The organism is Bradyrhizobium sp. IC4060 (genome assembly GCF_020193715.1).
GTDB lineage: Bacteria > Pseudomonadota > Alphaproteobacteria > Rhizobiales > Xanthobacteraceae > Bradyrhizobium > Bradyrhizobium yuanmingense.
In genome coordinates, this window is the sequence record NZ_JADYVJ010000006.1 from 56,237 (window position 1) to 113,279 (window position 57,043).

The 57,043-nt window shown below is 64.8% G+C and carries 51 protein-coding genes and 1 pseudogene (2 of these 52 cut by a window edge); 24 read left to right on the forward strand and 28 right to left on the reverse strand.

From position 1 onward, the window contains the following. The 14 genes from I6F16_RS20810 to eno form a co-directional block, all read right to left on the reverse strand. Positions 1-480, reverse strand: the start of a protein-coding gene (locus tag I6F16_RS20810; RefSeq protein WP_225112500.1) for a threonine synthase. Its footprint begins 762 nt before the window's first position; only the first 480 of its 1,242 coding nucleotides appear in the window; its start codon is at positions 478-480; the stop codon falls past the left edge of the window. 152 nt (positions 481-632) lie between these two features. Next, positions 633-2,054, reverse strand: a complete 1,422-nt coding sequence (lpdA, locus tag I6F16_RS20815) for a dihydrolipoyl dehydrogenase (RefSeq protein ID WP_036009842.1) — start codon at positions 2,052-2,054, stop codon at positions 633-635. A 17-nt stretch (positions 2,055-2,071) separates the two neighbouring features. Continuing rightward, a complete protein-coding gene (locus I6F16_RS20820; RefSeq protein ID WP_036009845.1) occupies positions 2,072-2,305 on the reverse strand; it encodes a hypothetical protein in 234 nt (77 codons plus the stop codon). Between the two features lie 22 nt (positions 2,306-2,327). Continuing rightward, complete coding sequence (locus I6F16_RS20825; protein WP_036044339.1) at positions 2,328-3,677, reverse strand: pyruvate dehydrogenase complex dihydrolipoamide acetyltransferase; 1,350 nt, start codon at positions 3,675-3,677, stop codon at positions 2,328-2,330. 62 nt (positions 3,678-3,739) lie between these two features. Further along, positions 3,740-4,192, reverse strand: a complete 453-nt coding sequence (locus tag I6F16_RS20830; RefSeq protein WP_225112501.1) for a nucleoside deaminase — start codon at positions 4,190-4,192, stop codon at positions 3,740-3,742. A gap of 2 nt (positions 4,193-4,194) precedes the next feature. Beyond that, on the reverse strand, positions 4,195-4,497 hold the full coding sequence (locus I6F16_RS20835; RefSeq protein WP_008547332.1) for a DUF5076 domain-containing protein: 303 nt from the start codon (positions 4,495-4,497) through the stop codon (positions 4,195-4,197). 3 nt (positions 4,498-4,500) lie between these two features. Continuing rightward, entirely contained in the window at positions 4,501-5,883 is a 1,383-nt protein-coding gene (locus I6F16_RS20840; RefSeq protein ID WP_036009859.1) for a pyruvate dehydrogenase complex E1 component subunit beta, read from the reverse strand. 28 nt (positions 5,884-5,911) lie between these two features. Continuing rightward, positions 5,912-6,934, reverse strand: a complete 1,023-nt coding sequence (gene pdhA, locus I6F16_RS20845) for a pyruvate dehydrogenase (acetyl-transferring) E1 component subunit alpha (RefSeq protein WP_036025165.1) — start codon at positions 6,932-6,934, stop codon at positions 5,912-5,914. Between the two features lie 265 nt (positions 6,935-7,199). Continuing rightward, positions 7,200-8,717: an aldehyde dehydrogenase gene (gene adh / locus I6F16_RS20850; RefSeq protein ID WP_225112502.1), complete on the reverse strand. Its 1,518-nt coding sequence runs from the start codon at positions 8,715-8,717 to the stop codon at positions 7,200-7,202. Between the two features lie 267 nt (positions 8,718-8,984). After that, positions 8,985-9,944: a GAF domain-containing protein gene (locus tag I6F16_RS20855; RefSeq protein ID WP_225112503.1), complete on the reverse strand. Its 960-nt coding sequence runs from the start codon at positions 9,942-9,944 to the stop codon at positions 8,985-8,987. Between the two features lie 220 nt (positions 9,945-10,164). Beyond that, positions 10,165-10,482, reverse strand: coding sequence for a septum formation initiator family protein (locus I6F16_RS20860; protein WP_225112504.1), 318 nt, complete (start codon positions 10,480-10,482; stop codon positions 10,165-10,167). Positions 10,483-10,660: 178 nt separating this feature from the next. Beyond that, complete coding sequence (locus tag I6F16_RS20865) at positions 10,661-11,212, reverse strand: NAD(P)H-dependent oxidoreductase (RefSeq protein ID WP_225112505.1); 552 nt, start codon at positions 11,210-11,212, stop codon at positions 10,661-10,663. A 200-nt stretch (positions 11,213-11,412) separates the two neighbouring features. Then, positions 11,413-12,546, reverse strand: coding sequence for a zinc-binding dehydrogenase (locus tag I6F16_RS20870; RefSeq protein ID WP_225112506.1), 1,134 nt, complete (start codon positions 12,544-12,546; stop codon positions 11,413-11,415). Between the two features lie 46 nt (positions 12,547-12,592). Beyond that, positions 12,593-13,876, reverse strand: coding sequence for a phosphopyruvate hydratase (gene eno, locus I6F16_RS20875; RefSeq protein ID WP_036009930.1), 1,284 nt, complete (start codon positions 13,874-13,876; stop codon positions 12,593-12,595). A 174-nt stretch (positions 13,877-14,050) separates the two neighbouring features. On the opposite strand from eno, the gene I6F16_RS20880 reads away from it, so the two are divergent. Together I6F16_RS20880 and queF are read left to right on the forward strand one after the other, a co-directional pair. Further along, on the forward strand, positions 14,051-15,028 hold the full coding sequence (locus I6F16_RS20880) for a lyase (protein ID WP_225112507.1): 978 nt from the start codon (positions 14,051-14,053) through the stop codon (positions 15,026-15,028). 112 nt (positions 15,029-15,140) lie between these two features. Next, a complete protein-coding gene (gene queF, locus I6F16_RS20885; protein WP_192893427.1) occupies positions 15,141-15,617 on the forward strand; it encodes a preQ(1) synthase in 477 nt (158 codons plus the stop codon). A gap of 78 nt (positions 15,618-15,695) precedes the next feature. On the opposite strand, the gene I6F16_RS20890 is transcribed toward queF, so the two are convergent. Further along, positions 15,696-16,889 carry a serine hydrolase domain-containing protein gene (locus I6F16_RS20890; RefSeq protein ID WP_225112508.1) on the reverse strand — a complete coding sequence of 398 codons (1,194 nt, stop codon included), beginning with the start codon at positions 16,887-16,889 and terminating at the stop codon, positions 15,696-15,698. Between the two features lie 55 nt (positions 16,890-16,944). After that, positions 16,945-18,585 (reverse strand): NAD(P)/FAD-dependent oxidoreductase, encoded by a 1,641-nt coding sequence (locus I6F16_RS20895; protein WP_225112509.1) that lies wholly within the window; start codon positions 18,583-18,585, stop codon positions 16,945-16,947. A 312-nt stretch (positions 18,586-18,897) separates the two neighbouring features. On the opposite strand from I6F16_RS20895, the gene I6F16_RS20900 reads away from it, so the two are divergent. Next, positions 18,898-19,785 carry an AraC family transcriptional regulator gene (locus I6F16_RS20900; protein WP_036009887.1) on the forward strand — a complete coding sequence of 296 codons (888 nt, stop codon included), beginning with the start codon at positions 18,898-18,900 and terminating at the stop codon, positions 19,783-19,785. 199 nt (positions 19,786-19,984) lie between these two features. Here the strand turns inward: I6F16_RS20900 and I6F16_RS20905 are convergent, their stop codons facing one another. Both I6F16_RS20905 and I6F16_RS20910 read right to left on the reverse strand, forming a co-directional pair. Further along, positions 19,985-20,275: a cyclic nucleotide-binding domain-containing protein gene (locus tag I6F16_RS20905; protein ID WP_225112510.1), complete on the reverse strand. Its 291-nt coding sequence runs from the start codon at positions 20,273-20,275 to the stop codon at positions 19,985-19,987. A gap of 15 nt (positions 20,276-20,290) precedes the next feature. Continuing rightward, on the reverse strand, positions 20,291-21,379 hold the full coding sequence (locus I6F16_RS20910) for a cyclase family protein (protein ID WP_225112511.1): 1,089 nt from the start codon (positions 21,377-21,379) through the stop codon (positions 20,291-20,293). A 158-nt stretch (positions 21,380-21,537) separates the two neighbouring features. On the opposite strand from I6F16_RS20910, the gene I6F16_RS20915 reads away from it, so the two are divergent. After that, the gene (locus I6F16_RS20915; RefSeq protein ID WP_346656558.1) at positions 21,538-22,569 is read left to right on the forward strand and encodes a GTP-binding protein; all 1,032 of its coding nucleotides are present in this window, start codon (positions 21,538-21,540) and stop codon (positions 22,567-22,569) included. 57 nt (positions 22,570-22,626) lie between these two features. On the opposite strand, the gene I6F16_RS20920 is transcribed toward I6F16_RS20915, so the two are convergent. The 3 genes from I6F16_RS20920 to I6F16_RS20930 form a co-directional block, all read right to left on the reverse strand. Then, on the reverse strand, positions 22,627-23,835 hold the full coding sequence (locus I6F16_RS20920; RefSeq protein ID WP_225112513.1) for an MFS transporter: 1,209 nt from the start codon (positions 23,833-23,835) through the stop codon (positions 22,627-22,629). Then, a complete protein-coding gene (kdsA, locus tag I6F16_RS20925; protein WP_225112514.1) occupies positions 23,835-24,683 on the reverse strand; it encodes a 3-deoxy-8-phosphooctulonate synthase in 849 nt (282 codons plus the stop codon). The genes I6F16_RS20920 and kdsA overlap by 1 nt, the downstream gene beginning before the upstream one ends. Positions 24,684-24,796: 113 nt before the next feature. Beyond that, positions 24,797-25,123, reverse strand: a complete 327-nt coding sequence (locus I6F16_RS20930; protein ID WP_057030503.1) for an NIPSNAP family protein — start codon at positions 25,121-25,123, stop codon at positions 24,797-24,799. 215 nt (positions 25,124-25,338) lie between these two features. Here I6F16_RS20930 and I6F16_RS20935 point away from each other — a divergent pair, with 215 nt between their 5' ends. After that, a complete protein-coding gene (locus I6F16_RS20935) occupies positions 25,339-26,997 on the forward strand; it encodes a hypothetical protein (RefSeq protein ID WP_225112515.1) in 1,659 nt (552 codons plus the stop codon). A 42-nt stretch (positions 26,998-27,039) separates the two neighbouring features. Here the strand turns inward: I6F16_RS20935 and I6F16_RS20940 are convergent, their stop codons facing one another. The 3 genes from I6F16_RS20940 to tpiA all read right to left on the reverse strand — a co-directional run bounded on the left by I6F16_RS20940 (position 27,040) and on the right by tpiA (position 30,117). Continuing rightward, on the reverse strand, positions 27,040-28,671 hold the full coding sequence (locus I6F16_RS20940; protein ID WP_036025189.1) for a CTP synthase: 1,632 nt from the start codon (positions 28,669-28,671) through the stop codon (positions 27,040-27,042). Between the two features lie 166 nt (positions 28,672-28,837). Next, a complete protein-coding gene (gene secG, locus I6F16_RS20945) occupies positions 28,838-29,221 on the reverse strand; it encodes a preprotein translocase subunit SecG (protein WP_036009912.1) in 384 nt (127 codons plus the stop codon). A gap of 140 nt (positions 29,222-29,361) precedes the next feature. Beyond that, entirely contained in the window at positions 29,362-30,117 is a 756-nt protein-coding gene (gene tpiA / locus I6F16_RS20950) for a triose-phosphate isomerase (protein WP_225112516.1), read from the reverse strand. Positions 30,118-30,340: 223 nt separating this feature from the next. Here tpiA and I6F16_RS20955 point away from each other — a divergent pair, with 223 nt between their 5' ends. The 5 genes from I6F16_RS20955 (at position 30,341) to I6F16_RS20975 (ending at position 37,542) form a co-directional block, all read left to right on the forward strand. Then, the gene (locus I6F16_RS20955; RefSeq protein ID WP_225173976.1) at positions 30,341-32,239 is read left to right on the forward strand and encodes a SurA N-terminal domain-containing protein; all 1,899 of its coding nucleotides are present in this window, start codon (positions 30,341-30,343) and stop codon (positions 32,237-32,239) included. Positions 32,240-32,253: 14 nt separating this feature from the next. Next, complete coding sequence (gene trpD, locus I6F16_RS20960) at positions 32,254-33,267, forward strand: anthranilate phosphoribosyltransferase (protein ID WP_036025193.1); 1,014 nt, start codon at positions 32,254-32,256, stop codon at positions 33,265-33,267. 8 nt (positions 33,268-33,275) lie between these two features. Then, complete coding sequence (gene trpC, locus I6F16_RS20965) at positions 33,276-34,097, forward strand: indole-3-glycerol phosphate synthase TrpC (protein ID WP_225173977.1); 822 nt, start codon at positions 33,276-33,278, stop codon at positions 34,095-34,097. A gap of 1 nt (position 34,098) precedes the next feature. Continuing rightward, the gene (gene moaC / locus I6F16_RS20970) at positions 34,099-34,632 is read left to right on the forward strand and encodes a cyclic pyranopterin monophosphate synthase MoaC (protein ID WP_036025198.1); all 534 of its coding nucleotides are present in this window, start codon (positions 34,099-34,101) and stop codon (positions 34,630-34,632) included. A 177-nt stretch (positions 34,633-34,809) separates the two neighbouring features. After that, complete coding sequence (locus tag I6F16_RS20975) at positions 34,810-37,542, forward strand: EAL domain-containing protein (protein WP_225112519.1); 2,733 nt, start codon at positions 34,810-34,812, stop codon at positions 37,540-37,542. An 81-nt stretch (positions 37,543-37,623) separates the two neighbouring features. Here the strand turns inward: I6F16_RS20975 and I6F16_RS20980 are convergent, their stop codons facing one another. Then, complete coding sequence (locus I6F16_RS20980) at positions 37,624-38,958, reverse strand: S41 family peptidase (RefSeq protein ID WP_225112520.1); 1,335 nt, start codon at positions 38,956-38,958, stop codon at positions 37,624-37,626. A gap of 302 nt (positions 38,959-39,260) precedes the next feature. Between I6F16_RS20980 and I6F16_RS20985 the strand changes: the two genes are divergently transcribed. The 7 genes from I6F16_RS20985 to I6F16_RS21015 all read left to right on the forward strand — a co-directional run bounded on the left by I6F16_RS20985 (position 39,261) and on the right by I6F16_RS21015 (position 45,692). After that, positions 39,261-40,394: an alpha-hydroxy acid oxidase gene (locus I6F16_RS20985; protein ID WP_225112521.1), complete on the forward strand. Its 1,134-nt coding sequence runs from the start codon at positions 39,261-39,263 to the stop codon at positions 40,392-40,394. A 28-nt stretch (positions 40,395-40,422) separates the two neighbouring features. Further along, positions 40,423-41,046: an HAD family phosphatase gene (locus I6F16_RS20990; protein WP_225112522.1), complete on the forward strand. Its 624-nt coding sequence runs from the start codon at positions 40,423-40,425 to the stop codon at positions 41,044-41,046. A gap of 158 nt (positions 41,047-41,204) precedes the next feature. Then, on the forward strand, positions 41,205-41,408 hold the full coding sequence (locus tag I6F16_RS20995) for a hypothetical protein (RefSeq protein WP_036009959.1): 204 nt from the start codon (positions 41,205-41,207) through the stop codon (positions 41,406-41,408). Positions 41,409-41,627: 219 nt separating this feature from the next. Then, positions 41,628-42,836 (forward strand): gephyrin-like molybdotransferase Glp, encoded by a 1,209-nt coding sequence (glp, locus tag I6F16_RS21000; protein ID WP_225112523.1) that lies wholly within the window; start codon positions 41,628-41,630, stop codon positions 42,834-42,836. 176 nt (positions 42,837-43,012) lie between these two features. Then, on the forward strand, positions 43,013-43,714 hold the full coding sequence (lexA, locus tag I6F16_RS21005; RefSeq protein ID WP_036009965.1) for a transcriptional repressor LexA: 702 nt from the start codon (positions 43,013-43,015) through the stop codon (positions 43,712-43,714). A gap of 385 nt (positions 43,715-44,099) precedes the next feature. Then, the gene (locus I6F16_RS21010; protein WP_225112524.1) at positions 44,100-44,537 is read left to right on the forward strand and encodes a hypothetical protein; all 438 of its coding nucleotides are present in this window, start codon (positions 44,100-44,102) and stop codon (positions 44,535-44,537) included. A 213-nt stretch (positions 44,538-44,750) separates the two neighbouring features. Further along, positions 44,751-45,692, forward strand: coding sequence for a GAF domain-containing protein (locus I6F16_RS21015; RefSeq protein WP_225112525.1), 942 nt, complete (start codon positions 44,751-44,753; stop codon positions 45,690-45,692). Between the two features lie 6 nt (positions 45,693-45,698). Here I6F16_RS21015 and I6F16_RS21020 read toward each other — a convergent pair. Further along, positions 45,699-47,598 (reverse strand): annotated as a pseudogene (locus tag I6F16_RS21020) (ComEC/Rec2 family competence protein). On the opposite strand from I6F16_RS21020, the gene I6F16_RS21025 reads away from it, so the two are divergent. Next, complete coding sequence (locus I6F16_RS21025) at positions 47,522-47,788, forward strand: hypothetical protein (protein WP_225173998.1); 267 nt, start codon at positions 47,522-47,524, stop codon at positions 47,786-47,788. The pseudogene I6F16_RS21020 and the gene I6F16_RS21025 overlap by 77 nt on opposite strands. 59 nt (positions 47,789-47,847) lie before the next feature. On the opposite strand, the gene I6F16_RS21030 is transcribed toward I6F16_RS21025, so the two are convergent. Continuing rightward, a complete protein-coding gene (locus tag I6F16_RS21030) occupies positions 47,848-48,234 on the reverse strand; it encodes an SgcJ/EcaC family oxidoreductase (RefSeq protein WP_036009976.1) in 387 nt (128 codons plus the stop codon). Beyond that, on the reverse strand, positions 48,231-49,928 hold the full coding sequence (locus I6F16_RS21035; protein WP_225112527.1) for a glutamine--tRNA ligase/YqeY domain fusion protein: 1,698 nt from the start codon (positions 49,926-49,928) through the stop codon (positions 48,231-48,233). The genes I6F16_RS21030 and I6F16_RS21035 overlap by 4 nt, the downstream gene beginning before the upstream one ends. Before the next feature lie 165 nt (positions 49,929-50,093). Between I6F16_RS21035 and gltX the strand changes: the two genes are divergently transcribed. The 6 genes from gltX to I6F16_RS21065 all read left to right on the forward strand — a co-directional run. Then, positions 50,094-51,521: a glutamate--tRNA ligase gene (gltX, locus tag I6F16_RS21040; protein ID WP_109143623.1), complete on the forward strand. Its 1,428-nt coding sequence runs from the start codon at positions 50,094-50,096 to the stop codon at positions 51,519-51,521. A 144-nt stretch (positions 51,522-51,665) separates the two neighbouring features. Beyond that, positions 51,666-52,967 (forward strand): citrate synthase, encoded by a 1,302-nt coding sequence (gene gltA / locus I6F16_RS21045; protein WP_036009984.1) that lies wholly within the window; start codon positions 51,666-51,668, stop codon positions 52,965-52,967. A gap of 178 nt (positions 52,968-53,145) precedes the next feature. Beyond that, the gene (locus tag I6F16_RS21050; protein ID WP_225173995.1) at positions 53,146-54,324 is read left to right on the forward strand and encodes an ROK family transcriptional regulator; all 1,179 of its coding nucleotides are present in this window, start codon (positions 53,146-53,148) and stop codon (positions 54,322-54,324) included. A 60-nt stretch (positions 54,325-54,384) separates the two neighbouring features. Continuing rightward, positions 54,385-55,671: an ABC transporter substrate-binding protein gene (locus I6F16_RS21055; protein ID WP_225112528.1), complete on the forward strand. Its 1,287-nt coding sequence runs from the start codon at positions 54,385-54,387 to the stop codon at positions 55,669-55,671. Next, on the forward strand, positions 55,668-56,591 hold the full coding sequence (locus I6F16_RS21060; protein ID WP_225112529.1) for a sugar ABC transporter permease: 924 nt from the start codon (positions 55,668-55,670) through the stop codon (positions 56,589-56,591). The genes I6F16_RS21055 and I6F16_RS21060 overlap by 4 nt, the downstream gene beginning before the upstream one ends. After that, positions 56,584-57,043, forward strand: partial view of a carbohydrate ABC transporter permease gene (locus I6F16_RS21065; protein ID WP_057030516.1) — the 5' portion only. Its footprint extends 398 nt past the window's final position; only the first 460 of its 858 coding nucleotides appear in the window; its start codon is at positions 56,584-56,586; its stop codon lies beyond the right edge, outside the window. Before I6F16_RS21060 ends, I6F16_RS21065 begins: the two co-directional genes overlap by 8 nt.

A 57,043-nucleotide genomic window follows, 5' to 3' on the forward strand; every position in this document is an offset into this window, starting at 1 on the left:
GCCGCAGGACGTGGCGTAGGCCGCCAGCGCCGCGCCGGCATTGCCGTTGGTCGGCATCGCCATGTGCTTGATGCCGAGCGCCTTGCCCATCGACACCGCCATCACGAGGCCGCGCGCCTTGAACGAGCCGGTCGGCAGCCGTCCCTCGTCCTTGACGATGATCTCGCCGCCGCCGAGTTTTGCGCCGAGCTTCGGCAGCCGGACCAGGGGCGTCGTGACTTCGCCGAGCGAGACAATGTCCTTGCATTTGCGCACGGGCAAGAGCTCGCGGTAGCGCCACATGTCGCCGGGGCGCTGGGCGAGCGCATCCTTGGTCAGCGCCTTCTTCACGCCCGCGAGGTCGTAGCGGACCAGAAGCGGCTTGCCGGCCTTGGAGAGGTTGTGAACCTCGTCGGCCGCGTAATGATCGCCCTCCATCGCGCATTCGAGATGGGTGACGAAGGTCGGACGTTCGATGGTGAGATTGTCGTTGTCGTTCATGCTGCTTCTTTCTTCTTGTTTATTCAATCCGCTCTATCCACTCGTCATTGCGAGGAGCTCTTGCGACGAAGCAATCAAGACTGTTTCCACAGCTGCAGTCTGGATTGCTTCGCTTCGCTCGCAATGACGGCGGCGGGCGACGCGCTCGCCCCTCAAATGTTCAACACCCGTCCATACGCATCCAGCACGGCTTCCTTCATCATCTCCGATAGGGTCGGATGCGGGAAGACCGTGTGCATCAGCTCTTCTTCCGTCGTCTCCAGATTCATGGCGACGACGTAGCCCTGGATCAGCTCGGTGACCTCCGCGCCGACCATGTGGGCCCCGAGCAGTTGGCCGGTCTTCTTGTCAAAGATGACTTTGACCAGGCCCTGATCCTCGCCGAGCGCGATCGCCTTGCCGTTGCCGACGAAGGGAAAGCGGCCGACGCGGATCTCGCGGCCGTTCTCCTTGGCCTTGGCTTCCGTCAAGCCGACCGATGCAACCTGCGGGTGGCAATAGGTGCAGCCCGGGATCATGTTCTTGTCGAGGGGATGCGGATTGAGGCCCTTGATCGCTTCGACGCAGATCACGCCCTCATGCTCGGCCTTGTGCGCCAGCATCGGGGGGCCGGCAACGTCGCCGATCGCGTAGATGCCGGGGACGTTGGTCTTGCCGTAGCCGTCGACCACGATGATGCCGCGGTCGGTCTTCACGCCGACTTTTTCCAGGCCGAGATTCTCGATGTTGCCGACGACGCCGACCGCCGAGATCACGCGCTCGAACTCTGATGTGACAGGCTTGCCCTTGCCGTCGTCGATGGTGGCGAGGACGCTGTCGGCCTTCTTCTCCAGCTTGGTGACCTTGGTCGAGGACATGATCTTGATGCCCTGCTTCTCCAGCCGCTTGCGGGCGAGGCCCGCGATCTCGGCGTCCTCGACGGGCAGAATCTGCGGCAGCACCTCGACCACGGTGACGTCGCTTCCCATGGTGTGGAAGAACGAGGCGAACTCGATGCCGATCGCGCCGGAGCCGACCACCAGCAGCGACTTCGGCATCCGCTCCGGCACCATCGCCTCGAAATAGGTCCAGACCAGCTTCTTGTCCGGCTCGAGGCCGGGCAGCACGCGCGGCCGCGCGCCGGTGGCGACGATGATGTGCTTGGCCTGGTAGGTCCCCTCGCCTAGCGCGCCCTTCGGGCCCTCGACGTCGGACTTCTTCACCGTGACCTTGCCGGGCGCATCGATCGAGGCCGCGCCCCAGATCACGCTGACCTTGTTCTTCTTCATCAGGAAGCCGACGCCGTCGTTGAGGCGCTTGGAGACGCCGCGCGAACGCTGCACCACCGCCTTCGGATCGAACGAGACCTTCTCGGCGGAGAGCCCGTAGTCCTTGGCGTGCTGCATGTAGTGGTAGATCTCGGCCGAACGCAGCAGCGCCTTGGTCGGAATGCAGCCCCAGTTGAGGCAGATGCCGCCGAGATAGGATTTTTCGACGATCGCGGTCTTGAAGCCGAGCTGCGCGGCGCGGATGGCGGTGACATAGCCGCCGGGGCCGGAGCCGATGATGATGACATCGAAGGATGTGTCGGCCATAGCGGCTCCCGTTCAACTCAAGAAGCGCCGCGGGCGCGGCGCTTGACCAGAAAAGACCTCACCAGCCATTCGAGCAGCACCACCAGGACTATGATGGCAAGCGCAGTGAGCACGATCGGCTGGGCGATGTTCCGTGCCAGCTGCTCGCCGGCAAAGAACGCAGAGTGAAGAAAATCGAGCCCGACGGGGTGGAGCGCGACGATGACTCCGAGCAATAGCGATATCCATGGCCAGCGGGTCCGGACATTCAAGGTCGCCCCCTCTGCCGCCGCTTCAGACCATCATCATCACGGGGTTTTCGATCAGCTGCTTGAACGCGCCGATCAGCTCGGCGCCGAGCGCGCCGTCGATGGCGCGGTGATCGCAGGACAAGGTCACGCTCATCATGTGCGCGATCTCGATCTTGCCGCCGCGCACCACGGGACGCTCCTCGCTGGTGCCAACCGCAAGGATCGTGGCATGAGGCGGATTGATCACCGCAGTGAAGTGGCTGATGCCGTACATGCCGAGGTTGGAAACGGCCGTGGTGCCGCCCTGGTATTCCTCCGGCTTGAGCTTGCGCGAGCGGGCGCGCGCGGCAAAATCCTTCATCTCGTTGGAGATGGTCGAGAGCGTCTTGGTCTCCGCTTTCCGGATGATCGGCGTGATCAGGCCGCCGGGCATCGCGACGGCGACGCCGACGTCGGAATGGTGATGCTTGACCATGCCGCTTTCGGTCCAGCTGACGTTGCAGTTCGGGATCTTCTGCAGCGCGACCGCCATCGCCTTGATGACGAAATCGTTGACCGAGATCTTGTAGAGCGGCTTCTTCTCCTTGTCCTTCGGCGCGGCGGCGTTGATCTCCTCGCGGGCAGTGAGCAGCTTGCCGATGTCGCAGTCGATGGTGAGGTAGAAGTGCGGGACGTTCTGGATCGATGCGGTCAGGCGCTGGGCGATGGTGCGGCGCATGCCGTCATGCGGGACGATGTCGTAGGAGCCGGGCTCGAACAGCGACAGGATCTGCTTGTCCGACATGGTCGGCGCAATCGCAGGCGCGCCTGACGGTGCCGCGGCGGGCGCTTTCAGACCCTTGCCGGACTTGGCCTGCTCGACGTCGCGGGCGACCACGCGGCCGTGCGGACCGGTGCCGGCGACCATGGCGACATCGATGCCGGCCTCCTTGGCGAGACGGCGCGCCAGCGGCGACGAGAATACACGGCCGCCATGACCATTGGCTTGCGCTGCCGGAGCTGCAGCCTGCTGCGCGGGTGCCGCGGCGGGCGCAGCAGCTTTCGGTGCGGCAGGCGCAGGCGCGGGAGCCGGCGCAGCGGGAGCCTCAGCGGCCTTTGGCGGCGCGGCCGAGGCGCTGGGCTTGGCGCTACCCGCAGCCTTCACGTCCTCGCCCTCGCCGGCGAGCACGGCGATCACGTCGTTGACTGGGACATCCTGCGTACCCTCTGGCACCAGGATCTTGGCGATCGTGCCTTCGTCGATCGCCTCGACCTCCATGGTCGCCTTGTCGGTCTCGATCTCGGCGATGACGTCGCCGGACTTGACCTTGTCGCCCTCCTTCTTCAGCCACTTGGCGAGGTTGCCCTTCTCCATCGTCGGCGAGAGAGCGGGCATCAGGATGTTGATGGGCATGCTGACCTCAAGAAGAACTTCTCAAAAACGTCGTCCTCGATGTGAAGACGAACAGACCAGGTTTAGTTGCCGATGTCGCCCTGCCACAGGCGCTCATTGGTTGGGATGGAACGCCAATTCTTCATCATGGTGATGGAGCGGTCGTCGGCAAGGTCGATCCACGGAATCCCGAACTTGTCGAGAATGTCCTTGGAGCCTTCGAAGGTGACGGATTCCCCGATCACCACCAGCTTGACCTTGAACAGCGCGAGCGCGCCGGCGCACATCGAGCAAGGCGACAGCGTGGTGTACATGACGGTGTCGTGGAACGAGATCGCGCCGGCCTCGCGCAGGCAGCTCATCTCGCCATGCAGGATCGGATTGTTCTCCTGCACGCGGTTGTTGTGGCCGCGGGCGATGATCTTGTTGTCGCGCGTCAGCACCGCGCCGATCGGCAAGCCGCCCTGCGCGATCGAGGCTTCCGCCTCGCGGATCGCCTCCAGCATGAAATCGTAATGATGGGCTTCGATCGCCATGGTCAGTGCCCCTTGCCACGTGGCGTGGTGGTGCCCGTGTCGGTGGGACGCTCGATCTCGGCCTGGAACATGTCGAGGATCCGGTTCAGCGCGTCCTCCTCGGTATATTCGCTCTCGCGCGCATAGGCGCGCGCGGCATGACGGGCGAGATCGACGAGCAGGAGGCCCCACATGTCCGGCTCCTCGAAGGCGCGCTGGAACGCCATCGACAGCCCACCATCTAGGACGAACACGCGCAGGATCTCGACCGCGTCGTCGCGGGTCATGACGTCTGGCGGCAGTGGCTGCTCCTTGGGGCCTGCCATGATCTACCTGTAGCAGACGGCTTTGGCGGCTTCGACGACGTCCGCCGCCGAGGGCAGCGCGAGCTTCTCCAGGTTCGCGGCATAGGGCATCGGCACGTCCTTGCCAGACACGCGCGTCACCGGCGCATCAAGATAGTCGAAGGCGTTCTCCATGATGCGCGCGGCGATCTCGGCGCCGACGCCGCTCTGGGCCCACCCCTCTTCCACCGTAACCGCACGTCCCGTTTTCTTCACGGAGTTGATGATGGTCTCCGTGTCCATCGGGCGCAGCGTGCGCAGGTCGATCACCTCGGCCTCGATGCCGTCCTTGGCGAGCTCGTCCGCAGCCTTCAGCGCATAGGTCATGCCGTTCGACCAGGAGATGATCGTGACGTGACTGCCGGCGCGCACGATGCGCGCCTTGCCGATCGGGATGATGAAGTCGTCGAGCTTCGGGACTTCGCCAGTGTGGCCGTACAGCACCTCGTTCTCGAGGAAGATCACCGGGTTGGGATCGCGGATCGCAGCCTTGAGCAGGCCCTTGGCGTCCGCGGCGGAATACGGCGCGACCACCTTGAGGCCCGGGACGTGCGAATACCACGCCGAATAGTCCTGGCTGTGCTGGGCGGCAACGCGCGCGGCCGCACCGTTCGGACCGCGGAACACGATCGAGCAGCCCATCTGGCCACCGGACATGTAGAGCGTCTTGGCCGCGGAGTTGATGATCTGGTCGATCGCCTGCATGGCGAAGTTGAAGGTCATGAACTCGACGATCGGCTTGAGACCGGTCATCGCGGCACCGACGCCGACGCCCGCGAAGCCGTGCTCGGTGATCGGCGTGTCGATCACGCGCTTGGCACCGAACTCCTGGAGCAGGCCCTGGGTCACCTTGTAGGCGCCCTGATATTCGGCAACTTCTTCGCCCATCACGAACACGTCCGCGTCGCGGCGCATCTCTTCGGCCATGGCATCGCGCAGCGCTTCGCGGATGGTCTGCGTCACCATTTCGGTGCCAGCGGGGACTTCCGGATCCGGCTCGGCGACGGCCTGCGGAGCAGGAGCGGCTTTCGGCGTGGGCGCCTCGGCCTTTGCTGCGGCCGGCGGCGCGGACTCCGCAGCCTTCGCCGCCGCTGCGGGTGCCTTGGCGAGATCAGCCGCGCTCTCGCCGTCTGCGAGGATGGTCGCGATCGGGGTGTTCACCGCGACGTCGGCGGTGCCCTCGGGGATCAGGATCTTGCCGAGCGTGCCCTCGTCGGTCGCCTCGACCTCCATGGTCGCCTTGTCGGTCTCGATCTCGGCGATGACGTCGCCGGACTTGATCGTCTCGCCCTCTTTCTTCAGCCATTTGGCGAGGTTGCCCTTCTCCATCGTGGGCGACAACGCGGGCATCAGCACTTGAATTGGCATATCTTCTCCAAAGAAAGCTTGCGCGCGTTCAGCGGTACACGTCGGTCCAGAGCTCGGCGGCATCCGGCTCGGGATCATGCTGGGCGAAATCGGCGGAGGCGTTGACGATGTCGCGCACCTCGGCGTCGATCGCCTTGAGATCGGCTTCGCTGACCTTGGCAGCGAGCAGCCGATTGCGAACCTGCTCGATCGGATCCTGGTCGTGGCGAACCTTCTCGACCTCCTCGCGTGTGCGATATTTTGCGGGATCGGACATCGAGTGGCCGCGATAGCGGTAGGTCTGCATCTCCAGGATGAAAGGACCCTTGCCGCCACGGCACCAGGCCGCCGCCTCCTCGCCCGCCGCCTTCACGGCGCGGACGTCCATGCCGTCGACCTGCTTGCCCGGGATGTTGAAGGACGCACCGCGCTTGGAAAAATCCTGCTGTGCCGAGGCGCGCGAGACCGAGGTGCCCATGGCGTAGCGGTTGTTCTCGATGACGTAGATCACCGGCAGCTTCCAGAGCTCCGCCATGTTGAAGCTCTCATAGACCTGGCCCTGATTGGCCGCGCCGTCGCCGAAATAGGTGACGCTGACATTGTCGTTGCCGCGATAGTGATTGGCAAAGGCGAGGCCGGTGCCGAGCGAGACCTGGGCGCCGACGATGCCGTGACCGCCGTAGAAGTGCTTCTCCTTGCTGAACATGTGCATGGAGCCGCCCTTGCCCTTGGAATAACCGCCGCGACGTCCCGTCAGCTCGGCCATGACACCGTTGGCATCCATGCCGGTCGCGAGCATGTGACCGTGGTCGCGATAGCCGGTGATGACCTGATCGCCCTCTTTGAGGGCCATCTGCATGCCGACCACCACGGCCTCCTGGCCGATATAGAGGTGGCAGAAGCCGCCGATGGCACCCATGCCGTAGAGCTGGCCTGCCTTTTCCTCGAAGCGCCGGATCAGGAGCATGTCGCGGAGCGCCTTGAGTTCCTGCTCCTTCGTGAATTCCGGGGGCGAACCGCCGTCGGTCTTGTCCTGTGGAGCGCTTGCGGCGGCTTTCTTGGGTGCGGCCATGGGAATTCCGGGTCAGAGAAAACTTTCGCCCTCTCTAACCCAAGTCAAACGCCCTTGGAAAGCACCGCGGCGGCATGGCACGACTTTCATTATGCCGCACTGCAACGTGATCGAAATATTGCAAAATCTTTGGCGCTGATCGGGCAACAAATCTATGAGCGCCATCGCGCGCGCAGATTCGTGACCGGATCAAGAACAGTGCACGACGCCAATCCCGACATGCGGAGCGGACGGCGCCGAAGCGGCGCCGCCCTCTCCGATCCGATCAGAAGAAGCCGAGCTTCTTCGGGCTGTAGCTGACCAGGAGGTTCTTGGTCTGCTGGTAATGATCGAGCATCATCTTGTGGGTCTCGCGCCCGACGCCCGACTGCTTGTAGCCGCCGAACGCCGCATGGGCGGGATAGGCATGGTAGCAATTGGTCCAGACCCGGCCGGCCTGGATCTCCCGGCCGAAGCGGTAGCAGCGATTGGCGTCGCGGCTCCAAACGCCGGCACCCAGGCCGTAGAGCGTGTCGTTGGCGATCGCGAGCGCCTCTTCGTCGGTCTTGAAGGTCGTGACCGAGACGACGGGCCCGAAAATCTCCTCCTGGAAGATTCGCATCTTGTTGTGGCCCTCGAACACGGTCGGCTGCACGTAGAAGCCGCCGGAGAGATCGCCGCCGAGATCGGCGCGTCCGCCGCCGGCCAGCACCTTGGCGCCCTCCTGCTTGCCGATGTCGATATAGGAGAGGATCTTGCTGAGCTGCTCGCTGGAGGCCTGCGCGCCGATCATGGTGGTGGCATCGCGCGGATCGCCCTGCTTGATCGCAGCGACGCGCTTGAGCGCCCGCTCCATGAAGCGGTCATAGATGTCGGCGTGGACCAGCGCCCGGCTCGGACAGGTGCAGACCTCGCCCTGGTTCAGCGCGAACATGACGAATCCCTCGATCGCCTTGTCGAAGAAATCGTCGTCCTCGGCGGTGACGTCCTTGAAGAAGATGTTGGGCGACTTGCCGCCGAGCTCTAGCGTGACCGGAATAAGATTCTGGCTGGCATATTGCATGATCAGCCGGCCCGTCGTGGTCTCGCCGGTGAAGGCGATCTTGGCAATGCGCGGGCTCGACGCCAGCGGCTTGCCGGCCTCGAGGCCAAAGCCGTTGACGATGTTGAGCACGCCTGCCGGCAGCAGGTCGGCGATGACCTCGGCGAAGACCATGATCGAGGCCGGGGTCTGCTCGGCGGGCTTGAGCACCACGCAATTGCCGGCGGCCAGCGCCGGCGCGAGCTTCCAGCAGGCCATCAGAAGCGGGAAGTTCCAGGGAATGATCTGGCCGACCACGCCGAGCGGCTCGTGGAAATGATAGGCGATGGTGTCGTGGTCGATCTCGCCGATCGAGCCTTCCTGGGCGCGGACGACGCCGGCGAAATAGCGGAAATGGTCGATCGCGAGCGGCAGGTCGGCGGCGCGCGTCTCGCGGATCGGCTTGCCGTTGTCCCAGGTCTCGGTAATCGCGAGGCGCTCGAGGTTCTCTTCCATGCGGTCGGCGATCCGGTTCAGGACCGCGGCGCGCTCGGCGACGCTGGTGCGGCCCCAGGCGGACTTGGCGGCATGCGCCGCGTCGAGCGCTGCCTCGATGTCCTGCGCGTCGGACCGCGCGATCTTGCAGACCACCCGGCCGGTCAGGGGGGAGGCATTGTCGAAATATTTCCCGGAGATCGGCGCGACGAACTTGCCGCCGATGAAATTGTCGTAGCGTTCGGCAAATGGCACTTTGGTGACGCTGAGGAATTCCACCTTGTTCATTGATCACTCCCGATGTTGCTGTTTGCGCTTGTCGTCGCCTGTTCGCGACTTGCGCCGACGATGATGCGGGAGGTGTTTTCTGTCAGCCCGGGCGGAAGCGATGGTGGGGCGGACCTGTCGCAGAACTGCGACAGTCGTGGACGAGGTAAGCGTGAGATGGAGCGCTCACGGCCACCCTACCGTCATTGCGAGCGCAGCGAAGCAATCCAGAGTCCCTCCGCGGAAAGATTCTGGATTGCTTCGCTGCGCTCGCAATGACGGATGAGCTCAGTGGTTCAGCTCGAACCGCTTCAGCTTCCGATGGAGCGTGGCGCGGCTGACGCCGAGGGCCTTGGCGGCGGCGGAGACATTGCCGCCGGCGCGGAGCAGCGCCCGCTGCAGCACCGCGCGCTGGCCGCCGGCAAGATGATCGCGCGCGGCATCGCCGCCGAGAAGATCGGCCGCGGGCACCGGCCGCAACGCACCGCCGGGCGCATTGCCGAGCGCCAGCCGGGCGGAGCGCGTTGCGCCGATCACGAGATCGTCCGCATCGACTGCGACGAGGCCGCCGCAGCCTCCATCCGCCGCCTGTGTCAGCACGATGCGGGCATGGGCGAAGACCTTGCGAAACAGGTCGGCCTCGATCCGCCTGGCCGCCTCGCCTGCCGCGAGCGCGATCAAGCTGGCGAAGGCGTCGGTGCGGTCGGCGCGGCAGGAGGAGACGTCGAGCACGCCCGCGAGCGCCGCCTCGTGATCGTAGATCGGAACGGCGGTGCAGCTCAGAAGCGTGTTGCGCGCAAAGAAGTGCTGGTCGCGATCGATGGTCAGCGGACGCTGCTCGACGAGGCAGGTGCCGATACCGTTGGTGCCCTCGTGCTCCTCGCTCCAGAGTGCACCGGTCCAAAGGCCCCAGGACTGAAACGTCGCATCGTCCGCCACCGTGCCGCGGCGATCGACCGGCACGCCCTCGCGATCGGCGAGCAGCACGCAGCAGCCCGCAGCGCCGACAGCCTGATAAAGCCGGTCCATGGCGCCCTGGGCGGCCGCCAGAAGCGGCGCGATGCGCTCGCGCGCCTGCTGCAGCTCGGCCTCGGTCAGCCGCATCGGCGCGGCGTGGCCGCCGGGATCGAGATGGTGCAATCGGGAGGAACGGCGCCACGAGGCCACGAGCGCGGACCGGGCCGCCTGGCCTGACGCGATGGCGGCCTCGACGCGGGCCGCGTGATGCCGGGGCATTGTCCCATTCATCACAGTTTCCTCCGGATATCGATTGTAGGACGCGCCGGTGCTCCCCGGTTGATCTGCGTCAACTTCAGCGCGCGCCAGCAAAGGCATGAGCCCGCCGCGGCGCCGCCGTCAAGGGAACCGCCCGGCTCGGGGGTTACGACCTTCGCAGGAGGAGGCAAAGGTGCGGCGGTCGGATGTCAGCAGCGACTTTCGCTTTCCGCTTCGAAAGCTGCGGATGCCGCTAGTTCGCCGGGATCGTTCGAACGAGATCGCGCGGATGGACATAGTCGAGCTGGAAGCGCGCCCGCTCGTCCAGCATGTCCGGGTCGATCTTCTCGGACCGCAGCAGCGACACCCGTTGTTCGCTTCTGGCGCGCTCGCGCTTGAGCTGAGCCAGCTCGCTGGTCAGCGCGATGATCTCCTGGTCGAGCTCCTGGCGGGCGTTGAGACCGTATTTGCCGGTGTAGGCGTTGACGCCGAAATAGCCGACGATCGCCGCCGCCATCGCATAGAGGGCAAGACCGGTCAGGATCGATTTCAGGCGCGCGCGGGAGACCATCTTTGGAAGATGGGACAGGTTGGTTAAGGGAGTACTAATTGCCAGAACGAGGCACTATCCCCACGACGCGTCATGCCCGGGCTTGTCCCGGCCATCCACGTGCTTTGCCGGCGATAACGAAGAACGTGGATGCCCGGGACAAGCTCGGGCATGACGGAGCGTCGGCTTGGCCGGAAGCTCAGCCCTGATTCTTCGCCACATGCGCGGCGAAGGCGTCGATGTATTGCTGCAGCACCGTCTTGAGGGAGTCCTTGGTCAGGTTGCCGTCCGCATCGAAGGCATCGCCGACGCTACTGAGATAGATTTCCGGCTGCTGGAGGACCGGACCGGAAATGCCCGGCAGGATGTTCTGCAGATGCTTGGCCGCGCTGACGCCGCCGAGCAGCCCCGGCGAATTAGAGATGATGCCGACCGGTTTGCCGAGGAACGAGCTCTTGCCGTAGGGGCGCGAGGCGACGTCGATGGCATTCTTCAGAACGCCCGGGATCGAGCGGTTGTATTCGGGCGTGACGAACAGGACGCCATTCGACGTCTTGAGCTTCTCGCGGAAGGCGAGCCAGTCCGCGGGCGGCGCGCTCTCGAGGTCCTGGTTGAAGAACGAGATGCCGGCCGGCGTGATCACCTCGAGCTTGAGCGAGGCAGGCGCAAGCTTGGCGAGCGCATTGGCGATCTTGAGCGAGAAGCTGTCCTTGCGCAGGCTGCCAGCGATCGTGACGATGTTGTAGGCCATTGGGTGTCCTTGGGGGCTCGAGCGGAAATGCCGGGACGGCACTTAAGCCATCTGGGCCAATAGATGCAAGTGCATGAACTGGTCCGATTTGGAAACGCTGCGTTTCTGGAAATGGGTGCGCGCGCTTCATCCGGCCAAGATCAACAGCAATCAGGCCGCCAAGCGGCGGCCTGATGTCTGTCGGTAACGGTCCGAAGCGATCACTTGTTCGGGTTGATGAGGAATTTTTCGCCGGTGGCCCGCTTGGCGTAGACTGCGATATTGGCGGGATCGAGCGCCTCGGCGAGCGACACTACCTTGGTGTAATGGCTGGCAAAGGTGGTTTTGAGCTCGGATGCCACGCGCTGGCGCAGGCGGCCGATCTCGGCCGGTCCGATGTTCTGAAGGAATGGCGTGAGCAGCCAGCCGCCGACGCCCCAGCTGAGCCCGAACGAGCGGTTCAGCTCCGTCGGCCGCGTGTCGAGGCTGCCATAGATGTAGACCTGCTTGTACACGTTGGAGCCGTAGCGGCTGTATTCCTTCGCGGTCTTGTTGGCTGCGACCTCCATCGCGGTCAGGATCTGGCTCGCCAGCTTGCCGCCGCCGATGGCGTCGAAGGCGATGGTGGCGCCGGTCTCGACCAGCGCGTTGGTCAGATCGTCCATGAAGCTGGGCGCGCTGGAATCCACGACGTACTTTGCGCCGATCTTGTGCAGGATGTCGGCCTGCTCCTTGTTCCTGACGATGTTGACGAGGCCGATGCCGTCCTTGATGCAGATCTTGTTGAGCATCTGACCGAGATTGGAGGCGGCGGCCGTGTGCACGAGCGCCTTGTGGTTCTCCCGCCGCATCGTCTCGGTCATGCCGAGTGCGGTCAGCGGATTGACGAACCAGGAGGCGCCGTCCGCCGCCGTGGTGCCCGGCGGCAGCTCCATGACGTCGCGGAGCTTGAGCACGCGGTACTGCGTGTACATCCCGCCGCCGATCATCGACACCGTCTTGCCCATCAGGGCCTTGGCCGCGTCCGACGATCCGGTCCTTACTACCGTGCCGGCGCCCTCGTTGCCGACCGGCAGCGACTGATCGAATCTCGCCGCCATCATCCGCATCGCCGCCTCCGGCATCGTGGCAGTGATGACCGGCATCTCCTTGGTGCCGGAAGCCTTGGCGGCCGACATGTCGGCGGGTCCGATCAGCAGCCCGAGATCGGACGGGTTGATCGGGGTGGCCTCGACGCGAACCACGACCTCATCGTCGGCCGGCTCCGCGGTCGGGACCGTCACGAGAGACAATTCCAGCTCGCCGCTCTTCTTGAGCAGCGAACGCAATTCCAGTCCGGTCTTGCCGTCACTCATGTCGATCCTCCCCTGTCCTTCTGTTCGCGCGGATCGAGACGCCGGCTTACGCCAGCGCCTTCAGTGCCGCCCTGCCGCCATAGAGCGCCTGCTTGCCGAGCTGCTGCTCGATGCGCAAGAGCTGGTTGTATTTGGCGGTCCGGTCGGACCTTGCAAGGGAGCCGGTCTTGATCTGACCGCAATTAGTGGCGACCGCGAGGTCGGCGATGGTGGAATCCTCGGTCTCGCCGGAGCGGTGCGACATCACCGAGGTGTAGCCGGCCTTGTGCGCCATCTCGACCGCGGCGAGCGTCTCGGTCAGCGTGCCGATCTGGTTGACCTTGATCAGGATCGAGTTGGCGCGGCCGGTCTTGATGCCTTCGGCAAGGCGCTTGACGTTGGTGACGAAGAGGTCGTCGCCGACCAGCTGGCACTTCTTGCCGATCAGGTCGGTGAGCTCCTTCCAGCCGTCCATGTCGTCTTCCGACATGCCGTCCTCGATGGTCACGATCGGATAGCGCGCGACGAGGTCGGCAAGATACTTCGCCTGCTCGGAGATCGAGCGGGTCTTGCCCTCGCCTTCATAGACGTATTTGCCATCCTTGAAGAACTCGGTCGAGGCGCAGTCGAGGCCGAGCATGATGTCGGTGCCCGCCTTGAAGCCGGCCTTGCCGATCGCGTTCATGACGAAGTCGAGCGCGGCGTCCGCCGACGGCAGGTTCGGAGCGAAACCGCCCTCGTCGCCGACATTGGTGTTGTGGCCGGCCTTCTTCAATTCGGACTTCAGCGTATGGAAGACTTCCGCGCCGTAGCGCAGGCCCTCGGCAAAGCTCGAGGCGCCGACCGGCAGGATCATGAATTCCTGGAAGTCGATCGGGTTGTCGGCGTGCACGCCGCCATTGATGATGTTCATCATCGGCACCGGCAGCAGGCGCGCGGAGGTGCCGCCGACGTAGCGATAGAGCGGCATGTCGAGCGAATTCGCGGCCGCCTTGGCGCAGGCCAGCGAGACGCCGAGGATGGCGTTGGCGCCGAGCCGGCTCTTGTTCGGCGTGCCGTCGAGGTCGATCATGATCTGGTCGATCTGGGCCTGCTGCTCGACATCGAGGCCGCTCAGGGCCTCGAAGATCTCGCCATTGACGGCGCCGACCGCCTTGGTCACGCCCTTGCCGAGATAGCGCGCCTTGTCGCCGTCGCGCAGTTCCACGGCCTCATGGGCGCCGGTGGAGGCGCCGGACGGAACCGCGGCGCGGCCGAGCGCCCCGTCCTCCAGCACGACATCGACCTCGACGGTGGGATTGCCCCGGCTATCGAGAATTTCGCGGCCGATGATGTCGATGATGGCGGTCATGATGTCCACTTCCGTTCGTTGGGGCTGATCGGTGCCGCGGGTCTTACACGGGCCGCAAGCAAATGTGAACGCTTGGACGCACGGCTCCGACTGACGCGAAAGGCGCCTCAGAATATGCTCGACCACGTCTGGTCCGCGTGCCCAACCTCAATCTCAAACAGTCGGGGTAACGCCATGAATCGCCGCCAATTTCTTGCTTCGAGCGCCGCGCTGCTCGCCGCCCGTCCAGGTTTTGCGCAGGAAGGCCCGTTCCGGACGAGATACTACCCGACCAGTCCGGGTATCGGCCTGCACGATCTCACGCCCGCCCCTGACGGCACCATCTGGTTCACGGCGCAGGGCAAGGGTCTGCTCGGCAGTCTCGATCCACGCGATGGCCGTTTCAAGACGGTCAGCCTAGGCCAGGGCGCAGCCCCACACGGCGTAACCGTCGGGCCCGACGGTGCGCCCTGGATCACCGAAGGCGGCCAGAACGCGATTGCGCGGGTCGACCCTGCCGATCTCAAGGTGACGCTGTTCCGCCTGCCGGAAAAGTTAGCCTCCGCCAATCTCAACACCGGCGTGTTCGACAGGGATGGCACCTACTGGTTCACCGGCCAGTCCGGCTATTACGGCCGGCTGTCTCCGAAGACCGGCGAGATGAACGTGTTCAAGGCACCGAAGGGGGTCGGCCCCTACGGCATCACGGTCACGCCCAAGGGCGATATCTGGTACGCCTCCCTCGGCGGCAGCCATATCGCGAAGATCGACCGCGCGGGCGGCAATGCGACCGTGGTCGAGCCGCCGACCCCGAACCAGGGGTCGCGGCGCGTCTGGTCGGATTCGAGGGGCCGGATCTGGGTCAGCGAGTGGAACAGCGGCCACGTCTCGGTGCATGATCCCGCGGACGGCTCGTGGAAGACCTGGAAGCTGCCAGGCGAACGTCCCCGCGCCTATGCCGTTTATGTCGACGACAAGGACAAGGTCTGGCTGACCGATTTCTCCGCCAACGCCATCGTGCGCTTCGATCCCGCCACCGAGAAGTTCAACGTCTTCGCCAGCGACAAGGCCAACGCCAATGTCCGCCAGCTCGACGGGCGGCCGGGCGAGCTTTGGGGCTGCGAGTCCGGCAACGACCGCATCGTCATGATCCAGACAATCGCCGCCGGTTGACGACGAGCCCGTTTGCGTCCATCCCGGCATCCTCTGGAGCGCGATCTTATCGCGCTCCTATTGCTTAATTGAGCATGATCTTTCGGAAAACCGGTGCCCACTTTTCCGGATCATGCTCCACAGGATGTTGACGACGATGGCGAAAAAGTCCCTCCAGCTCGGCCGCGCGGTCGAATGGCCGCACACGCCGGAAGAGGCCCAACTCGACCGCGTGCCCAATCCGCAGAAAGGCACGGATTATCTGGTGCGCTTCACCGTGCCGGAATTCACCTCGCTCTGCCCGGTTACGGGCCAGCCGGATTTCGCGCATCTGATGATCGACTACGCGCCGGGGGCGTGGCTGCTGGAATCGAAATCGCTCAAGCTCTACATCGCGAGCTTCCGCAATCACGGCGCATTCCACGAGGACTGCACCGTCATGATCGGCAAGCGCATCGCCAGCGAGATCAAGCCGAAATTCCTGCGCATCGGCGGCTATTGGTATCCGCGCGGCGGCATCCCGATCGACGTGTTCTGGCAGACCGGCCGCGTGCCGAAGGGCCTGTGGGTGCCGGAGCAAGGCGTGGCGCCCTATCGCGGGCGGGGCTAGAGCATGCTCGGTCACGTGTGACCATCAAGAGAAAACGGCCTCGGTCGACAGCGACGAGGCCGCTCTCGCAGCACGGTCCTAGCTTGCCAAGCGCTGCCTCAGGCTCTGGTAGAGCGCCGTCTCGAAGTTCATATAGCCGATGAATGATGTCGGATCACCGAAGGGCAGAATCTGGGTGGCCCAGAACCCGCCGACGTTGTTCTGCCGATCGATCCAGTAGAACAGGTTGGCAAGCCCGGCCCAGCCCAGCGCGCCGGCGGGGCGTCCTGTCGGGGCTTCCTCGTCGTTGACCATGAAGCTCAACGCCCAGGATTTGGATTGGCCCGGAAAGAATTCCGCATCATTGCACAGTGACGGGATGACACCCGTGATCGGCGTTACCTTCCTGTCGCCCAGGTGGTTCCTTTCCGCCATCCGAACGGTTTCGGCTTTCAGCACGCGGCCGTGTTCGCCAACCCCGTCATTCAGCCACATGCGGATGAAACGCATGTAGTCGCCGACCGTGCCGTACAGGCCGTGCCCGCCCATATGGACTTCGGGCTTTGCCGGAAGCTCGAAATCCATCGGCGTCAGCGACCCGTCGGCATTCCGCGCGTGGATGCCGGCCAGTTTCTGGCGCATCGCGTCGGTCAGCTCGAAGGTCATGTTCTTGATCCCGAGCGGTTCGAAGATGCGCGTCTTGAAGACTTCACCGAGTCGCTTGCCCGTGATGGCCTCGACGATCTGGCCGCACCAGTCGAGATTCGTCCCATAGTCCCAGCGCTCGCCGGGATCGAACAGCAGCGGGGTCATCAGGGAGGCCTTGGTCGCGGTGATCACGCTGGGCTGCCCCTTCTCCTGCGCCAGCCGGTTGTAGGTGTGGTTGATGAAATCGTAGCTCAGGCCCGCCGTGTGGGTCATCAGCATGCGCGTGGTAATATCGCGCTTGGGTGCACGCAGGATCGGCTCGCCCGCTGCATCGAAGCCCTCGATCACCTGCAGCTTTCCGATCTCGTTCGCGTAACGCTTCGCGGGCGCATCGAGATCGAGCTTGCCCTCCTCGACGAGTTGCAGAACGGCCGTGCCGGTAATCGCCTTGGTGGTGGAGAAAAGGGCAAAGACGCTGTCGGTGGTCATGTCCGCCGGCCGATCGAGACGGCGTTTGCCGGCTGCGCCTTCATAGATGTTGCGCCGGCGGTCCGTCACCATCGCGACAACGCCGGGCACGCGCGGCGTGGATGTGACGACGCCGTCGAGAACGGCATCTGCCGTCGCGCCAAAATTCATGATCATGATCGTCCTCCCGTGCTGGATTGTTTGATGTGGTCGACGCTCGCGTCGCGAGCGCTCATTGCATCGCGAAGCCCTCGTAACCGTTCACCGCGACCTCGTCGCACTTCTGTCGATACGCGCCGACGCCGCCGCAGTACGACAGGACACGGCGCGGCTTGCCTTCGACGTTCGAGCCCAGGTACCAGGAATTGGTTTTCGCGATCAGCGTCGCGTTTGCGATCTCATCGTGATGGGCCACCCAGCCGTCCTGGGCGTCCTTTGTCGGCTCGACCACCTTCAGATCCTTGCTGCGCATGTACTTGATGCAGTCATCGATCCATTCGACCTGCTGCTGCAGGCACGTGGTCATGTTGCACAGCGCGGCGGACGGAGCGAGCGGAACGGCGGTCGTGAACAGGTTGGGATAGCCGTGAACCTGCAGGCCCATCGTGGTGCGGATGTCCCTGCCCCAGTCCTCCCTCAGCGATCGGCCGTCGCGGCCCCTGATATCGATGCGCGTCAAGGCACCGGTGCCGGCGTCGAAGCCGGTTGCTAGGATAATGACATCCAGCTCATGGACCGTACCGTCAGCGGTCTGAATACCAGTGGGCGTGACGCGATCGATCGGATTGCTCTTGACGCTGACGATCTCGACGTTGGGGCGATGGAAGGCCTCGAGGAAGTTCTGCTCGAGCGGCACACGGTGCGTTCCAAAGCCATAATCGGCAGGAATCAACGCATCGCACAGTTTCGGATCCCCGAGCCGCTCGCGCATCTTCCCGCGCACGAATTCGGAGATCTCGGCATTGACCTCCGGGTCGAAGAACAGCTCGGCGAACGAGGATATCCATAGCTTCAGGGAACCGTCATTCCAGCAATCCTCGATCACCGCGCGGCGGCGCTCCGGCGTGAGGTCTGCCCAGGCGTGCTCGAAATCGCATTCAAAGCCGGTGAATGTGCGCGGCAGGCGTTCGGTGAGCGACTTGAATCTCGACTTGTAGTCCTCGACCTCCGCGGCCCCAAATTTCGGATTCTTCATCGGGATGATGTATTGCGGCGTGCGGATGAACACCTTGAGATGGCCGACATCGCCGGCGATCGTCTGGATGACCTGGATGCCGGTCGCACCGTTGCCGATGACTCCGACGCGCTTGCCTGCGAGATCGACAGGCTGCTCCGGCCAGCGCGCCGTATGGAACAACCGTCCCTTGAAAGTCTCCTGCCCCGGAAAGGATACGTAGGGAGCCGACAGCATGCCGCAGCAGGTGACCAGAAACTGGGTGTCGATCACGTCGCCCCGGTCGGTCGTGACCAGCCAGCGCTGCGTGGCCTCGTTGAAGTGCGCGCTCTTGACCGTCGTACTGAACTGGATGTCCTTGCGCAGATCGAGACGGTCGGCGACGTAGTTCATCCAGCGCTCGATTTCGGGCTGGCCCGGAAACTTCTCGCTCCAGCTCCAATCCTTGTAGAGCTCCTCGGAGAAAAGATACTGATAGATGTAGGCCTCGGAGTCGAAGCGCGCGCCGGGATATCGATTCCAATACCACGTGCCGCCTACGCCTGACGCGGCGTCGATCCCCCTGACGCTCAATCCCTGCTCGCGCAGACGATAGAGTTGATAGAGCCCGGCGACGCCGGCTCCGACAACCACGGCATCGAACCTCGCTGGTCCATGCGAACCGTTGCTTCCATTGGATTTGGTCAGGGCTTCCGCCATTTCTTCCTCCTCGGTGATTTTTGAGTGCGCACGACCTTCCCCATCCGTCATACGATCGGATGGTGGTGCAGCGCGTCATTGTTGATCCCATCTGTGCGGGACGGGGGAAGCTATGAGTATTCCGGCGGCTGGAGCTTGAACAAATCGGACAATTCTTTGAACGAAGCCGGACGTCCGTTGCCGGTTCTGCAGTTCGGCAACGCGGCTCGCTTGGCAAATGGCAAAACCGGCTTATGCTCGTCTCCGCCGTTCGGCCAATGAGAAGCAGAAGCGGTCAACCGCGCCTTAGAATCAGGGAAGGAGTCGCGCGCGATGGGCCAATTAATCACGGTTGAGGAGCTCCCCCGCTACGCTCCCGGCCAATTGATGCTGGACAGTTCCGCCGTGGGCAAGGCTGACTTTCGGTTGCGCGTCTTCCGCTATGCGCCGTCCGACATCTGGGTGCCGCCGTCCGAGAATTTCCTGATCGTCGTCTATCGCGAAGGCACCACGTCAATGAACCGCCGTGTGACCGGCGCGTGGAAGCAGGATCACGTCGGACGCGGTGTCACAACCCTGCTGACACGTGCGGAGCCTTCGAACTGGCGCTGGAGCAATGACCTCGAAGTCAGCCATTTCTACATCTCGCCGAGCCTGATGACGAAGACCGCGAGCGAGGCATTCGACCGCGAGTCAGACGGCGTCGAACTCCACGATCTGCTCAGGATCGAAGATCCGGTGCTGACCTGGATCGGTGACCGGATGGTGCAGGAAGTGTCCGAAGGCGGCCCGGGCGGCCGGCTCTGCTACGATGCGCTGGCACTTCAGGCGAGCGTGCACATCTTGCGAAAATACGCCTCGGTGGAATTCAAGCTGCCCTGTCCGCAGGGGCGCTTCAGGCCAGCGCATGCAAGGCTGATCGAGGACTATGTCGAACAGAACATCTCCAGGAACATCACGCTCGAGGAGCTAGCCAACATCTGCAACTGCTCGCCGGTGCAGTTCGCGCGCAAGTTCCAGGTGCACTATGGCATGCGGCCGCATGCCTATGTCCTGAGCCGCAAGGTGGAGCGCGCCCGCCAACATCTGCGCAAGGATCGGCTCGCCCTGAAGGAAATTGCGCTCTTGAGCGGATTTTCCGATCAAAGCCATCTCAATCGGATTTTCCGCAGACACATGAACGTCACGCCGGCTGAGTATCGCAAGAGCTGCGCGAGCTAGCCTCCTCCGCCCAGTGTGACGTGGACGAAGTGAGACAGCCCCCACCCGCGTTCCGCGCAAGGTGCAGCGCGAAACGCTGCGCCCCGCACAGCCGGGACCGAGCGCCACGAATTCCGGACCCCGGATCAGCAACGCACCACGCCGCAAGTGCGGCGCGCTGCGTCGCATCAGGGGAACGAAAAACAATGTCTCGGTATAGTCAGTAGGCGCTCAGCAAATCCACCTTGGCATTCGCCAGCACCAGCCGCCGCGCCAGGATGGCGGCAAGATTGCGCATGATCTTCAACGACGTTTCCGGGTGCAGCCGGCGGTAATCGGCAATGCTGTCGAGCGGCAGTTCGAGGCAGGTGACGGGCGTGTCGGCGAAGACGTCGGCGCTGCGGCTGTGCTCCAGGATCGCCATCTCGCCGAATTCCATGCCGGGACCATGCGAGGCGAGCCGCACGCCGCTCCGCAGCTCGCGCGGTGGGCGGGGACGTCCCGCCCACACGCTTTTTCATCCGCCTCAGGTGATCGCGATCGGGCAGCCATTGCTGCCGGTCGCGCCTTTGATCGGCGATGGCGTGAAGCAGTAGACGAACTGGTACTTCTTGTCGGCAATCAACTCGTCGAAGATCAGGTTCTCGTGGTTGAGAATGCCGTGCTTGGTCTGCAATTCGGAATGAACCGCGAAAGCGAGCGACTTGTCGGGATTGGGCACCACTTCGACCGCCCAGGTGTCGGCCGCAGTCAGCGCGAGATCCTTCTCGATGATCCACTTCGCGGCATCGAGGCCGATCCCAGGCTCGCCGCTATTGTAGCGATCATTGTTCTTCATCCACAGGGAGCCCCAGCCGGTGTGGAACATGATCGCATCGCCTGGCTTGATGTCGCTCTCCGCGATGCTTTGCTTCGCCAGCGCCGCCTTGATATCGGCCGAGGTGATCTCTTGGCCCGCATCCATCATGCCGCCCTTCAGCGCGACCATATCGATCAGGTGGGCGCGTGTGAACAGCGGCTTGAGCTTCTCGGTGCCAAGCTTCTTCAGGCCGTAGGCGTCGCCGATCTCAGCGGCAGTGAAGCCGTTGTAGAAGCGCATCTCGCTCTTGTCGCCGTCCTTGCCCAACTGGATACCGATATGGCCGAGCCCGTCGAATTGTGTGCCGGTCTGGCCGATTTCGGTGGCGAGAAACTCGTCGTGATAGACGAGCTTGTTGTCGCCGAACGGGCCGCCAGTCGGCCCGCCGGGAATGCGCAACGAAAATGCGCGGGCGCCGAACAACGGCATGCCTTGCTCGTAAACGCGGCCGATCTTGTAGATCTTGCCATCCTTGATCCACTTCACGGCATCGAGAACCTTCGCCGGCGTGATGTGGTTCGACGCGCCAGCCTCGTCGTCCTTGCCCCATTTCGAGGGCCACCAAGGCTTGTCCACGCCCTTTGGCATCGCCGGCGTTTGGGCTTGGGCCGCGGTGATCGGTGCGAGTGAGAACTTGCCGTGCATCGCACCTGCGAATGCCGCCCCAGCCGCACCAGCAAGGCCTGCCGTGCGCAGCAAGGTCCGCCGATCGGTCGCGGCACCGCCCTTCTCTTCATCGCCTTTGGCATCGTCCATCGTTTCCTCCCGGGTTGTGCCCGCTGAGCTCGGGCTTAAGATCCTGTTTTCGGAATGCTCGTCCTCCATTAGGCTGTTGTCCAGCGACAAAAATAAGACCAGGGTTGAGGACGCCGATGAGCCTTTTCGAGAGCGACAAATCCGCCGAGCGGACTCCGGTGTCACTGATCACCGGCTTTCTTGGCAGCGGCAAGACCACACTGCTCAACCGCCTGCTGCGCCACGACGCGATGAAGGACAGCGCCGTCATCATCAACGAATATGGCGAGGTCAGCCTCGACCACCTCCTCGTGGAACGCGTGGACGGCGAAGTCGCCGTGCTTGCGAGTGGTTGTATTTGCTGCACTATTCGCAGCGATCTGGAAGAGACCCTGCGCGCGCTGCTGGTGCGCCGCGATCGTGGCGAGGTCCCGCCGTTCCGCAGGATTCTGGTTGAGACAACGGGGTTGGCTGACCCCGCCCCCATCGCTCAGCTGCTGCTGAACAACCCTTTGGTCTCGCATTTCCTTCGGCTAGACACCGTGGTGACCACCGTCGACGCGGTCAATGCAGCGCGGCAGCTCGACCGCCAATACGAGGCGGTGAAGCAGGTCGCGCTCGCTGACCGGCTGCTGATCACCAAGCGCGATTTGGTCAACGATACTGACGCACTGGACTTGCGGCTTCGTCGGCTCAATCCCAGCGCCAGGATCGAGAACGTGGCGCATGGCGAGGTCGATCCGGCTCAACTGTTCGGCGCCGCCCTCATTGACCCCGAAAAGAAGACAGCCGATATCGAGCGCTGGCTCAACGAGCAGGCGTTCGCCGACGTCGCCAAGGCTGCACATGAGAGCGGCCACCATCATGATGACGGTCATGCCCATCACGAGCATCATAGCCACGATGCCTCGATCCTTAACTTCATGATCGCATTCGACGATCCCCTTGACTGGATGGCCGTATCGCGCTGGCTCGCGCATCTGCGCGCCACCCGGGGCGAGGACCTCTTGCGGGTCAAGGGCATCTTGAATCTTCGCGATGAAGAGACGCCGGTCGCGGTTCATGGCGTCCACCACGTCTTCCATCCGCCGGTGGCGCTTGCAAAATGGCCCCATGCTGCCGACCGCCGTTCGCGCATCGTGTTCATCACCCGTGGCATTACGCGTCACGAGGTGCTTGACCTCTGGCAGGAGGCCTACGCGAGCGCCTGAGCGCCACAAGGACTGCTTGCGAAGCTTTTTGAGAGGGCGCTTCGTCCGGACGCGCCCTCAGACGCGCGCATCTGACGGCGCCCGCTGCTTGAGCAGCCGCGCGCAGACGAGGCCGAGCAGCACCATGATCGCGGCGCTCGCCGACAGGGTCGCCATCTTGCCGGCATGCTGGAGCCCGAAGCCGTAGGCGAGCGGCCCCACCGTCTGCCCCATGAAGAAGAAGAACGAATGCAGCGACATTGCGGTGGCGCGCGCCTCGACCGAGAGCTCGCTGGCGAAGACCTGGAGACAGCCATGGGCGATGTAGAAGCCCCAGCCCATCACGACGAGATTCAGCGCCTGCACTTCCCAGCGTGGACCGAAGGCGACGGCGATGAGCTGTGACGCCACCAGCGTCATCCCTGCGATCATCATGCCCTTCACGCCGAGCCAAGGCAGCAGGCGCGACACCGTCAGCGTGTAGAACAGGCCGCCGACCGCAAAGCCGGCGATGACGATGCCGGCGATCGACAGCGAGGTCTGGCCGAGCTCGAACAGGAACGAAGCGATGTAGGGAAACAGCCCGAGCACGCAGCAGCCTTCGATGAACACAGCCGAATAGCAGACATAGGCATTCGGGTTGGTGAAGATGGTGCGATAGCCGGCCTTCAGCGCCGAGAGGCTCGTCTTCGGCGGATGCTTGACCTTGGCGCCGCGAAAGCCGGCCGCGACCGCGATCGATGCGATGATCACGAGGACACCGAGCACCGCCAGCACGCCGCGCCAGCCGAGGAAATCACCGATCAGGCCTGAGGCCGAGGCGCCGAGCAGATTGCCCGTCATGGCGCCGGCGAGCGTGCGGCTGATCGCAACCTGACGTTTCTCGGGACCGACGAGATCGCTGGTCAGGCTGAGCGCCACCGGAAATACGCCGCCGGAGCCGATGCCCGCGAGGATGCGGGTCGCAAACAGAACCGAGAACGACGTCGAGAATGCGCCCAGGATGTTGGCGAGGCCGAGCAGCGCGAGGCAGCCGATCATCAGCCGCGTCTTGCCGAACAGGTCGGCGGCGGCCCCGATGATCGGCTGGATGATCGAGAAGGTGAAGGCGAACACCGCGGCAAAGCCCGCGGCGGTCGCGATGCTGACGCCAAAATCGTCGGCGACGTGCGGCAGCACCGGATCGAGCGCGCGCGCCGACAAGGCGGCGGCAAAGCTTGCGCCTGAGATGACGTAGAGCGCCGCCGGCAAGCCGTGATCTTGCGGCCCCGCCTCGCTCTGCTGCATCAGCGCGGATTCTTTGCCAGTGCGTCGAACGCCATCAGCCGGGCGATGAGCCCTTCGAACTCGCGCAGCGGTACCATGTTGGGACCGTCGGACGGCGCGCGATCGGGATCGGGATGGGTCTCGATGAAGACGCCGGCAACGCCGACCGCGACAGCTGCACGCGCCAGCACCGGGACGAATTCGCGCTCGCCGCCCGAGGACGTCCCCTTCCCGCCCGGCTGCTGCACCGAATGGGTGGCGTCGAAGATCACGGGCGCGCCGGTGGTGCGCGCCAGGATCGGCAGCGCGCGCATGTCGGAGACGAGCGTGTTGTAGCCGAACGAGGCGCCACGCTCGGTGACGAGCACGTTGGGATTGCCAGCGCTCGTGATCTTGGTCACGACATTGGCCATGTCCCAGGGTGCCAGGAACTGACCTTTCTTGACGTTGACGACCTTGCCGGTCGCGGCCGCCGCTAGCAGCAGATCGGTCTGCCGGCACAGAAAGGCTGGAATCTGCAGGATGTCCACGGCCTGCGCCACCTCGGTGCATTGCGTGGCTTCGTGCACGTCGGTCAGAACAGGCAAGCCGAGCGAGGATCGGATTTCCGCGAAGATCGGCAGCGACGGCGCAAGACCCAGCCCGCGCGCCGCCGCCGCGCTGGTGCGATTGGCCTTGTCGAACGAGGTCTTGTAGATGAGGCCGATGTTCAGCCGCCCCGCGATCTCCTTCAGCGCGGAGGCGACCTCCAGCGCATGCTGGCGGCTCTCGAGCTGGCAGGGCCCAGCAATGACCGCGATCGGCAGATCATTGCCGAATTTGACCCTGCCGATGGTGATAACCGGCGCCGCTGAATTCGAAGAGCTCAAGGCACATCCCTCGTTTCGGCGCGACCATAGCCGGCATGAGGGTTGGATCAACCCTCTTCCGCCCGGACGGTCCGAATATCAGGGTTGCGCCAGGGTTCCCTGCCCGCCGCCTGCTACTTCACCGCCGAGAAGGCGGTCGGCGCCAGGATCTGGCTGACGATGTTGGCGACGATTTGGCCGTCGGCTTCGCTCTCGGCGCGCGCCTTCATCCAGTCCGGATCGGTCATGAACGCGCCCCACTTCTTCTCGCGCTCGGCAAGCGAGTCCCAGGCGAGGAAATAGGTCAGCTCCTGGTTGGATTCGCCGATCAGGGTGGTGAAGAACCCGGCCTGCTTGATGCCATGCTTCTCCCAAATCTTGAGCGTGGCGGTCTCGAACCGCTTGAGCAATGCCGGTAGGCGGCCGGGCACGCAACGATAGACGCGCATTTCGTAGATCATTCTTGCTCTCTCCCTGACAGGAGCGGCGGTTATACCTGCTGGCCACAACTCTGTCTTGAGCCTCGGCCGGGCGACCCTCATGGCGGTTCGCGCATAGCTCGATAGCGCGGGGCCGGCGCTCTTGATAATGTGCAGGCTCGGTCCGGCGGATCAGCCGGCGGCGGCCCGAGAGCAATCGGCAAAACGACGGAAGCGATCAAAGGGGGGCAGAGGCAATGACCTATTTTGATCTCGGACCCTACAGCCGCAAAATCAGCACGACTTCGCCCGATGCGCAGCTCTGGTTTGACCGAGGGCTCAACTGGGTGTTCGGATTCAACCACGGCGAGGCGATCAAATGCTTTCGCAAGGCGCTCGAGTTCGATAACAGCTGCGCCATGGCCCACTGGGGCATCGGCTACGCCGCGGGTCCCAACTACAACCTGCCCTGGGTCCGCTATGACGCACAAGGCCGTCAATTGGCGCTGGCGGGATCATACGATGCGACGCAGGACGCGCTCGCGCAGGCGGATAGGGCGAGCCCGGTCGAGCAAGCGCTGATCCGCGCCTTGTCGGTGCGCTATCCGCAGCGTGAAGCGATCGAGGATATGGCGCCGTGGGACAAGGCCTTCACGCGAGAGATGCGAAAGGTCTTCGCCACGTATCCCGACGATCTCGAGGTCCGAGCCATCTTTGCCGAATCGATCATGAACGAGACGCCGTGGCTGATGTGGGACCTTAAGTCTGGAGAACCCACCAAGGGCGCTGGCACCGAGGAATGCAGGGCCGTGCTCGAACAAGCTTTCGATCGATGGCCGGCTGCGTGGAATCATCCGGGGCTGCTCCATCTCTACGTCCACCTCATGGAGATGTCGCCCTTCCCGCAAAAGGCGATGCGGGCTGGGGACCGGCTGCGCGGGATCGCCCCCGATAGCGGCCATCTGATCCACATGCCGACGCATCTCGACGTGCTGTGCGGGCAGTACAACGACGTCCTGCTCTACAATCAGAAGGCGCTGGCGACCGACCGCAGATTCCTCGCTTATTCGGACGATCCGGGTGTCTACCTGGTCTATGTCATCCACAACTTCCACTTCGCCATCTACGGCGCGATGTTCCTGGGTCAATACGCCCCCGCTATCGCAGCGGCCGAGGAACTCATTGCCACCGTGCCCGAGCCAGTGCTGCGCATTCAATCGCCCCCCATGGCGGACTTCCTGGAAGGCTATTTGACGATGAAGCAGCACGTTCTCGTGCGTTTCGGCAAATGGCACGACATCATTGCCCAACAGCTGCCGGAGGATCGCGAGCTATACTGCTCTGTGACGGCGATGATCCACTACGCCAAGGCGGTGGCTCATTCGGCGCTTGGCCACGTCACTGAGGCCGAAACCGAGAAAGCGTTGTTCGCTCAGGCGAAGACGCGCGTGCCGGAGAGCCGGCTCGTGCACAACAACAAGGTCGTCGCCCTGCTCGGCGTGGCCGAAGCCATGTTGAATGGCGAACTGGAATATCGCAAAGCCAATTACGACTTCGCGTTCGCTGAGCTGCGCAGATCGGTCGCGCTCAGCGACGCCTTGCCCTATGACGAGCCGTGGGGATGGATGCAGCCACCGCGTCACGCACTCGGCGCGCTGCTGCTGGAGCAGGGACGGATCGAGGAAGCCGAGGCAGTGTACCGTTCCGATCTCGGCCTCGATGGAAAGCTGAGCCGGGCCTGCCAGCATCCCGACAATCTGTGGTCGCTTCACGGCTTGCACGAATGTCTCATGCGGCGTGGCGACAGCGCCGAGAGGCCGCTGATCAAGCAGCGACTTGACCTCGCCCAGTCGCGCGCGGAGGTGCCGATCAAGGCATCTTGCTTCTGCCGCAGGATGGACATCGCGGCCGCGTAGCCGGACGTGCGAGCAAGACTTTGTCAGGGCAGACCGAGCCGGCTATACCAGCCGGCTCTGCTTCGCCGCCGCCTCGATGAACGAAGCGAACAGCGGATGCGGCTCAAAGGGGCGCGACTTCAGCTCGGGGTGGAACTGGACGCCGATGAACCAGGGGTGATCCTCGTACTCGACGATTTCAGGCAGCACGCCGTCGGGCGAGAGGCCTGAGAACTTCAAGCCGTGCTGCTCGAGGCGGTCCTTGTAGGCGGTGTTGACCTCGTAGCGATGGCGGTGACGCTCGGAGATTTCGGTCGCGCCGCCATAGACCTGCGAGACGCGGCTGCCGCGATTGAGCGTTGCAGGATAGGCGCCAAGCCGCATCGTGCCGCCGAGGTCGCCTGCCTGCGAGCGCTTCTCGAGCTCGTTGCCGCGCAGCCATTCCGTCATCAGGCCGACCAGCGGCTCCTTGGTCGGGCCGAACTCGGTGGAGTTGGCGTCCTCGATGCCGACGAGGTTTCGCGCGGCCTCGATCACCGCCATCTGCATGCCGAAGCAGATGCCGAAATACGGCACGTCGCGCTCGCGCGCGAACTGCGCCGCCCTGATCTTGCCCTCTGCGCCGCGCTGGCCGAATCCGCCGGGCACCAGGATGCCGTTGACGTGCTCGAGGAACGGCGCCGGATCCTCCTTCTCGAAGATCTCGCTCTCGATCCAGTCGAGATTGACCTTCACCTTGTTGGCGATGCCGCCATGCGAGAGCGCCTCGATCAGCGACTTATACGCATCCTTCATGCCGGTGTACTTGCCGACGATGGCGATGGTGACGTTGCCCTCGGGATTGCGGATGCGCTCGTTGATCTCCTGCCAGCTGCGCAGCTCCGGCGGAATCCGCGAGCCGATGCCGAAGGCAGCGAGCACTTCGTCGTCGAGGCCCGCATTGTGGTAGGCCTCGGGGACCGCGTAGATGTTGTCGACGTCGCGCGCCTCGATCACGGCGCTTTCGCGCACGTTGCAGAACAGCCCGAGCTTGCGCCGCTCTTCCTTCGGGATCTCGCGGTCGGTGCGGCAGAGCAGGATGTCCGGCTGGATGCCGATCGAGCGCAGCTCCTTCACCGAGTGCTGCGTCGGCTTCGTCTTCAATTCGCCGGCGCTGGGAATATAGGGCAGCAGCGTCAGATGGATGTAGACGGCGTGATCGCGCGGCAGCTCGTTCTTGAGCTGGCGGATCGCCTCGAAGAACGGCAGGCCCTCGATGTCGCCGACGGTGCCGCCAATCTCGACTAGCACGAAGTCGTAATCGTCGTTGCCGTCGAGGACGAATTCCTTGATGGCATTGGTGACGTGCGGAACCACCTGGATGGTCGCGCCGAGATAATCGCCGCGGCGCTCCTTGGAGATGATGTCCTGGTAGATGCGTCCGGTCGTGATGTTGTCGGCCTTGGTCGCGGGACGGCCGGTGAAGCGCTCGTAGTGACCGAGATCGAGATCGGTCTCCGCGCCGTCATCGGTCACGAACACTTCGCCGTGCTGATACGGCGACATCGTTCCGGGATCGAGGTTGAGATAGGGGTCGAGCTTGCGGAGGCGGACCTTGTAGCCTCGGGCCTGCAGCAGGGCACCCAGTGCCGCCGAAGCCAGACCCTTGCCGAGCGAAGAAACCACGCCGCCGGTGATGAATATGTACCGCGCCATGGGACTTAACCTCTAATCCCCTAAATACGATTCGCCAAAGCGATTCGTATTCCGCCCCAAAGATTTTGCGGGCCTGTGGGTGAGCCGAAACGAAGAGTGATGACAGTGCCTTGATGGGGATTGTTGATGCAGGACGGTAGCCACCGCCCTGCATGGCCCCCCTGCTTTATTGCGAGCGCGGCACCTGAGGACCGGTCGGAGCCGGCGCCTGCTGCTGCTCGTCGGCCTTCTTCAGCGAATCCAGGATGCCGCCCGAGGTCGGCGGCGCGATGGGCGACCCGCCGGCCGGCTGGGTCTGCGAGGGCTGGCCGATGATCGACGACGGCTTGCGGTCGTAACCGGCATACCAGGACAGGAACAGGCTGGTGAGGAAGAAGCCGACGGCCAGGATCGCGGTGGTCCGCGTCAGAAGGTTCGCCGTGCCGCGGCTCGACATGAAGCCCGCGCCGCCGCCCATGCCGAGGCCGCCGCCTTCCGACTTCTGGAGCAGGACGGCACCGATCATGACGGCGACGATCATGAGGTGGATGACGATGACAACGGTCTGCATGATATCCTTCCGTCACAAGCGGGCGGCGCCTGACGGCGGCCGATCGCGCTTCGCGGGTTTTCCTGAAGTTGCGCGGTGTTACACGATCGGAGGTGGCATTGCCACCCCCGATCGGGCCCGGTCCCGCGGTTTGGACTTAGCTAGGGGCAGCCCTTAGCGATCGCAAGGAAATCGGTCGCCTTCAGGCTGGCACCGCCGACCAGAGCCCCGTTGACGTTCTTCACCGCCATCAGTTCGGCCGCGTTCGAGGGCTTGACCGAGCCGCCGTAGAGGATTCGCATCTTCGCGCCCTCAGCCTTGAACCTGATGGTCAGGAGTTCCCGGATAAACCCATGAATCTGCTCGACATCCTTGGCTGTGGGGGTCAGCCCGGTGCCGATCGCCCAGACCGGCTCATAGGCCACGACCAGATTGGCCGCCGTCGAGCCCTCTGGCAGCGAGCCGTCGAGCTGGCCGCGCAGGATGTCCAGGGTCTGGCCGGCGTCGCGCTGGCCCTGCGTTTCGCCGATGCAGACGACCGCAACGGCCCCGGCGCGCCAGGCCGCCTCGGCCTTCTGCCGGATCAGCGCGTCGCCCTCCCCGTGGTCGGCGCGGCGCTCGGAATGGCCGACGATGATGGTGGTCGCGCCTGCATCGGCGAGCATTTCGGCGGCGATATCGCCGGTGTGGGCGCCGGAGGCTTTGGGGTGGCAGTCCTGGGCCCCGACCGCGACCTTCTTGCCGCGCGCCTTCTCGGCGAACGCCGCAACCAGGGTCGCCGGCGGGCAGACCAGCAGGTCCGCCTTGCCAGCCACGTCTGCCGCGCCGTTGAGCATGGCGTCGAATTCAGCAGCCTGGGCTTTCAGGCCGTTCATTTTCCAATTGCCCGCGATCAGCGGTCGGATGGCGTCGGTCATGTCAATGTCCAGCAGAATGAGGTTTGTTCTTGCGCTAGCAGAGGTGCCCCTGCAGTTCCAGAGACCAGAGGCCCTTTCGCCGCAGCTTCAAGCGGTTGCCCGAGGCGAGGTTGCGGGGGGAAAGCCGCCACTTTATGATGATCTATCAATTTGGTGACGCGCTTTTGCGGAATCTGCATTAAGACGCGCACCGTTCCCCTCCTGACCAAACAAGTTGGACCAAATGCTCCGAGGAATACGCAAGGCCTCATCGAACTGGCTCGGCAAGATCGTTATGGCCGTGGTGATGGGCGTGTTGATCATCAGTTTCGGCATTTGGGGCATTGCCGACATCTTCAAGGGCTTCGGCCAGTCCACGGTCGCCAAGATCGGCAGCACCGAGATCTCGCTCAACGAGTTCCGCCAGATCTACACCGACCGCCTGCAACAGATCAGCCGCCAGTTCGGCCGTCCGTTGACGCCCGACCAGGCGCGCGCGTTCGGCCTTGACCGCCAGGTGCTGCAGCAGACCATTGCCGAGGCCGCGCTCGACGAAGAGGCGCGCCGGCTCGGCCTTGGCCAATCCGACGAGCAGATCCGCCAGCTCATCATGAACGACCCCAACTTCAAGGGTATCGGCGGCAATTTCGACCCCAATCGCTTCCAAGCCTTGATCCGCAATTTCGGCTACACCGAGCAGCGCTATGTCGCCGAGCAGCGCAAGGTATCGCTGCGCCGGCAGATCACCGGCACGGTCGGCGCCGGCCTCGAGCCGCCGAAGGCCATGGTCGACGTCCTGACGCGCTACCAGAACGAACAACGCTCGATTGAATTCGTCCGGCTCGACGCCGCGCAGGCCGGTCCGATCGACCCGCCCTCGCCCGAGGCGCTCGCCGCCTATTTCGAGGATCACAAGGTCCAGTTCCGCGCGCCCGAATATCGCAAGATCTCCTTTGTCGTGGTCTCGCCGGAAGAAATCGGCAAATGGACCGAGGTCTCCGATGAGGACGCCAAGAAGATGTTCGAGCAGCGCAAGGATCGGCTGGGCACGCCTGAGAAGCGCCAGATCCAGCAGATCGTGTTTCCGAACGTTGCCGAAGCGCAGGCCGCTCGCGAGCGCCTCGTCGGCGGGACGTCCTTCGAGGACATCGGCAAGGAACGCGGGCTGAGCGCCTCCGACGTCGACCTGGGGCTTGTGACCAAGTCTTCGCTCGCGCCCGCCGTCGGCGATGCCGCGTTCGCGCTGCCTGCCGGCGAGATCAGCCAGCCGATCCAGAGCGGGCTCGGCGTCGCGATCGTCAGGGTCGACAAGATCGAGCCGGGCGCCGAGGCCGACTACGCCAAGCTTGCCGGCGACATCAAGCGCGAGATCGCGACTGAGCGTGCACGCGTCAAGGTCGTCGACCTCCGCGACAAGATGGAAGACGAGCGTGGCGGCGGCTCCAGCGTGATCGACGCGGCGCAGAAGCTCGGCCTCACCGCCGTGACCATCGAGGCCGTCGACCGCTCCGGTCGCGCCCCGAACGGCCAGCCGGTCGCCAGCATCCCGCAGGGCCTCGACGTGGTATCGCAGGCCTTCAACACCGATGTCGGCGTCGACAACGACGCGATCTCGTTCAAAGGCGGCTATGTCTGGTACGACGTGCTCGCCATCACCCCCTCGCGCGACCGCAATCTCGACGAGGTCCGCGATCAGGTCGAGGCGCGATGGCGCCAGGACCAGATCGCCGCCAAGCTGAAGGCCAAGGCGACCGAGATGGTGCAAAAGCTCGATGCGGGCGGCAAGCTCGCCGACGAGGCCACCGCCGTCGGCGCCAAGGTCGAGACCGCGAGCGGCTTCAAGCGCGACGACTCGCCCGCCGGCGTGCCCGGCACCGTCGTGGCGGCGGCCTTCCGCACCGCCAAGGACGGCATCGGACAGACGGCCGTGAGCGGCGGCAGCGAGGTGATCGTGTTCCGCGTCACCGACATCGTCGATCCCGCGGTCGACTTTGCCTCCGACGCGGTCAAGAAGCTGAAGGAGAGCCTCGACCGCGCCCAGACCGAGGAGCAGGTCGCTTCCTACGTCAACAAGCTTGAAACCGACATCGGGACCACCATTAATCAGGCCGCCTTCGCGCAGGTGACCGGCGCGAACCAGTGAGTTGAAAGCACGCGATGGACGACCTGAAATCGATCATTGGAAAAGTGGCGACCGGCGCCAGCCTGTCGCGTGACGAAGCCGCTTCCGCCTTCGATGCCATGATGAGCGGCGAGGCCACGCCCTCGCAGATGGGCGGGCTCTTGATGGCGCTGCGGGTGCGCGGCGAGACCGTGGACGAGATCACCGGCGCGGTCGCGGCGATGCGCGCGAAGATGCTGACCGTGCAGGCGCCGCCGGAGGCGGTCGACATCGTCGGCACCGGCGGCGACGGCTCCGGCTCGGTCAACGTGTCGACCTGCGCGTCCTTCATCGTCGCGGGCGCCGGCGTGCCCGTGGCCAAGCACGGCAACCGCGCGCTGTCGTCGCGCTCGGGCGCCGCCGACGTGCTGGCCTCGCTCGGGGTGAAGATCGATCTCAAGCCGGAGCAGGTCGGCCGCTGCGTGCGCGAATGCGGCATCGGCTTCATGTTCGCCCCCGCCCACCATCCCGCCATGAAGAACGTCGGCCCGACCCGGGTCGAGCTCGCCACGCGCACGATCTTCAATCTGCTCGGGCCGCTGTCGAACCCGGCCGGCGTGAAGCGGCAGATGGTCGGCGTGTTCTCCAGGCAATGGGTGCAGCCGCTGGCGCAGGTGCTGAAGAATCTCGGCTCCGACTCCGCCTGGGTGGTGCACGGCTCCGATGGTCTCGACGAGATCACCCTCACCGGCCCGACCTTCGTCTCCGCGCTCCACAACGGCGAGATCCGGAATTTCGAGGTGACGCCGGAGGAAGCCGGGCTCCCGCGTTGCGAGGCCGGTGCGCTCAAAGGCGGTGACGCCGATGCCAACGCGATCGCGTTGCAGAGCGTGCTCGACGGCAAGCCGAGCCCCTATCGCGACGTGGCGCTGCTCAACGCAGCCGCCGCGCTGGTCGTGGCCGGCCGTGCCAAGGACCTCAAGGAGGGCGTCGCGATCGGCGTCCGCTCGATCGACAGCGGCGCAGCCAACGCGAAGCTGAAGCACCTGGTCACGGTCTCCAAAAGCTGAACTCCCGCATGTCCGACATCCTGACCAAAATCGAGACCTACAAGCGCGAGGAGATCGCGGCGGCGAAGCGAGCGCGTCCGCTCTCCACCGTCGAGGCGCAGGCCAAGGCCGCCTCCGCGCCGCGCGGCTTCCTGCGCGCGATCAAGGCCAAGCACGCCAAGGGCGGCTACGCGCTGATTGCCGAGATCAAGAAGGCCTCGCCCTCCAAGGGACTCATTCGCGCCGATTTCGACCCGCCGGCACTCGCAAAGGCCTATGAAGCCGGCGGCGCCGCCTGCCTGTCGGTGCTGACCGACACGCCCTCGTTCCAGGGCCATCTCGACTTCATGGTAGCCGCGCGCGAAGCAACCTCGCTCCCCGTGCTGCGCAAGGATTTCCTGTTCGATCCCTATCAGGTGGTCGAGGCCCGCGCACACGGCGCCGACTGCATCCTGATCATCATGGCGGCGCTCGATGACGCCGCGGCAAGAGACCTCGAAGACGCCGCCCTCGCCTACGGCATGGACGTCTTGATCGAGATCCATGACCGCACCGAGCTCGACCGGGCCCTGAGACTTCGCTCGCCGATGATCGGGGTCAACAACCGTAATCTTCGGACCTTCGAAACCACGCTCGCGACCAGCGAGGCCTTGGCGCCGCTGATCCCTTCGGACCGGCTGATGGTCGGCGAGAGCGGCATCTTCACGCCCGCCGACCTCGCCCGGCTCGAGCGCGTCGGTATGTCGACGTTCCTGGTCGGCGAGAGCCTGATGCGGCAGGCCGACGTCACGGCGGCGACGCGCGCGCTGCTCGCGCGCGAGGCGACGGCGCGCGCGGCGGGCACGCGCTGACATGGCGCGCAAGCCGGCGAAGACCATTTCAGCCAAGACGAAGCAGGCCAAAGCAAAGGCCGGCCCCGCCCTCACCCATATCGGCGCCTCCGGCGAGGCGCGGATGGTCGACGTCTCGGACAAGCCAGCGACGGAGCGGCTGGCGGTCGCCGAGGGCCGCGTCGTCATGACCAAGACGACGCTCGATCTGATCGTGTCCGGCAACGCCAAGAAAGGCGACGTGCTCGGCACCGCGCGCATCGCCGGCATCATGGCCGCCAAGCGCACCTCGGAGCTGATCCCGCTCTGCCATCCGCTCGCCCTGTCGAAGGTCATTGTCGATATCGAGCCTGACGCCAAGCTGCCGGGCTGCGTGGTACGGGCCACCGTGAAGGTGACGGGACCGACCGGCGTCGAGATGGAGGCGCTCACGGCGGTGTCGGTCGCCTGCCTCACCATCTACGACATGATCAAGGCCGTCGAGCGCGGCGTGCGCATCGAGGGCATCCATCTGGTCGAGAAGCTCGGCGGCAAATCCGGTCATTACCGCGCCTGAAGCGGGCTTGCGTTAGCGCCCCACTTTCGCGCCGCGCGCATGGATTGCTTTTGCGCGCGGGTATTCACGTCTCGTTAACCGCGCTTCCTAACTTTGCTTCCACACCGTCACCGTAAACCAACGGATGTTCTCGGGGTCCTGAATTGATCCTGACGTGTGCGCGGCAACGAATCCAGCATGAAGATGAAACTCGGCAGTCGTCTCTTTGACCAGGTCTTCGTGCGCAGCGGCCCGATCCGCTGGCTTGTGGTTGGCGGCACGCTGCTGATCGCGGGCATCGCCATAGGCTCGGTCCTGATGGCGCAGAACTTCCGGGAGCGGGCGCTGCGCAATTCCGGTCGCGAGCTGGAAAACACCGTGCTGCTGCTTGCTCATCATTTCGATCAGCAATTGCAGGATTTCGCCGTCATCCAGAAGGGTTTCGTCGACTACGTCCGCACCACCGGAATTACCACCGGAGAGGAGTATCGCAAGCGCCTCTCGGGCGAGGACGTGCACCGGATGCTGCGGTCGAAGATCGAGGCGCTGCCCTATATGGGCGGTCTCAACATCATCGATGCCGAAGGCAATCTGATCAATTCGTCGACCGCATGGCCGACGCCCAAGGTGAATGTCGCCGATCGCGCCTACTTCCGCACTTTCAAGTACGATCCCAATGCACCTGATGTCCTGATCGAGCCGCTGCACAGCCGCGTCTCCGGTGCGTGGACCATTCTGGTGGCCCGGAGGGTCGTCGGGCCACGCGGCGAGTTCCTCGGCGTGGTCGGACGCGGGATCGAGCCCGCCAATTTCGAGAAATTCTTCGCCTCCGTGGTGCTCGGCGAAGGCGCGACGATCTCGATGCTGCATCGCGACGGCACACTGCTCGCCCGCTATCCGCAGTCCGGCGAATTGATGGGGCGAAACTTCAAGACCGGACCGTTCGAGCATCAAAGGGTGTTCGGGCTCGATCATTTCGCCGGCCGCTTCAACAGCCCCGTCGACGGCGAGGACCGGCTGATCTCCTCCCGTGCCCTGCCCCACTTCCCGATCCTGGTGATGGCCACCACGACGCGCGCAGCGGCCTTGGCTGACTGGCGCGAGCAGATCGGCATTCTGATCTCGATCGCAGCCTCTTCCGCGCTCGCGATCGCAGGCGTGCTGATTGCCGTCGTGCGCAAGCTGCTGGAGCAGCACCGCCTTTCGCGCGAACAGCTGACGCTGGAGAAGCAGCGGCTCGACCGCGCCGTCAACAACATGACGCAGGGCCTGTTGCTGTTCGATTCCGAGCAGCGGCTCGTGGTCTGCAATCAGCGCTACATCGAGATGTACGGCTTGTCGGCCGAGATCGTGAAGCCCGGCTGCAGCTTTCGCGACATCATCGCCCATCGCAAGACAACCGGCTCGTTCACCGGCGACGTCGATGCCTACGTCGCGCGTGTCCTGAAGGACATCCATCTCCGCAACTCCATGGTGGTCGATACCGCCGACGGCCGTTCGATCCACATCCTCAACGAGCCGCTCGCGGATGGCGGCTGGGTGGCGACCCACGAGGACATCACGGAGCGCCGGCGCATCGAGGAGCGCATCACCCACCTCGCCCATTACGACGCGCTGACGGATCTGCCCAACCGCGCCATGTTCCACGAGCATCTGCGGCAGGAGCTGGCCGCGGCGCGCGACGGCGAGCAAACCGCGGTGCACTACATCGACATCGACGAGTTCAAGGGCGTCAACGACGCGCTCGGCCATCTCATCGGCGACGAGCTGTTGAAATCGATCGCGACCAACCTCCGCCGCTGTGCGGGTCCCGCAGATTTCGTGGCGCGACTCGGCGGCGACGAATTCGCCATCGTGCAGGGCGCGGTAACGTCGTTGGATCAGGTCAACGAGCTCGTCGCGCGCGTCTTCGAAACCATCCGCACGCCGGTCGACTGCATGGGCCATCATCTCACCAGCGACGCCAGCATCGGTATCGCGCTCGCGCCGGAACACGGCACGGCGCTCGACCAGATCCTGAAGAATGCGGACATGGCAATGTACGCGGCCAAGTCCGCCGGACGCCACACTTACCGCTTCTTCGAGCCGGACATGGACGCCAAGGTCCGCGAACGCCGGCAGCTCGAGGGCGACCTGCGCCACGCCATTGCGCAAGGCGGCCGCGAAGGCGGGCTGGAGGTCTATTACCAGCCCTGCCTCGGCCTGAAGGACGACCGCATCACCGGCTGCGAGGCTTTGGTGCGCTGGCGCCATCCCGAGCGCGGCTGGGTCTCGCCGGCGGATTTCATCCCGATCGCCGAAGACACCGGCCTGATCAACGAGATCGGCGAATGGGTGCTGGCGACCGCGTGCCGGGACGCGGCAAGTTGGCCCGACGACATCCGTCTCGCCGTCAACGTCTCGCCGGTGCAGTTCAAGAGCGGCACGCTGGCGCTGAAGATCATGGCGGCGCTCGCAGCGTCGAATCTGCCGGCGAGCCGGCTCGAGCTCGAAATCACGGAGGCGGTCCTGATCCGCGACGACGATGCCGCGCTTGCCATCCTGCACCAGCTCCGCGCCATCGGCGTGCGCATCGCGCTCGACGATTTCGGCACCGGCTACTCGTCGCTGAGCTATCTGCACCGCTTCCCGTTCGACAAGATCAAGATCGACCGCTGCTTCGTCGAGGACATCGCCCGTCCCGACGGCTCCGCCAGCATCGTTCAGGCCGTCGTCAACCTGGCGGCCGCCCGCCGCATGACCACGACGGCCGAGGGTGTCGAGACCGAGGAGCAGCAGCGCCTGTTGCGTACGCTCGGCTGCTCCGAGATGCAGGGCTATTTGTTCAGCGCCGCCAAGCCCGCCGACAAGATGCTGGAGCTGTTCGCGCTGCACCGCAGCCGGCGCGCCCGGCGCGAAGGCAGCGAGAGCCGCCGCCGCGAGGTCGGTTAGGTCGAAACGGCGCTGGAAACGAAATCGCCCGGAAGCGGTCCTCCGCTCCCGGGCGAAACATGATCCGGAACGTCGTAAGATCTAGTTCGGCACTGCAGCCTTCGTCGCGCGCTTGGCAGCGACGGCATTTGCCGTAACGCCGTGGAGGAAGTCGTAGGCTGCGTGCAGAGCCTTGTCGTCCTTCTCTTCCGGCGGAACGTAGGACTGCGATCCGGTCTGCTCGGTGCCGTCGGCCGACAGATGCCCGCGCATCTGGGATTCCGCCATGGTGTCCATCCGCCCCTTCAGCTCGGGCGGCACGTCCTGGAGGATCTCGATGTCGGGCGCGATGCCTTGGGCCTGGATCGAGCGGCCCGACGGCGTGTAGTAGCGCGCCGTGGTCAGCGCCAGCGCGCCATTGCCGGAGCCGAGCGGAATGATGGTCTGCACCGAGCCCTTACCAAACGATCGCGTGCCGATCAACGTCGCGCGCTTGTGGTCGTGCAGCGCACCGGCAACGATCTCCGAGGCCGAGGCCGAGCCGCCGTTGATCAGCACCACGATCGGCTTGCCTTTGGTGAGGTCGCCGCCATGGGCGGTGAAGCGCTGGGTTTCTTCCGGACTGCGGCCGCGGGTCGAAACGACCTCGCCGCGCTGCAAGAAGGCGCTCGACACCGACACGGCCTGGTCGAGCAGGCCGCCCGGATTGTTGCGCAGATCAACCACGTAGCCGGCGAGCTTCTCCGGCGGGACCTGCTTGGAGACCGAGGCGATCGCCTTCTTCAGGCCGTCGGCGGTCTGCTCGTTGAACGAGGTGATGCGGATATAGCCGATGTCGCCGTTCTCGACGCGGAAGCGCACCGGACGCACATGAATGATCTCGCGCGTGATCGCAACCTCGAGCGGCGCATCCGCGCCCTTGCGGATGATGGTCAGCTTGGTCTTGGTGTCGACCGGTCCCTTCATCTTGTTGACCGCCTGCTCGAGCGTCATGCCCTGCACGGCCTCGCCGTCGATCTTGCCGATGAGGTCGCCGGACATGATGCCGGCCTTCGAAGCCGGCGTATCGTCGATCGGCGAGACGACCTTGACGAGGCCATCCTCCATCGTGACCTCGATGCCAAGCCCGCCGAACTCGCCGGAGGTGGTCTCCTGCATCTCGGTCCAGGCCTTGGCGTTCATGTAGCGCGAATGCGGGTCGAGCGAGGTCACCATGCCGGTGATCGCCCCCTCGATCAGCTTGGCATTGTCCGGCTTCTCGACATAGCTGGCCTTGACCCGCTCGAACACCGCGCCGAACAGATTGAGCTGGGAATAAGCATCATTCGCGCTCACTGCCGCCCGCGCTGCCCATACGCCGCCCTGCGGGCTCGCTACCAGAAGGGTCAGGCACGCTCCCGTGAGCGCGCCCAGGGGGAACAGCAGGGTTTTCCGCATGAAGGTGCCTTTTGCTTGGCGTTTCTCTTGAGGCTGGGAGACGCCATGCAAATGGCGATCCAGTCCATCTCTCACAATACCATTCTGGTTTCTTCAAGGCCGGGATGCCGCGCTGGCGGATACACCGAAGAAATCCCTTCGCCTTGGCCTAAACTTTTGGCAACGTTCCGAAACTGTTTCGAAGCAACACGACACCGGTCCGGGCCGCCCGCGCCTCGCAGCTATGCGATTTTAGGATAGTTTTGGAGGGCCGGACGCGATAGGCGATGGCGACAAGACTTCAAATTCTCGGGAGGACAACAATGAATGAAGCGCCCCGCATCCGGCCGGAACGGAACGTCGAACTCGGCGCCAGCGACGAGCCGTTCCAGAACCTGCACGAGTTCATCCGGAAGGCGCGCGCCAACCTCAACCAGAATGCCTGGGACTACATCGTCGGCGCCGCCGAGACCGAGACCACGATGCGGCGCAACCGCATGGCCCTCGACGAGATCGCCTTCCGCCCACGCGTGCTGCGCGACGTGCGCAGGGTCGACGGCAGCGTCGAGCAGTTCGGCCGCAAGCTGCGTCTGCCGGTGGTGCTGGCTCCCGTCGGCGCACTCGAGATCTTCGACCCGGATGGCGCGGCGAGCGTCGCGCGCGCTGCGGGCAGGTTCGGCGCGGCGCACATGCTGAGCTCGGTGTCCGAGCCCGGCCTCGAGACGACCGCCGAGGCTGCCCCCGATGCACTGCGTCTCTATCAACTCTATGTCCGCGGCGACGATGCCTTCGTCGCCGACGTGGTCGACCGGGCCGAGAAGAACGCCTATGCCGCCTTCTGCCTGACCGTCGACACCGCCCATTACAGCCGTCGTGAACGTGACATCGCCAAGCGCTACGTTCGCGAGAGCCGCCTGCGCGCCACCGGCGGCGATTTCCAGAAGGGCCTGGAGTGGCGGACCGTGAAGATGATCAAGGACACGTTCAAAATTCCGCTGATCCTCAAGGGTATCGCCACGGCCGAGGATGCGCAGATCGCGCTCGATCACGGCGTCGAGTGGATCTACGTCTCCAACCATGGCGGGCGCCAGCTCGACCACGGCCGCGGCGCCATGCACGTGCTGCCGGAGATCGTCGACGCCGTGAAGGGCCGCGCCAGGATCATGGTCGACGGCGGCTTTTGCCGCGGCACCGACATCGTCAAGGCGATCGCGGCGGGCGCCGACCTCGTCGGCATCGGCCGGCTGCAATGCTGGGCGCTGGCGGCAGCCGGCGAAGCCGGCGTCGCGCGGATGCTGGAGTTGCTCGAAGACGAGGTGCTGCGCTGCCTCGGCCTCCTGGGCGCCACCTCATTCGCCGAGCTCGACAAATCCTGCCTGCATCCGGCGGCCGCCACCAACGCGCCCAGCGTGTTCAGCGCGTTCCCGCTGTTCGACCACGAGCCCTATCGTTACTGACGCGCCATACCGAAGTGAAAAGGACGCAATGACATCGCTCTCTCCCGGCAGCGCGGATGCGCTGCTGTTCGACCTCGGGCGCGTTGTGCTCGACATCGACTTCTCCAAGGCGATCGCCTGCTGGGCGGGACATGCCGGCTGCCAGCCCGAGGCCATCATCGCGCGCTATGTGCGCGACGAGGCCTACCGGTTGCACGAGATGGGCAAGATCAGCGATGGGGACTATTTCGCCTCGCTGCGGTCCTCGCTCGGGATCGGCATCTCGGATGCGCAATTCCTGGAAGGCTGGAACGCGATTTTCGCCGGCGAGATGCCTGATATCGCCGAGCTGTTGCCGCGGGCGGCGAAGCAGATGCCGCTCTATGCCTTCTCCAACACCAATCGGCCGCACGTCGACTATTTCTCGAAGGAATATGCCGGTCTGCTCGGCCATTTCCGCGAGCTGTATCTGTCCTCCAGCATCGGCCTGCGCAAACCGGATGCCGAGGCCTTCGACCATGTCGTGGCGGCGATCGGCGTGCCGGCCGAGCGCATCGTGTTCTTCGACGACCTCGCCGAGAACATCGAGGGAGCGCGGGCGCGCGGGTTGACCGCCGTGCATGTCACCTCGCCGCGTGATGTCGGGAACGCATTGAAAGCACTGGGGATCTGAGCCGCGGGAAAGCCCGGAGCGCGCTCACTTGCCGGAACAAAAACTGCTGAAAATGTGGAACCTGATCACTTTGTGCATTTTTATACAGAGTTCCGGGAACGGAATACCACCCTTCGGACTCATGAGTCCGTTGGGACTTCTACATTGGACTGATCGACGTGCTGGGCAAGACCTATCTCACCAAGCAAGCCTCTCTCCTGCTCGAATTCGCCAGAACCACCTCGGATTCTGACCTCTCCGCCAAGCTGATCAGCAAGGCCGCCGACCTAAAATCCCAGGCGGACCCGCTGCCGGACAAGGATCAGGGTCCCAAGCCGCCCGACGTCGCGGACATCAGTCCGGGCGATCCGACGGGGCGTTGAACGATGTTGGCCGTGGCGCTCGTCATTCTCGTCCTTGCCATGGCAATCCTCGTTCCGGTCTGTCTCGCCTTCCGCATCATGCCGCGGCGGAGTTGAGCCGACCTCTTCCACCCCGCGATCACGCAGGATAAATCATCCCGCGTGCTGCTTTGCCTCACGCCTGCACTCGGCTAGAACTCTCGCCGCCCATTGACTGATGTGCTCAGCAGGAGTTCGCCCGTGGCCCTGATGCCGGTTTCTGACGCGCTTGCCGCGGTGCTGGCCGGCGTCGAGCCGCTGGCTGAACAGATGGTTTGCCTCGACGAGGCCTACCATCGTGTGCTCGCCCGCGATGTCGCGGCGCGGCGCACGCAGCCGCCGGAGGCGATGTCGGCGATGGACGGCTATGCCGTACGCACGGCCGACGCGGCAAACGATTCGAGGTTGACCGTCGTCGGCGAGGTCGCGGCGGGCCGGCCGTTCGCGGGAAGCGTCGGCCCCGGCGAAGCCGTGCGGATCTTCACCGGCGGCGTCGTTCCCGACGGCGCCGATGCCGTCGTGATCCAGGAGGACACGGCTGCCGACGGCAAACATGTGACGATCAAGGAAGCCGCCATTTTCGGCCGGCACATCCGCCCTGCAGGCGTCGACTTCCGCGAAGGCGACGTGCTGCTGCGCAAGGGAATCCGCCTCACCGAGCGCGATCTCGCCCTTGCCGCCGGAATGAATCATCCGCATCTCGCCGTCATCCGCCGCCCGAGGGTTGCCGTTCTCGCCACCGGCGACGAGCTCGTGATGCCGGGCACCACGCCTGGTCGCGGCCAGATCGTCTATTCCAACGGCTATGCCCTGCATGCGCTCGCCCGCAGCGAGGGCGCCGAGACCATCGACCTCGGAATTGCCGCCGATACACTGGAGGCGACGTCCGCCGGCATCCGCCGCGCGCGCGAGAGCGGCGCCGACATCCTGATCACGACCGGCGGTGCCTCGGTCGGCGACCACGACCTGGTCCAGCAGGCGCTCAAGGGCGAAGGCATCGCGATGGCGTTCTGGAAGATCGCGATCCGGCCGGGCAAGCCGATGATGCACGGTCGGATAGGCGCGATGCGCGTGATTGGCCTGCCCGGCAATCCCGTGTCGTCCTACGTGTGCGCCTTCCTGTTCATGGTCCCCTTGATTCGCGCCCTGTCGGGCCGTTTAGCGATTCATCATCGGCGCGAGCGCGCCGTGCTGGGCCGCGATCTCGCCGCCAACGACCAGCGCGAGGACTATCTGCGTGCGCGGCTGGAGGAGCGCGACGACGGCACGCGCGTCGCCCTTCCGGTCAGCCATCAGGACTCCTCCCTTCTTGCGAATCTCGCTGCGGCACAGGTACTTCTGGTGCGCGCACCGTTCGCGCCGAAGGCCGAGGCCGGCACGCCTTGCGAGGTGCTCCGGCTGCCCGTCTGAGCCGCCCAGCCACACGCATTCCGCGAGCTTGGCCGCGTTCACCATAAATTAAGCAGTTGCGGAACACATATCGAACATATAGTGTCCGTTCATGATTTGTTTCGAGGATGTAGCGGCTTAGTGCCGGCTTCATCGTGTCGGAATCGAACGACATCAACCGGGGGACTTTGGTCGAGATGTTGACGCGCAAACAATACGAGCTTCTGCGGTTCATCAGCGAACGTCTGAAGGAAAGCGGCGTGCCGCCGTCCTTCGACGAGATGAAGGATGCGCTCGACCTGCGCTCGAAGTCAGGCATCCATCGCCTGATCACTGCGCTCGAGGAGCGCGGCTTCATTCGCCGCCTGCCCAACCGTGCCCGTGCCATCGAGGTGATCAAGCTGCCCGAGCTCCAGGCCGCCGCCGGCAATCGCCGTGGCTTCACCCCGAGCGTGATCGAGGGCAATCTCGGCAAGGTGCGCGCGAGCTCCAGCCCGCCCGCGGACGAGGGCGAGCGCCCCGTCGCGGTGCCCGTGATGGGCCGCATCGCCGCCGGCACGCCGATCGAGGCGCTGCAGACCCGCAGCCATACCATCAGCGTGCCGCCGGACATGCTCGGCTCGGGCGAGCACTACGCGCTCGAAGTGCGCGGCGATTCGATGGTCGAGGCCGGCATCCTCGACGGCGACATGGCGCTGATCCAGCGCAACGAGACCGCAAATACCGGCGACATCGTGGTGGCATTGATCGACGACGAGGAGGCCACGCTCAAGCGCTTCCGCCGCCGCGGCGCCTCGATCGCGCTCGAGCCCGCCAATGCCGCCTACGAGGTCCGCATTCTTCCGCCGAACCGCGTGAAGATCCAGGGCAAGCTGATCGGGCTTTACCGGAAGTACTGATACCGAAAGCATCCAGCGCCGCGCGCGCTTCGATCGGTATCGTCGATCCAGGATTGGAGCGGAGGTTTGTCCGCTCCGGCCGGACGGTTTCTCAGGTTCTGCGCTGACAGTCCGGTCTCTCTTCGCGCGCGACATCGCCCGTGCAGGTACGCAGCCGTTTCTGCTTCGCCCGTAGAGTTGTGCCGGCAGCGGTGATAGCGCTGGGCCGAATGCAAGGACGCGAGGTTTGTTCCTATCGAATCCGGGAAAGATAATGTGATCGCGTGCTGCAGACGCGAGCCGCAGATTTGCCCATAACCGAGCAGAGCGTTGTATGCTTCCACTCTGATAGAGGCCTGCGCCTCGAAAGAGACGCGGGTCGCTATCCCAGCATGAGGAGCACCCGATGTGTGACTACAGCCTGCATGCCGTCGCGACGCGCCCCGCCGAAGTCGGCGAGACGATCGTCACGACAACCTTCCGCGGCACCTCGACGCGCGGCTTCGCTTCCGAAGCCGATCCTTCCGTCGCGGTCTGTCTGCTCCCGGGAACGGAGCTCGCTTTCGCCGACAACGTCCGCTACGACAACCGCTGGATCTGGACGCGCACCGTGAACTCTCGCGTCGGCAAGTTCGGCAAGATCGACCCGCACATTCCCGATCGCCATCATGACGCGATCGAATTCCCCGACGGCAAATACGTGCTGGTGACGCAGCTCGTCGAAGGCCAGCGTGCGACCGTGCTGCAATTGCCGGTGACGCAGCCGGTGCCCGAGCGCGAGCACAAGCCGCAGATCGTCGCCGAGACGCGGCCGCCCACGATCACGCGCTTGCCGATCGGCTGACGCCCTGCGCCCGACGGGGCGAGGCCCGGATTGAAATTACCGTCGCCGGCCGAGGCCGGCGAGCCCGGTGAGTTTGTGTTTCAGGACATTCGATCGGCGAGCCTCCGCGCCTCGTCGCCGCACGAAGTTTGAGCCGTCCTGCCTGAATTTTGAACGTCCGCTCCGCAGCCAGATGACCGATGCTGCAATGGCTTGAGGCGGCGGACAGGCTCCATGAAGACCTTCATTCGCGTCGTTGAACTCTGGGTACCCGACCGGGCGCGCATGCGGCTGGAATTCGGCGGCGGCCTCTACGACGAAGGGCTGTCCGCGTTCAAGGCCGTCAGCGAAGAGCTGCACTTCGGATATGACGAGGGACTTCCAGGCAAGGCCTGGGCCTGTGCCCACCCCGTCATCCTCACGAAATTCGCCAACTCCTATTTCAAGCGGACCGATCAGGCCGTTGCGGCCGGCCTCACCTGTGGCGTGGCGGTGCCGGTGTTCGCGGGCGAATTCCTGCAAGCCGTGCTGGTGCTGTTCTGCGGCGACGACGAGGCGCATGTCGGCGCGATCGAGCTCTGGCACAACGATCCTGATCTCTCGCATGAGATGGGGCTCGTCGATGGCTATTACGGCACGGCGGACATGTTCGAATTCAACTCCCGCCACACCAGATTTCCGCGCGGATTCGGCCTGCCCGGACGTACATGGAAGGCGGGCCTGCCGCTGATCATCAAGGACCTGCACGACGCCAAGAGCTTCCTGCGCTGGGAGGACGCCGCCAAGGTCGGGATCAATCTCGGCGTAGGCGTGCCCTACCGAACCGGCACCGACCAGACCTGGGTCATGACATTCCTCTCCGCGCAGGCAACGCCGATTGCGCGACGCTTCGAGATCTGGGTCCCGAACGAGGACCGTTCGGCGCTGGTCTTTCGCGCCGGCGATTGCAGCGCGCAGACCGACCTCGCCGCACGCTATGCGGCGCAGTCCATCGCCAGGGGCGAAGGCAGCATTGGCGGCGCCTGGGCCGCCGGCATGCCCGCGCTCAACGACGATCTCACCCGTGACGGCTCGATCGCCGGCTCCGAAGCCTGCGCAGCCGGGCTGAGCCGAATGGTGGCCCTGCCGGTCATCGGCAACGGAGGGCTTGACGCCGTGCTGGCCTGGTATTTGTGATCCGCGTCAATCGTCGGCCTGCAAGTCGGCCTCCGATGGCGTTGCGTCCCGGTTGCGGGGCACGGCCGCCTTCGGCACGAGGCTGCCGTCGAAATCTCCCTCGCCGGCGCCGGCCGGCAGCCAGGGACGGCTTGCTCCCCTCGTCCTCACCGCCTGCACTGAAAAGCCCTCGCCGCGTCTCGTCAGAGCCAGTGCGCCCTGACTGGCAAGACGCGCCCGATCGACCACCATCGCCGCGCAATCGGGTGGCGCAGGCCGCGCCGTCACCACCAGCGCGGCGCGGCTGCAATCATCGGCCAGCGCGTCGATACGCGTCGCCAACGCGATCAGTCGTCCGTCCGCGAGCGGCGCCACGCAGCCGGTCTCGTCACACGACACCCCACTCGCCAACGAGGCGTTGCCGGCGTCGCGCGGATCGGCATCGGCAGCCAACCACTCCTTCAGCAGGAAGCTGTCCTTGCTGGCGCGGATCACCTGCAAGCGCCCATCCCCGCCCCGGACCGCGACGCTCGCGCCATCCCCGGCAATCAGGATATCGGGCTGCCGCACCGACAGTCCCCAGAGGATCGCTGCCAGCAGCACCAGGGCGCCGGACCAGCGCAAGGGCGTGCGCAACAGGCCCATCACGATGAGCCCGAGGCTCGCTGCGATCAGCGGCGCGATCCCGAAGGCGGGAATGCGGCCGACGGCGCCCGGCAGGGCCGCCACCCAGCGCGCGACCAGGACCATCCACTCGATGCCGATCCCCATCAACCACCAGAACACGCCGTCGAGCCCGAAGGGCGCCGCGAGCAGCCCCAACAGCCCGGCCGGCATCACCAGCGCCGAGACCACCGGCATGGCGCCGAGATTGGCGAGCACGCCGTATGGGGTCACGCGATGGAAGTGGAAGGCGGCGTATGGCGTGGTCGCGAGCCCCGCGATCAGCGAGGCCAGGAACAGCATCGCGATCTCCCGGCCGCCCCACAACGCGATCCGCGCCGTCGCGGAATGATCGGGCGATGCGAGCAGGTTCGGCATGCCGATCTGCACCAGCGCCACCAGCCCGAGCGTTGCCGCAAACGACATCTGGAAGCTTGGATGCACCAACGCCTCCGGCGCGACCGCAAGCACGATCAGCGCGGCAACCGCCAGCGTGCGGAAGGTGATGGCGCGGCGGTCGACCATCACTGCGATCAGCACCACCGCCGTCATGAAGAACGATCTTTGCGTCGCAACCTCCGCGCCCGACAGCAACAGGTAGAACGCGGCCGCGACCAGCGCCGCGGCGGCCGACCATTTCTTGATGGCAGAGCCGGCCGCCAGCCCCGGGATCAAGGCCAGCAGCGCGCGCACCGCGAAGAAGACGACGCCGGCGACGACCGCCATGTGATAGCCGGAGATCGACAGCACATGGCCGAGTCCCGAGACGAACATGGCATCGTTCACGGGCGCGGTGATCGCATCGCGCCGCCCCGTGAGCAGCGCCGTCGCAATCGCGCGGTTGTCGCCTTCGAGCGTTGCGCGGATGCGCGCGTCGATCGCGTCGCGCAGGCCCCGCCTCCATCGCGCTGACGCGCAGCACGAAGCGATCGGTGCGCTCGCGGATGTCGCGCGCTTCCACGAAGCCCGACAGCGACACCGAATAGAGCGGTTTTGCCAAAACGGTGTGCGCGATACGCGCGGTCTTCCAGGTCGCCACGGCAAAACCAGCCGCGACCGCCGCGAGCATGATGGCGGGCGCAAACAGCCGGCTTCGCCGGAGCAGCACCGCGCCGAGCATCAGCGCGATGGCTGTGGCGGCAACCACCCACAGCACCGGCTCATGATCGGCGGCGAAATAAAGCGCAATGCCGCCGCCGAAGGCGACCGGCACCCACGGCAACAGCCGGCCAGGCCCGGCCTCGCCCCGAGCCCATTGGCGCAGCGTCTCGATGATCGCCGGCCAGATGCCGAGGCCCGCTGGCGCCAAGCCGCCGGCCGGGGCGGCGCGGCCGACCGGCCACGTCCCGGCAACTCCCTGGGACCGTCCTGGCCGGCCCGGCTCCGCCATTCCCCTGCACCTTACGATACGCGACGGCTGCGGAGGCTACCGGACCGTGCGGCTGCACGAATAGCGGTACGGATCGGGAACAGGCGAAGAGCGCCCTACTTTTCTCCGGGCTGGCGCCCGTTGCTAGATCAGCGGCGCCTGCGAGGAGGCGTGGTGATTGACGATCTTCCACTCGCCGTCCTCGCGGATGATGACCCAGCTCATCTTGACGACGAGATCATCCCGCTCGCCCGCGAGATCGAACGTGATGGTCGCGGCCATGTTGATCAGATCAGGGCCGGCCTGCGCGGCGTGCACATCGGAGAACGCGGCGCTTGGCCTGCGCCAGCGCGGCAGGCCGTTGAAGTATTCGGCGACGCCGTCCCGGCCGCGATAGAGCTTCGGGTTGGAGCCGAAGAAGAATGCGTCCTTCGCATAGAGCGAGGACAGCGCGGCCGCATCGAGCGTCGCGAAGCCGGCGCACCATTTCGCGATGATGGCGGAAACGATGGCGTCGGCCTCGCTGCTCATGTCCTGCTCAGCCCTTCTCCACCCTTGGCGACTTCCTTCGCGAACGTGTCGCGCAGACCGATCGTGCGCGAGAACACCGGCTTGCCGGGCGTCGAGTCCTTGTCACGCACGAAATAGCCCTGGCGCTCGAACTGCATCGGCTCGGTCGAATTGCTCTCCGCAACGGACGCCTCGACCCGCGCATCGGCGAGGATCTCCAGCGAGTTCGGGTTGAGATCGGTCGCGAAGTTCGAGGCATCCGGGCTCGGATTGGCGAACAGCTGGTTGTAGATGCGGATCTCCGCCGGCTTGGAGGCCGCCGCCGGCAGCCAGTGCATGGTCGCCTTGACCTTGCGGCCGTCGGGCGCGTTGCCGCCCTTGGTCGCGGGATCATAGGTGCAGCGCAGCTCCACCACCTCACCCTTGTCGTTCTTGATCACGCCGGTACACTTGACGAAATAGGCATAGCGCAGCCGCACCTCGTTGCCAGGCGACAGGCGGAAGAACTTCTTCGGCGGGTTCTCCATGAAGTCGTCCTGCTCGATATAGAGCTCACGGCCGAACGTGATCTTCCGCGTGCCGGCCGAGGGATCGTCGGGATGATTGATCGCCTCGAGCTCCTCGGTCTGCCCTTCCGGATAATTCTCGATCACCACCTTGAGCGGCTTCAAGACCGCCATGCGCCGCTGCGCCGTGCGGTTCAGCTCCTCGCGGATGCAGAACTCCAGCATGCCGACATCGACCACGCTGTTGGCTTTGGCGACGCCGATGCGCTTGACGAACTCGCGAAGTGCAGCCGGCGGCACGCCGCGGCGACGCATGCCCGCCATGGTCGGCATGCGCGGATCGTCCCAGCCCGCGACATGGCCGTCGCGGACGAGCTGGGTCAGCACGCGCTTGGACAGCAGCGTGTAGGTGAGATTCAGCCGCGCGAATTCGTACTGATGCGGCTGTGAGGGCACCGGCAGCTTCTCGATGAACCAGTCGTAGAGCGGTCGGTGGTCCTCGAACTCCAGCGTGCAGATCGAATGCGTGATGCCTTCGATGGCATCCGACTGGCCGTGGGCATAGTCGTAGCTCGGATAGATGCACCAAGCGTTGCCGGTGCGCGGATGGTGGGCATGCAGGATGCGGTACAGGACGGGGTCGCGCAGGTTGATGTTGCCCGCGGCCATGTCGATCTTGGCCCGCAGCACGCGCGCGCCGTTGGGGAATTCGCCCGCCTTCATGCGGCGGAACAGGTCGAGGTTCTCCTCCACGGAGCGTTCGCGGAACGGCGAATTCTTGCCGGGCTCGGTCAACGTGCCGCGCGAGAGGCGAATCTCCTCCTGGGTCTGGTCGTCGACATAAGCGAGGCCGTCGCGGATCAGCTGCTCCGCCCATTCGTACAGGCGGTCGAAATAGTCCGAGGCGAAGAACAGGTTCTTGCCCCAGTCAAAGCCGAGCCAGCGCACGTCGGCCTGGATTGAATCGATATATTCCTGCTCTTCCTTGACCGGGTTGGTGTCGTCGAAGCGCAGGTGGCAGCGGCCCGGAAACTCCTGGGCGACGCCGAAGTTGAGTGCGATCGACTTGGCGTGGCCGATATGCAAGTAGCCGTTCGGCTCCGGCGGGAACCGGGTCACGATCTCCTTGTATTTGCCCTGATCGAGGTCGGCCTGGATGATGTCACGAATGAAATCGCGCCCAACCTCAGCTGCCACCGGTTCTGTCATTACGAAAATCCTGTAGGGAAATCAGCGGTCCTTCTGCCAAATTCGCGTGGCCGCGCCAAGAGCTTACAAGAGCTTAAGCAAGGCCTGCCGGGTCCGCCGTCGCCCTTTAGTTATGTCCCGTTCCTGCTATACACCACCGCCTCCAATGCATAGGCCCTGCCAAGAATGTCCGATTCCGTCGTCACGCGCTTCGCTCCCTCGCCGACCGGCTTCCTCCATATCGGGGGCGCCCGCACGGCGCTGTTCAACTGGCTCTATGCCAAGAAGCACGGCGGCAAGATGCTGCTGCGGATCGAGGACACCGACCGGGAACGCTCCACGGAAGCGGCGATCGGCGCCATCCTCGACGGGTTGAAGTGGCTCGAGCTCGGCTGGGACGGCGAGGTCATCTACCAGTTCGCCCGCGCCGCCCGGCACCGCGAGGTCGCCGAGCAGCTGCTCGCCGATGGCAAGGCCTACCGTTGCTACGCCACCGCCGAAGAGCTCGCCGCCATGCGCGAGAAGGCGCGCAGCGAGGGGCGCACCCGCCTCTATGACGGCATGTGGCGCGACCGCGACGCGGCCACGGCTCCGAGCGACGTCAAGCCCACCATCCGCCTGCGCGCGCCGCAGACCGGCGAGACCGTGATCGAGGACCAGGTCCAGGGTCGCGTGGTCTGGCAGAACGAGAACCTCGACGATCTCGTCCTGCTGCGCGGCGACGGCAACCCGACCTACATGCTCGCCGTGGTGGTCGACGACCACGACATGGGCGTCACCCATGTGATCCGCGGCGACGACCACCTGATCAACGCCGCGCGCCAGAAGCAGATCTACGATGCGATGGGCTGGGAGCTGCCCAGCATGTCCCATATTCCGCTGATCCACGGCCCGGACGGCTCGAAACTCTCCAAGCGGCACGGCGCGCTCGGCGTCGATGCCTACCGCGCGATGGGGTACCTGCCGGCTGCGCTGCGCAACTACCTGGTCCGGCTCGGCTGGAGCCACGGCGACCAGGAGATCTTCTCGACCGAGGAGATGATCGACGCGTTCGATCTCGGCAGCGTCGGCCGCGCCGCCGCCCGCTTCGATTTCGCCAAGCTGGAAAACCTCAACGGCCACTACATCCGCCACGCCGACGATCAATCGCTCGTGAAGATGTTCGAGGACGTGCTCGACCACGTCGTGCCGAGCCGCGACGAGATCAAGGCCAAGTTAAACGACACCACGCGCGCGCAGCTGCTCAAGGCCATGCCGGCGCTCAAGGAGCGCGCCAAGACATTGATCGAGCTGATCGACGGCGCCCATTTCATCTTCGCCGACCGGCCGCTGGCGCCGGATCCCAAGGCGCAGGCGCTGTTGACGCCCGAGAACCGCAAGCTGATCGGCCAGCTTCATTCCGCGCTGGAGAAAGTCGAGACGTGGAGCGGCGCCACCACCGAGGCCGCGCTGCGCGCCTTTGCCGAGGAAAATAGTCTCAAGCTCGGCGCGGTCGCCCAGCCGCTTCGGGCGGCGCTCACCGGACGGACGACGTCCCCTGGTATATTTGAGGTTTTGGAGGTGCTTGGACGCCAGGAAAGCCTCGGCCGGCTTAGGGATCAGTCTACGACGTAAGTCGACCATGCGTGCGGCGATCTTGCAGCGCACATAGCAATAATATACCCATCTCCCCCACATTCTGGAACATCCGGCCTGCCCCCATGGTCGCCCTGGGGGTCTCCGGCTCCGGCCCGTCTCACCACACATCGGGGACCTCTGATGGACGCAAAAGAAAGCCCAAAGACCGCGACGCTGACGGTCGGAAACAAGAATTTCGATCTTCCGATCCTCAGCGGCAGCGTCGGGCCTGACGTCATCGATATCGGCAAGCTCTACGGCCAGTCCGGCCTGTTCACCTACGATCCGGGCTTTACCTCGACCGCGAGCTGCCAGTCCAAGATCACCTATATCGACGGCGACGCGGGCGTGCTGGAATACCGCGGCTACCCGATCGAGCAGCTCGCCGAGCATGGCGACTTCCTGGAGACCTGCTACCTCCTGCTCTACGGCAACCTGCCGACCGCCGCGCAGAAGAAGGATTTCGACTACCGCGTGACCCATCACACGATGGTGCACGAGCAGATGGCCCGTTTCTTCCAGGGCTTCCGCCGCGACGCCCATCCGATGGCGATCATGGTCGCGGCCGTCGGCGCGCTGGCCGCGTTCTATCACGATAGCACCGACATCAACGATCCGAAGCAGCGCATGATCGCCTCGATGCGCATGATCGCGAAGATCCCGACGCTGGCTGCGATGGCCTACAAATACACCGTCGGCCAGCCCTTCGTTTATCCGAAGAACTCGCTCGGCTTTGCCGAGAACTTTCTGAACATGTGCTTCGCGGTGCCTTGCGAAGACTACAAGGTCAGCCCGGTGCTCGCCGACGCGCTGGAGAAGATCTTCATCCTGCACGCCGACCACGAGCAGAACGCCTCGACCTCGACGGTGCGCATCGCCGGCTCCTCGGGCGCCAACCCGTTCGCCTGCATCGCGGCCGGCATCGCCTGCCTCTGGGGCCCGGCCCATGGCGGCGCCAACGAAGCCGCGCTGAACATGCTCTATCAGATCGGCACGGTCGACAAGATCCCCGAGTTCATCGCCAAGGTGAAGGACAAGAATTCCGAAGTCCGCCTGATGGGCTTCGGCCACCGGGTCTACAAGAACTACGATCCGCGCGCCAAGATCATGCAGAAGATGTGTCATGCCGTGCTCAAGGAGACCGGCCATGGCGACGATCCGATGCTGAAGGTGGCGATGGAGCTCGAGAAGATCGCGCTCAGCGACCAGTACTTCATCGACCGCAAGCTCTACCCGAACGTGGACTTCTATTCGGGCATCACGCTGAAGGCGATGGGCTTCCCGGTCTCGATGTTCACCGTGCTGTTCGCGGTCGCCCGCACCGTCGGCTGGATCAGCCAGTGGAGCGAGATGATCGAGGATCCCCAGCAGAAGATCGGCCGCCCGCGCCAGCTTTACACCGGCGTCGCCAAGCGCGATTACGTGCCGATCGACAAGCGCTAACGTCAGGCCATCACGCCTTTCGCAGCGGCGCCATCGCAAGATGGCGCCGTTTTGTTTGCGCCCGCACTTTCCCTCGTGCTGCCACGCACAACAACAAGTCCATGCTCACGGCGGCAAGCGCCTTGACAGCCTAAATGCTCCGCGCGCATTCTTACTCTAAGTAAGAATGACGACAGGGATGGAAATGCCGGAGCAGCCGAGAAGTCGGCGGCAGACGCGCGCTGCCATTTTGACTCATCTGCTTCAGTCGGGCGGCTCGTTTCGTCCGCCGCTGGCCAAGGCCGTGCGTCTGTCGGAAGCGAGCCTGTCGCGCATCCTGCTCGACCTGAAGGCCGAGGGTCTGATCGAGGAAGTGCGGCGCCCTGCCCCTTACGTCGGCGGCCCGACCGGTCTCGTGTCGCTGGACGGCGCGGTGGCGCTGGCAGCCTTCGAGCTGACGACGCAGCGGCTCAGCGTCGGGGTCGGCGGCCTGTCGGGTGAGCTGCACTACACCGAGCGTGTGCCGCTCCCGAAGACGCCTGACGTCGAGACCGTCGGCCGGGCATTTCGCGAAGCGATGACGTTGTTGCGCGACTGGACGCGGCGCCGCCGGATCACCCTCTCGCAGATCGGCGTCTCGATTCCCGGCCTCGGCCGTCTCAGCATATCGGCCAATCCGATCATTCCCTGCGACGTCGCTCGCATCAGCGACATGTTCGGCGAGATGTTCGCCGGCGTGCCGCTCGAATTCACCAATTCGGTCGTCGCGCATGCCACCTTTCACCGCTGCCGCACGGAAAACTACCCGTTCAACGACACGCATCTGTTCGTGCTCGTCAGCCACGGCATCGCCGGCGCCTGGATGCATGATCCGGCCGAGACCGATGCTCTGCAGCCGATCGAGCTCGGCCACATGGTGTTCGGGCCTGACGGACCGCGCTGCCGCTGCGGACATCACGGCTGCGTCGAGGCCTATACGTCGATTCCCGCGCTGGCTGCGCTTCTCGGCGTTTCCGAGACCGAGCTGCTCCAGCTCGGCAACGAATGGGTCAACACGGTCCCGATCTCATCGCGCGTGCGGCAGGATTTGCGCCGTCGGCTGTTCCGGCTCGGCCTTGCGATCGGCAATACGCTGAACGTCAAGCCGTGCGGCGGCGTTGCGATCAGCGGCTGGCCGTCGCTTCTCGCTGAAGAGGATCGGCAAGCACTGGTCGATGGCATCGACGCCTGCCTGCTGGGCGGACGCAAACTGGCGCAGGTCTCCCTCGCCTTCGTGCCGCCGTCGACCGGCAACGATCCGCAGGCTGCGCTCGCCTTCGCCGCCTTTTGTCTCGCCAGCCGTGGCGGCATGCCCGCGGCATCGCCGGAGGCGGCCTGACATGCGCTGAGCCCAAACGGCCTGTAAAGCGCGAAAGATTTCACACCGGGAGGAACTGCCATGCCGATCACAACAACAAGGCGTCGTCTGCTCGCTGGATCTGCTGCCGCGCTCGCCTTTCCGCACCTTGCCCGCGCGCAAGGCGCGGCCAAGCCGCGACTGACCGCGATCTCGCAATGGTCGGCGGGCAGCGACGGGGCGGCCATTACGGCGCTCGGCAAGAAATTCGAGGAGAAGGGCGGCGTTTGGCAGCACTCGCCCGTCCCCGGCTTCACCACCGAGATGATGAACAAGCTGCGCGCGCAGATCATGGCCGGCGATCCGCCGGCTTGCTCGCAGCTCAAGGGGCCCGAGATTGCGGCCTGGTCGAAGATTGCGCCCACCGTAAATCTCGATGCCCTCGTCGCGGCCGCCGGCTACGAGAAGGTCGTCGCTCCGGACCTTGCAAAGCTGCACAAGCCCGACGGCAAATGGATTGCGCTGCCGCTACAGATCTACAGCACCAACATGCTCTTCCTGTCCAAGCGCGCGATGGACAAGGCGAAGGCGGACAAGGTCCCCGTCACCTGGGCCGACTTCAACGACCTCGCCGAAAAGATGAAGGCGGGCGGAGTCGCTTCTCCCATCGCCAATGGCGGCACCCGCCCGGACGACGGACAGAAATTCGAGGCGGCTCTCGCGGGCATCAGTCCGCTCGCCTATCGCGCGGCCATCATGAATCTCGAGAAGAAGGCCCTCGAGGGTCCGGAGATCAAGGCCGCGTTCGCCCAGGTGCGCAAGATCGCCGACTGGATGGACCCCAACGTCGGCGCCCAGCATTTCTCGACCAACCTGAAGCGCTTCATCGACGGCGACATGGGCATGATGATCATGGGCGGATGGGCGCAGGGCGTATTGCGCAATGCCGGCTTCAAGCTCGAGGACTTCATGATTGCGCCAGGCCCGAGCGACAACGGCAAGCCGGTCTTCCTGTTGAATGCCGACGCCTTCATCTTCTGGCAGCGCAAGGAGGCGGACCTGCAAGCCGGCCAGACCCTGATGGCTCAGCTCGTCATGGATCCGGCGATCCAGACCATGTACTCGCAGATCACCGGCTCCATCCCCGTGCGCACTGACGTCGATCTATCAGGCGAAGGCTGGTCGGAGGGGCAACGAACAACCTCGAAGGCCTTGAAGGAGGCCATCGCCAGCAATCAGGCCGTCCTCAGCATGGCGCACAACATGGCGCAGGAAAACGGAATGACCGCGGCGATGATCGACGTAATCACGGAGTACGTGAAGAACAAGACGATCAAGCCGGAGCAGGCAGCCACCCGCCTCGCCGAGGCCGTCGAGGGCGCGCGTTGAGCAATGCCGCCACGATGAGACCGGGCCGGCCGGCGCTTCCCGAATGGGTGCGTCGGCTGCCCGAATATCTGACGATCTGGGTGCCGCTGCTGCTGTCGGCGACGCACCTCGTCTCGTTTTCGCTCTGGACGATCTGGATCTCGTTCACGCCGTCCACCCTCGTTCCCGTTGCGGGCTGGGTCGGCTTGCGCAACTACACGGCGGTCACGGCATCGCGCAACTGGCAAATCGCCTTCGACAATTTGCTGCTGTTCGGCAGCGCTTTCGTGCTGCTGAGCGCAGCGACCGGCCTCATCCTCGCGATCCTGCTCGATCAGCGCATTCGTGGCGAGAACGTGCTGCGCTCCATCTTCCTCTATCCCCTGGCGGTGTCCTTCGTGGTCACCGGCACGGTCTGGAGCTGGCTGCTCAATCCCGGTCTCGGGATCCAGAAGCTGGTGCACGACCTCGGCTGGACCTCCTTTAAGTTCGACTGGCTGATCGACCGCGACATGGCGATCTGGACCATTGTCATCGCCGCGATCTGGCAATCCTGCGGCTTTGCCATGGCGCTGTTCCTTGCCGGCCTTCGCTCGGTCGATCCCGACATCATCAAGGCCGCGCAGATCGACGGCGCGGGACCGGTCCGAACCTACCGGCGTATCATCCTGCCGTCGCTGTGGCCGATCACGGTCACCGTCGTGGTGATCCAATTGCAGTTCGCGATCTCGACCTTCGACCTCGTGCGCGCGCTCACCAACGGCGGACCGGGAATCGCGACCCAGCTGCCGGCACTCGTCGTCTACGACCTGATGTTCCAGCGCAGCCTGCTCGGCCGCGGCGCGGCGGCGGCCGTGCTGATGTTGCTCATTCTTCTCGCGGTGCTGCTGCCCTATGCGGCGTGGCGATACATCCAGCGACGGCGAGGCGCCCATGCCTGACCGCAGCTTCGCACCGACCCGGATCCTGATCTATCTCGCCGTCTTCTTGATCGCCGCGGCCTGGCTCGCGCCGCTCGTGGTCGTGGTGCTGAACTCGCTGCGGACCAACGAGGAGATCGCGCAGGGATCGATGATCGGCTGGCCGCAGCATCTGGCCTGGAGCAACTACGCCGCAGCCTGGAGCGGCTTCTGTGTCGCCGAGACCTGCGCCGGCATCCGGCCCTACATGCTGAACTCCGCGCTGGTCACGATTCCCGCCACGATCTTCTCCACCCTGCTCGGCGCAATCGCCGGATACGCTGTGTCGCTCTGGCGTTTTCGCGGCGACAACTGGATCTACGGCATCGTGACGCTGGGCCTGTTCCTCCCGCAGCAGATGCGCCTGTTGCCCTGGACCATCGTGCTGCGGGACATCGGCCTCATCAACACGCTGACCGGCCTCGTGCTGATTC

Bases quoted from the DNA above. Each gene is read 5' to 3' on its own strand.
- lpdA (WP_036009842.1), bottom strand. From the start codon at position 2,054: ATGGCCGACACATCCTTCGATGTCATCATCATCGGCTCCGGCCCCGGC.
- I6F16_RS20825 (WP_036044339.1), bottom strand. From the start codon at position 3,677: ATGCCCATCAACATCCTGATGCCCGCTCTCTCGCCGACGATGGAGAAG.
- I6F16_RS20830 (WP_225112501.1), bottom strand. From the start codon at position 4,192: ATGGCGATCGAAGCCCATCATTACGATTTCATGCTGGAGGCGATCCGC.
- I6F16_RS20835 (WP_008547332.1), bottom strand. From the start codon at position 4,497: ATGGCAGGCCCCAAGGAGCAGCCACTGCCGCCAGACGTCATGACCCGC.
- I6F16_RS20840 (WP_036009859.1), bottom strand. From the start codon at position 5,883: ATGCCAATTCAAGTGCTGATGCCCGCGTTGTCGCCCACGATGGAGAAG.
- pdhA (WP_036025165.1), bottom strand. From the start codon at position 6,934: ATGGCCGCACCCAAGAAAGCCGCCGCAAGCGCTCCACAGGACAAGACC.
- adh (WP_225112502.1), bottom strand. From the start codon at position 8,717: ATGAACAAGGTGGAATTCCTCAGCGTCACCAAAGTGCCATTTGCCGAA.
- I6F16_RS20855 (WP_225112503.1), bottom strand. From the start codon at position 9,944: ATGAATGGGACAATGCCCCGGCATCACGCGGCCCGCGTCGAGGCCGCC.
- I6F16_RS20860 (WP_225112504.1), bottom strand. From the start codon at position 10,482: ATGGTCTCCCGCGCGCGCCTGAAATCGATCCTGACCGGTCTTGCCCTC.
- I6F16_RS20865 (WP_225112505.1), bottom strand. From the start codon at position 11,212: ATGGCCTACAACATCGTCACGATCGCTGGCAGCCTGCGCAAGGACAGC.
- I6F16_RS20870 (WP_225112506.1), bottom strand. From the start codon at position 12,546: ATGAGTGACGGCAAGACCGGACTGGAATTGCGTTCGCTGCTCAAGAAG.
- eno (WP_036009930.1), bottom strand. From the start codon at position 13,876: ATGACCGCCATCATCGACATCATCGGCCGCGAAATTCTCGATAGCCGG.
- I6F16_RS20880 (WP_225112507.1), top strand. From the start codon at position 14,051: ATGAATCGCCGCCAATTTCTTGCTTCGAGCGCCGCGCTGCTCGCCGCC.
- queF (WP_192893427.1), top strand. From the start codon at position 15,141: ATGCTCCACAGGATGTTGACGACGATGGCGAAAAAGTCCCTCCAGCTC.
- I6F16_RS20890 (WP_225112508.1), bottom strand. From the start codon at position 16,889: ATGATCATGAATTTTGGCGCGACGGCAGATGCCGTTCTCGACGGCGTC.
- I6F16_RS20895 (WP_225112509.1), bottom strand. From the start codon at position 18,585: ATGGCGGAAGCCCTGACCAAATCCAATGGAAGCAACGGTTCGCATGGA.
- I6F16_RS20900 (WP_036009887.1), top strand. From the start codon at position 18,898: ATGGGCCAATTAATCACGGTTGAGGAGCTCCCCCGCTACGCTCCCGGC.
- I6F16_RS20910 (WP_225112511.1), bottom strand. From the start codon at position 21,379: ATGGACGATGCCAAAGGCGATGAAGAGAAGGGCGGTGCCGCGACCGAT.
- I6F16_RS20920 (WP_225112513.1), bottom strand. From the start codon at position 23,835: ATGCAGCAGAGCGAGGCGGGGCCGCAAGATCACGGCTTGCCGGCGGCG.
- I6F16_RS20930 (WP_057030503.1), bottom strand. From the start codon at position 25,123: ATGATCTACGAAATGCGCGTCTATCGTTGCGTGCCCGGCCGCCTACCG.
- I6F16_RS20935 (WP_225112515.1), top strand. From the start codon at position 25,339: ATGACCTATTTTGATCTCGGACCCTACAGCCGCAAAATCAGCACGACT.
- I6F16_RS20940 (WP_036025189.1), bottom strand. From the start codon at position 28,671: ATGGCGCGGTACATATTCATCACCGGCGGCGTGGTTTCTTCGCTCGGC.
- secG (WP_036009912.1), bottom strand. From the start codon at position 29,221: ATGCAGACCGTTGTCATCGTCATCCACCTCATGATCGTCGCCGTCATG.
- tpiA (WP_225112516.1), bottom strand. From the start codon at position 30,117: ATGACCGACGCCATCCGACCGCTGATCGCGGGCAATTGGAAAATGAAC.
- I6F16_RS20955 (WP_225173976.1), top strand. From the start codon at position 30,341: ATGCTCCGAGGAATACGCAAGGCCTCATCGAACTGGCTCGGCAAGATC.
- trpD (WP_036025193.1), top strand. From the start codon at position 32,254: ATGGACGACCTGAAATCGATCATTGGAAAAGTGGCGACCGGCGCCAGC.
- trpC (WP_225173977.1), top strand. From the start codon at position 33,276: ATGTCCGACATCCTGACCAAAATCGAGACCTACAAGCGCGAGGAGATC.
- moaC (WP_036025198.1), top strand. From the start codon at position 34,099: ATGGCGCGCAAGCCGGCGAAGACCATTTCAGCCAAGACGAAGCAGGCC.
- I6F16_RS20975 (WP_225112519.1), top strand. From the start codon at position 34,810: ATGAAGATGAAACTCGGCAGTCGTCTCTTTGACCAGGTCTTCGTGCGC.
- I6F16_RS20980 (WP_225112520.1), bottom strand. From the start codon at position 38,958: ATGCGGAAAACCCTGCTGTTCCCCCTGGGCGCGCTCACGGGAGCGTGC.
- I6F16_RS20985 (WP_225112521.1), top strand. From the start codon at position 39,261: ATGAATGAAGCGCCCCGCATCCGGCCGGAACGGAACGTCGAACTCGGC.
- I6F16_RS20990 (WP_225112522.1), top strand. From the start codon at position 40,423: ATGACATCGCTCTCTCCCGGCAGCGCGGATGCGCTGCTGTTCGACCTC.
- lexA (WP_036009965.1), top strand. From the start codon at position 43,013: ATGTTGACGCGCAAACAATACGAGCTTCTGCGGTTCATCAGCGAACGT.
- I6F16_RS21010 (WP_225112524.1), top strand. From the start codon at position 44,100: ATGTGTGACTACAGCCTGCATGCCGTCGCGACGCGCCCCGCCGAAGTC.
- I6F16_RS21015 (WP_225112525.1), top strand. From the start codon at position 44,751: ATGAAGACCTTCATTCGCGTCGTTGAACTCTGGGTACCCGACCGGGCG.
- I6F16_RS21025 (WP_225173998.1), top strand. From the start codon at position 47,522: ATGCCGCCGCCGAAGGCGACCGGCACCCACGGCAACAGCCGGCCAGGC.
- I6F16_RS21030 (WP_036009976.1), bottom strand. From the start codon at position 48,234: ATGAGCAGCGAGGCCGACGCCATCGTTTCCGCCATCATCGCGAAATGG.
- I6F16_RS21035 (WP_225112527.1), bottom strand. From the start codon at position 49,928: ATGACAGAACCGGTGGCAGCTGAGGTTGGGCGCGATTTCATTCGTGAC.
- gltX (WP_109143623.1), top strand. From the start codon at position 50,094: ATGTCCGATTCCGTCGTCACGCGCTTCGCTCCCTCGCCGACCGGCTTC.
- gltA (WP_036009984.1), top strand. From the start codon at position 51,666: ATGGACGCAAAAGAAAGCCCAAAGACCGCGACGCTGACGGTCGGAAAC.
- I6F16_RS21050 (WP_225173995.1), top strand. From the start codon at position 53,146: ATGGAAATGCCGGAGCAGCCGAGAAGTCGGCGGCAGACGCGCGCTGCC.
- I6F16_RS21055 (WP_225112528.1), top strand. From the start codon at position 54,385: ATGCCGATCACAACAACAAGGCGTCGTCTGCTCGCTGGATCTGCTGCC.